Source organism: Microcoleus sp. (genome assembly GCF_041354475.1).
Classification (GTDB): domain Bacteria; phylum Cyanobacteriota; class Cyanobacteriia; order Cyanobacteriales; family Microcoleaceae; genus Microcoleus.
On the sequence record NZ_JBGJZU010000010.1, the window covers coordinates 1 to 57,671 of the forward strand.

48 protein-coding genes are annotated in these 57,671 nt (G+C 42.8%); 23 read left to right on the forward strand and 25 right to left on the reverse strand.

Going from position 1 to position 57,671, the window contains the following annotated elements; genetic code table 11:
• The 3 genes from ACBR23_RS05805 to ACBR23_RS05815 form a co-directional block, all read left to right on the forward strand.
• On the forward strand, window positions 1-186 hold a 186-nt coding region (locus ACBR23_RS05805), incomplete at its 5' end, for a hypothetical protein (protein WP_371125636.1).
• Window positions 187-273: 87 nt separating this feature from the next.
• Window positions 274-495: a DUF2281 domain-containing protein gene (locus ACBR23_RS05810; RefSeq protein ID WP_340551631.1), complete on the forward strand. Its 222-nt coding sequence runs from the start codon at window positions 274-276 to the stop codon at window positions 493-495.
• 1 nt (window position 496) lies between these two features.
• The gene (locus ACBR23_RS05815; protein ID WP_340542194.1) at window positions 497-877 is read left to right on the forward strand and encodes a type II toxin-antitoxin system VapC family toxin; all 381 of its coding nucleotides are present in this window, start codon (window positions 497-499) and stop codon (window positions 875-877) included.
• A 64-nt stretch (window positions 878-941) separates the two neighbouring features.
• Here the strand turns inward: ACBR23_RS05815 and ACBR23_RS05820 are convergent, their stop codons facing one another.
• The 5 genes from ACBR23_RS05820 to ACBR23_RS05840 form a co-directional block, all read right to left on the reverse strand.
• The gene (locus tag ACBR23_RS05820; protein WP_371114811.1) at window positions 942-1,277 is read right to left on the reverse strand and encodes a XisI protein; all 336 of its coding nucleotides are present in this window, start codon (window positions 1,275-1,277) and stop codon (window positions 942-944) included.
• Entirely contained in the window at window positions 1,265-1,681 is a 417-nt protein-coding gene (locus tag ACBR23_RS05825; protein ID WP_341736395.1) for a XisH family protein, read from the reverse strand. The genes ACBR23_RS05820 and ACBR23_RS05825 overlap by 13 nt, the downstream gene beginning before the upstream one ends.
• A gap of 171 nt (window positions 1,682-1,852) precedes the next feature.
• Window positions 1,853-2,146, reverse strand: coding sequence for a TIGR03792 family protein (locus tag ACBR23_RS05830; RefSeq protein ID WP_371114810.1), 294 nt, complete (start codon window positions 2,144-2,146; stop codon window positions 1,853-1,855).
• Window positions 2,147-2,172: 26 nt separating this feature from the next.
• On the reverse strand, window positions 2,173-4,383 hold the full coding sequence (locus ACBR23_RS05835) for a PAS domain S-box protein (protein ID WP_371118771.1): 2,211 nt from the start codon (window positions 4,381-4,383) through the stop codon (window positions 2,173-2,175).
• A 404-nt stretch (window positions 4,384-4,787) separates the two neighbouring features.
• Window positions 4,788-5,981, reverse strand: coding sequence for an AAA family ATPase (locus tag ACBR23_RS05840; RefSeq protein WP_341736400.1), 1,194 nt, complete (start codon window positions 5,979-5,981; stop codon window positions 4,788-4,790).
• 724 nt (window positions 5,982-6,705) lie between these two features.
• Here ACBR23_RS05840 and ACBR23_RS05845 point away from each other — a divergent pair.
• The 3 genes from ACBR23_RS05845 to ACBR23_RS05855 all read left to right on the forward strand — a co-directional run bounded on the left by ACBR23_RS05845 (window position 6,706) and on the right by ACBR23_RS05855 (window position 12,180).
• Window positions 6,706-9,426 carry a diguanylate cyclase gene (locus ACBR23_RS05845; RefSeq protein ID WP_371118772.1) on the forward strand — a complete coding sequence of 907 codons (2,721 nt, stop codon included), beginning with the start codon at window positions 6,706-6,708 and terminating at the stop codon, window positions 9,424-9,426.
• Window positions 9,427-9,934: 508 nt separating this feature from the next.
• On the forward strand, window positions 9,935-11,431 hold the full coding sequence (locus ACBR23_RS05850; RefSeq protein ID WP_371118773.1) for a tetratricopeptide repeat-containing serine protease family protein: 1,497 nt from the start codon (window positions 9,935-9,937) through the stop codon (window positions 11,429-11,431).
• A 29-nt stretch (window positions 11,432-11,460) separates the two neighbouring features.
• The gene (locus ACBR23_RS05855; protein WP_371114805.1) at window positions 11,461-12,180 is read left to right on the forward strand and encodes a hypothetical protein; all 720 of its coding nucleotides are present in this window, start codon (window positions 11,461-11,463) and stop codon (window positions 12,178-12,180) included.
• Window positions 12,181-12,351: 171 nt separating this feature from the next.
• Here the strand turns inward: ACBR23_RS05855 and ACBR23_RS05860 are convergent, their stop codons facing one another.
• Window positions 12,352-13,131 (reverse strand): Tat pathway signal protein, encoded by a 780-nt coding sequence (locus ACBR23_RS05860; RefSeq protein WP_371118774.1) that lies wholly within the window; start codon window positions 13,129-13,131, stop codon window positions 12,352-12,354.
• Window positions 13,132-13,134: 3 nt separating this feature from the next.
• Window positions 13,135-13,653, reverse strand: coding sequence for a hypothetical protein (locus ACBR23_RS05865; protein ID WP_371118775.1), 519 nt, complete (start codon window positions 13,651-13,653; stop codon window positions 13,135-13,137).
• A gap of 155 nt (window positions 13,654-13,808) precedes the next feature.
• Here ACBR23_RS05865 and ACBR23_RS05870 point away from each other — a divergent pair, with 155 nt between their 5' ends.
• The 5 genes from ACBR23_RS05870 to ACBR23_RS05890 all read left to right on the forward strand — a co-directional run bounded on the left by ACBR23_RS05870 (window position 13,809) and on the right by ACBR23_RS05890 (window position 19,758).
• Window positions 13,809-15,419, forward strand: coding sequence for an ATPase (locus ACBR23_RS05870; RefSeq protein ID WP_371118776.1), 1,611 nt, complete (start codon window positions 13,809-13,811; stop codon window positions 15,417-15,419).
• Window positions 15,420-15,516: 97 nt separating this feature from the next.
• Window positions 15,517-16,161, forward strand: coding sequence for an SMI1/KNR4 family protein (locus ACBR23_RS05875; RefSeq protein ID WP_371118777.1), 645 nt, complete (start codon window positions 15,517-15,519; stop codon window positions 16,159-16,161).
• A 68-nt stretch (window positions 16,162-16,229) separates the two neighbouring features.
• Window positions 16,230-17,471, forward strand: a complete 1,242-nt coding sequence (sbcD, locus tag ACBR23_RS05880) for an exonuclease subunit SbcD (RefSeq protein WP_371118778.1) — start codon at window positions 16,230-16,232, stop codon at window positions 17,469-17,471.
• Between the two features lie 104 nt (window positions 17,472-17,575).
• On the forward strand, window positions 17,576-18,901 hold the full coding sequence (locus tag ACBR23_RS05885; protein ID WP_371118779.1) for an AAA family ATPase: 1,326 nt from the start codon (window positions 17,576-17,578) through the stop codon (window positions 18,899-18,901).
• Window positions 18,898-19,758: a DUF4435 domain-containing protein gene (locus tag ACBR23_RS05890; protein WP_371118780.1), complete on the forward strand. Its 861-nt coding sequence runs from the start codon at window positions 18,898-18,900 to the stop codon at window positions 19,756-19,758. Before ACBR23_RS05885 ends, ACBR23_RS05890 begins: the two co-directional genes overlap by 4 nt.
• On the opposite strand, the gene fmt is transcribed toward ACBR23_RS05890, so the two are convergent.
• Together fmt and ACBR23_RS05900 are read right to left on the reverse strand one after the other, a co-directional pair.
• Entirely contained in the window at window positions 19,748-20,761 is a 1,014-nt protein-coding gene (gene fmt, locus ACBR23_RS05895) for a methionyl-tRNA formyltransferase (RefSeq protein ID WP_371118781.1), read from the reverse strand. The genes ACBR23_RS05890 and fmt overlap by 11 nt on opposite strands.
• 275 nt (window positions 20,762-21,036) lie before the next feature.
• Window positions 21,037-21,966, reverse strand: a complete 930-nt coding sequence (locus ACBR23_RS05900; RefSeq protein WP_371118782.1) for an OmpA family protein — start codon at window positions 21,964-21,966, stop codon at window positions 21,037-21,039.
• A 234-nt stretch (window positions 21,967-22,200) separates the two neighbouring features.
• On the opposite strand from ACBR23_RS05900, the gene ACBR23_RS05905 reads away from it, so the two are divergent.
• Window positions 22,201-22,872 carry a hypothetical protein gene (locus tag ACBR23_RS05905; RefSeq protein ID WP_341736414.1) on the forward strand — a complete coding sequence of 224 codons (672 nt, stop codon included), beginning with the start codon at window positions 22,201-22,203 and terminating at the stop codon, window positions 22,870-22,872.
• A gap of 10 nt (window positions 22,873-22,882) precedes the next feature.
• Entirely contained in the window at window positions 22,883-24,892 is a 2,010-nt protein-coding gene (locus ACBR23_RS05910; protein WP_371118783.1) for an abortive infection protein, read from the forward strand.
• A gap of 25 nt (window positions 24,893-24,917) precedes the next feature.
• On the opposite strand, the gene ACBR23_RS05915 is transcribed toward ACBR23_RS05910, so the two are convergent.
• From ACBR23_RS05915 to ACBR23_RS05925, 3 genes are all read right to left on the reverse strand, one after another.
• Window positions 24,918-26,252 (reverse strand): LCP family protein, encoded by a 1,335-nt coding sequence (locus ACBR23_RS05915; RefSeq protein ID WP_371118784.1) that lies wholly within the window; start codon window positions 26,250-26,252, stop codon window positions 24,918-24,920.
• 30 nt (window positions 26,253-26,282) lie between these two features.
• Window positions 26,283-26,510, reverse strand: a complete 228-nt coding sequence (locus tag ACBR23_RS05920; protein WP_371118785.1) for a DUF6717 family protein — start codon at window positions 26,508-26,510, stop codon at window positions 26,283-26,285.
• Window positions 26,511-26,682: 172 nt separating this feature from the next.
• On the reverse strand, window positions 26,683-27,765 hold the full coding sequence (locus ACBR23_RS05925; protein WP_371118786.1) for a PIN/TRAM domain-containing protein: 1,083 nt from the start codon (window positions 27,763-27,765) through the stop codon (window positions 26,683-26,685).
• A 373-nt stretch (window positions 27,766-28,138) separates the two neighbouring features.
• Between ACBR23_RS05925 and hemW the strand changes: the two genes are divergently transcribed.
• The 4 genes from hemW (at window position 28,139) to ACBR23_RS05945 (ending at window position 32,120) form a co-directional block, all read left to right on the forward strand.
• On the forward strand, window positions 28,139-29,512 hold the full coding sequence (hemW, locus tag ACBR23_RS05930; protein ID WP_371118787.1) for a radical SAM family heme chaperone HemW: 1,374 nt from the start codon (window positions 28,139-28,141) through the stop codon (window positions 29,510-29,512).
• Between the two features lie 222 nt (window positions 29,513-29,734).
• On the forward strand, window positions 29,735-29,947 hold the full coding sequence (locus ACBR23_RS05935; protein ID WP_371118788.1) for a hypothetical protein: 213 nt from the start codon (window positions 29,735-29,737) through the stop codon (window positions 29,945-29,947).
• 150 nt (window positions 29,948-30,097) lie between these two features.
• A complete protein-coding gene (locus ACBR23_RS05940) occupies window positions 30,098-30,370 on the forward strand; it encodes a DUF1830 domain-containing protein (protein ID WP_371118789.1) in 273 nt (90 codons plus the stop codon).
• A gap of 184 nt (window positions 30,371-30,554) precedes the next feature.
• The gene (locus ACBR23_RS05945; RefSeq protein WP_371114790.1) at window positions 30,555-32,120 is read left to right on the forward strand and encodes an FAD-dependent oxidoreductase; all 1,566 of its coding nucleotides are present in this window, start codon (window positions 30,555-30,557) and stop codon (window positions 32,118-32,120) included.
• Between the two features lie 492 nt (window positions 32,121-32,612).
• On the opposite strand, the gene ACBR23_RS05950 is transcribed toward ACBR23_RS05945, so the two are convergent.
• A complete protein-coding gene (locus tag ACBR23_RS05950; RefSeq protein ID WP_341736421.1) occupies window positions 32,613-33,479 on the reverse strand; it encodes a lipid kinase in 867 nt (288 codons plus the stop codon).
• A gap of 120 nt (window positions 33,480-33,599) precedes the next feature.
• Between ACBR23_RS05950 and ACBR23_RS05955 the strand changes: the two genes are divergently transcribed.
• Entirely contained in the window at window positions 33,600-34,889 is a 1,290-nt protein-coding gene (locus ACBR23_RS05955; RefSeq protein ID WP_371118790.1) for a HEAT repeat domain-containing protein, read from the forward strand.
• A gap of 186 nt (window positions 34,890-35,075) precedes the next feature.
• Here the strand turns inward: ACBR23_RS05955 and ACBR23_RS05960 are convergent, their stop codons facing one another.
• The 12 genes from ACBR23_RS05960 to ACBR23_RS06015 all read right to left on the reverse strand — a co-directional run bounded on the left by ACBR23_RS05960 (window position 35,076) and on the right by ACBR23_RS06015 (window position 50,219).
• Complete coding sequence (locus tag ACBR23_RS05960; RefSeq protein WP_371115490.1) at window positions 35,076-36,251, reverse strand: DegT/DnrJ/EryC1/StrS family aminotransferase; 1,176 nt, start codon at window positions 36,249-36,251, stop codon at window positions 35,076-35,078.
• Between the two features lie 72 nt (window positions 36,252-36,323).
• The gene (locus ACBR23_RS05965; RefSeq protein WP_371118791.1) at window positions 36,324-37,136 is read right to left on the reverse strand and encodes a glycosyltransferase family 2 protein; all 813 of its coding nucleotides are present in this window, start codon (window positions 37,134-37,136) and stop codon (window positions 36,324-36,326) included.
• A gap of 38 nt (window positions 37,137-37,174) precedes the next feature.
• Window positions 37,175-38,275, reverse strand: a complete 1,101-nt coding sequence (locus tag ACBR23_RS05970; RefSeq protein ID WP_371118792.1) for a DegT/DnrJ/EryC1/StrS aminotransferase family protein — start codon at window positions 38,273-38,275, stop codon at window positions 37,175-37,177.
• Window positions 38,268-38,906, reverse strand: coding sequence for a sugar transferase (locus ACBR23_RS05975; RefSeq protein WP_371118793.1), 639 nt, complete (start codon window positions 38,904-38,906; stop codon window positions 38,268-38,270). The genes ACBR23_RS05970 and ACBR23_RS05975 overlap by 8 nt, the downstream gene beginning before the upstream one ends.
• A 121-nt stretch (window positions 38,907-39,027) precedes the next feature.
• Window positions 39,028-40,095: a GNAT family N-acetyltransferase gene (locus ACBR23_RS05980; RefSeq protein ID WP_371115486.1), complete on the reverse strand. Its 1,068-nt coding sequence runs from the start codon at window positions 40,093-40,095 to the stop codon at window positions 39,028-39,030.
• Window positions 40,096-40,142: 47 nt separating this feature from the next.
• Window positions 40,143-41,270 (reverse strand): glycosyltransferase, encoded by a 1,128-nt coding sequence (locus tag ACBR23_RS05985; protein WP_371118794.1) that lies wholly within the window; start codon window positions 41,268-41,270, stop codon window positions 40,143-40,145.
• Window positions 41,271-41,376: 106 nt separating this feature from the next.
• Window positions 41,377-42,258: a glycosyltransferase family 2 protein gene (locus ACBR23_RS05990; protein WP_371118795.1), complete on the reverse strand. Its 882-nt coding sequence runs from the start codon at window positions 42,256-42,258 to the stop codon at window positions 41,377-41,379.
• A 75-nt stretch (window positions 42,259-42,333) separates the two neighbouring features.
• Window positions 42,334-43,518: a hypothetical protein gene (locus ACBR23_RS05995; RefSeq protein WP_371118796.1), complete on the reverse strand. Its 1,185-nt coding sequence runs from the start codon at window positions 43,516-43,518 to the stop codon at window positions 42,334-42,336.
• Between the two features lie 80 nt (window positions 43,519-43,598).
• On the reverse strand, window positions 43,599-44,831 hold the full coding sequence (locus ACBR23_RS06000) for a hypothetical protein (RefSeq protein WP_371118797.1): 1,233 nt from the start codon (window positions 44,829-44,831) through the stop codon (window positions 43,599-43,601).
• Window positions 44,832-44,868: 37 nt separating this feature from the next.
• Complete coding sequence (locus tag ACBR23_RS06005) at window positions 44,869-46,053, reverse strand: glycosyltransferase family 1 protein (RefSeq protein WP_371118798.1); 1,185 nt, start codon at window positions 46,051-46,053, stop codon at window positions 44,869-44,871.
• Window positions 46,019-47,359: a lipopolysaccharide biosynthesis protein gene (locus tag ACBR23_RS06010; RefSeq protein ID WP_371118799.1), complete on the reverse strand. Its 1,341-nt coding sequence runs from the start codon at window positions 47,357-47,359 to the stop codon at window positions 46,019-46,021. The genes ACBR23_RS06005 and ACBR23_RS06010 overlap by 35 nt, the downstream gene beginning before the upstream one ends.
• Before the next feature lie 79 nt (window positions 47,360-47,438).
• A complete protein-coding gene (locus tag ACBR23_RS06015) occupies window positions 47,439-50,219 on the reverse strand; it encodes a polysaccharide biosynthesis protein (RefSeq protein WP_371115479.1) in 2,781 nt (926 codons plus the stop codon).
• Between the two features lie 432 nt (window positions 50,220-50,651).
• Between ACBR23_RS06015 and ACBR23_RS06020 the strand changes: the two genes are divergently transcribed.
• The 5 genes from ACBR23_RS06020 (at window position 50,652) to ACBR23_RS06040 (ending at window position 57,385) form a co-directional block, all read left to right on the forward strand.
• The gene (locus ACBR23_RS06020; protein ID WP_371115478.1) at window positions 50,652-52,886 is read left to right on the forward strand and encodes a GumC family protein; all 2,235 of its coding nucleotides are present in this window, start codon (window positions 50,652-50,654) and stop codon (window positions 52,884-52,886) included.
• Between the two features lie 205 nt (window positions 52,887-53,091).
• Window positions 53,092-54,069 carry a LysR family transcriptional regulator gene (locus tag ACBR23_RS06025; RefSeq protein WP_371115477.1) on the forward strand — a complete coding sequence of 326 codons (978 nt, stop codon included), beginning with the start codon at window positions 53,092-53,094 and terminating at the stop codon, window positions 54,067-54,069.
• A 35-nt stretch (window positions 54,070-54,104) separates the two neighbouring features.
• Complete coding sequence (locus ACBR23_RS06030) at window positions 54,105-55,163, forward strand: anthranilate phosphoribosyltransferase family protein (protein WP_371118800.1); 1,059 nt, start codon at window positions 54,105-54,107, stop codon at window positions 55,161-55,163.
• A gap of 259 nt (window positions 55,164-55,422) precedes the next feature.
• A complete protein-coding gene (locus tag ACBR23_RS06035; protein WP_341736438.1) occupies window positions 55,423-56,031 on the forward strand; it encodes a molybdenum cofactor guanylyltransferase in 609 nt (202 codons plus the stop codon).
• A gap of 157 nt (window positions 56,032-56,188) precedes the next feature.
• Window positions 56,189-57,385 (forward strand): aminotransferase class V-fold PLP-dependent enzyme, encoded by a 1,197-nt coding sequence (locus ACBR23_RS06040; RefSeq protein ID WP_371118801.1) that lies wholly within the window; start codon window positions 56,189-56,191, stop codon window positions 57,383-57,385.
• Window positions 57,386-57,671: the final 286 nt, after the last annotated feature.

The window sequence follows — 57,671 nt, forward strand, 5'->3', positions numbered from 1 at the left end:
ACAATTGAAGATTTGAGTCGCCAAAATATTAAGTTGCAAGATGGTCAATTACTAGCATTTTATGACGAAGAGTTAGAAGTCGATGGCGTGGTGCAATATTCAGAAGAGGAAAATCTTTGGGTTGCAGCAATTGATTGGAAGCAAATTAAGCAGTTAGAAGATATGCTTGTTCAAGCAACAGTCTAGTGCGATCGCCCGTCACAGCAAATACCTTCTGACTGCAATTACAGTATAATGAGGGAACATGATCAGCGTAAAAATTGCACAAAAATCATGACTATCGATCTAGAGATTTTTCAAACAGTCGTCAAGATGCCAGAATCTCTCAAACAAGAGATATTGCATTATGCAAAATATTTACTTGAGAAACACGCAAAAACTGAATCATCTCCAGAACAACTTGAACAACCTCATGGTTATGGTAGTTGGGCCGGTCAAATCGTTATGTCTGATGATTTCGATGAACCGCTGGAAGATTTAAAGGAATATACATAACATGGAGTTTCTTTTAGATACTCATGCCTTTCTGTGGTACTTGCTTGGCGATTCCAATCTCGGTAGTAAAGCAAAAGAAGCGATCGATACTAAAACAGGTTTGTATTTTAGTATTGCCAGCCTGTGGGAAATCTCCATTAAAATTAATGTTGGTAAGCTGCAACTGAATCGGTCATTTGAATATCTGCCGAAAGAATTGGAATACATTAACGTTCAAATTCTACCAATTACATTTGAAGACACTGAGATTTATACAAGTCTTCCACTGCATCACCGAGATCCTTTCGATCGCATTTTGGTAGCACAGACGATGAATCATTCGCTGGTTTTGATTAGTCGTGATGAGGCTTTTGATGCTTATCCAATTCAGCGGGTGTGGTGATGAAGAAGGCAAAAATGTGAGATTAGCGATCGTAAGAATCATCAAAAAAGCATCAACATTAGTTTTAACTCACTGCAAATTCTGTGAACTGACGCATATAAGGTGGATGAAACCCAACCACAATATCCGACTTCGGCACACCTATATCAACCAACTCTTGCCCTAAATCGATTTCTGTTTCATTCTGCTGAATCCAGATTTTGCCATCCTTAATGTCGAGATGTATAGGACAACCGTAAACTCGCTGTTTGTTATCCCAACCGACTCGAACAACTTGATAATGATTGTGTTCTGTGTCAAAAACAACTTGCATCTCCACTTCTCCATAAGAAGGCTTGTATGCAGCATATTTCGTCAGAACTTGTTTGATATAATCCCGATATTTTTCTACTTTTTCCATAAAGATATCACCTCTTGTTCTACATCATAGACCAATAACTTAAACTGGTAATCATCCACAACAGCGATTGCAAATTCACGCTTGAAAAAATCATTATACGCCGTCAAAGGAATTGCCAAAAATAGCTGGCGTTGGGGGTCTTTGAACTTGAGTGCTGTACGGTAATTGATAAATTGTCCAACCGCTAAATGAAAATCTGTTATGGCTGAAGTATTCAAAAAGCTCTTGATTTCTACAGCTATTTTCTCGCCCTGGCGTTCGGCTGCGAGCAGACGTTCCGCCCCCAGATCGATTAACATATCAACTCCACCCACACTGATGGAAAGTGGGTCATCTGTAATCAGCCAACCATCCTTTTCCAAGGCAATCTTCACAACATCATGAAATTTATCCTTTGCTGACATAAAGCCCTGATAACAAACAATTATAATTATAAACGAATCGACTACCTCGAAGCCATCATCGGCATCCGCAAAGGACTTGAAAGCTTCTGAAGACACTGAAATTTATACAAGTCTTCTCTAGTTTATCTCAGAACAGTTCACGTTTACCAGTATCTCGTGACGAATTACTAACTAATGCAAGAACTTACGGACTTGATATTCGCGACTTTCGGCGATCGGCATTTGCAGATCCCCCATTTTCGCATCCAACTCATCGATTAGACTTGGCGGCACCGAGTTCCACAACTCTTTACTTTCCCAGCGAATCAACATCACCACCTCATTCTCCACCGGATCTACCCAAGTTTCCTTACCCAAAAAACCGGGGAAACTTCTTAATGCAGCAGTCCAAACTTCTTCATCTCGCTGCATAAATGCTTCCCACTTTTCGTGAGGCACTTTAAATCTCAGCCACTCGATAACCATAAAAGTTGCCCTTTGTAAATAGCTAATCAACCATTGCCGATCGCAATTTTAACAATTACCTCAGTTCCCCGTCCAGGCTCAGAAACATATTCCAATTTACCACCATGTTTTTCTACTACTAAATGTCGGGATATTGACAAACCCAAACCGGTGCTAGTACCTGGGGGTTTAGTGGTAAATAAAGGGTCAAAGATACAACCGAGGACTTCTTGTGTCATGCCTGGCCCGTTGTCGCTAATCACGATCGCCACTTCGCTTTCCCCTACCATTTCCGTGCGAATCCGAATTTCGGGATTTGGCATTTTACCTGGGGACTCGTGAGCGGATAAATCAGCATGGTTTTTGATTGTACCAGATTTTTCGGCATTTTTTACTCCCGTTTCCACGGCATCGATCGCATTGGTTAACAAGTGCATGAACACTTGGTTTAGATGTCCTGGATAGCAATGGACGCGCGGTAAATTACCGTATTCTTTAATGAGAGAAATCCCGGTTCGTCCGCCTTTAGCTTGGAGGCGATTTTGCAAAATCAGCAGAGTGCTATCCAAGCCCTCATGGATATCTGCCGACTTCATTTCGGCTTCGTCGGTACGGGAAAATAGGCGGAGCGATCGCACGACATCGCGAATTCTTTCCGAACCTACCTGCATAGAATTTAGCAGTTTCACCAAATCTTTTTTGAGAAAATCTAAGTCTAATTCTTCGATGTAATTTTGAATTTCTGGCACTACACTGGGATAATATTTTTGGTAAAGTTCCACCAATTGCAACAGTTCTTCAATGTAGCCTCTAGCGTGGCTGACATTGCCGGAAATAAAACTAACTGGATTGTTAATTTCGTGGGCGACTCCAGCCACCAATTGTCCCAGAGATGACATTTTTTCCGTTTGAATCAATTGAGTTTGAGTGCGCTGCAACACCAACAGCATTTGTTCCAATTTGGATGCTTGTTGTCGCAGGCGTTCCTCAGATTCCTGCAAAGCTGAGAGAGCTTGTTTCCGGTCTGTAATGTCCAATCCTACAAACACAGCCATGCTATTTTTTTGGTATTTTTGAGCAACTATTAAATAGGTTTTGTTTTCTCCTTTAACGCTGGCTGTTACTTCTTCAGATGTGGTTTTATCATCGCTGGCAAAAAACTTGTATACTAAATCGTTAAACTTGGAACTTGTTTCTAAAAAACCTACTTTTTGACCGACAAATATTTCAGCAGGCATTTGGTAAGCAGCAGCTAAATGGCGGTTAACTCCCAAGTACCGCAAATCGGAACTTACCCAAGAAACTAATCCGGGTACGGCATCCAAGACGGCTTGCAGTTGCTCTTTAGCTTCTAAAAGTGCTAATTGTGCTACTTTGCGATCGCAGATGTCGCGGGCGATCGCGCAGTAGTATTCTTCACCGTCGGATTCAAAATAATTGACTTTTACTTCTACGGGCAAACTTTTGCCTTCTTTGGTTTGACACAGGGCTTCAAAAGTCAGACTATTTTGTGCCTTAATTTGACTACAGTGAGTCTGCCAATTTACTAAGGATAACTCGGGATTTATATCGCTAACTTTGAGTTGTTGCATTTCTGACTGAGAGTAGCCGAGATTGCGACAAAGAGCTTCGTTGGCGTAGCATATTTGACCTTCTGAGGTAGCGAACAGGACTAGATCGGGGCAGGTATCGATCGCCAGTTTAGTGATGTGTGCTGGTGTTTCTGGGCGATCGGTTTGGAGATCCGATGGCAAAGGGCGATCGCCATGATCTGAGGAGATGCGATCGGCTAGGGATGAAGTAGATAGAATCAAACCTCCGATCGCCCCGTCGCTATTTTTCCAAGGTTTAAACGCCCATTTGATAGCTTCGGCAGCGGCGCCCGGCCCGGTTTTTTTGGCGATCGATAATGTCGATGGCGCTTCGACAAACTCGGTATATTCTAAAACACCAGCCAACATAGCGCGGATAGTTTGCTGCCAATATTCCGCCAGATGAGGAAACAGTTCCCAATGAGACTTGCCGATGATATGTGGGGCACTTAAGTTACAAGCTGTTTCCCAGGGACGAGAAACAGACAGGTAGCGCATTTCACAGTCTACCATTGCTACGGCGTCAGGGGAATGCTCCACAAACCGCCGAAATTGCTCTTTACTCTCAGACACGGCTGCCTCTGTCAGTTTGTGGGTAACGAAGGTTGGACGATCGGCATACCTTTCCAGTACCTGACTTTTTTGCTTAACTGGCCTAGTTTGCACGGTTGGGGAAGTCCTCCTGATCTGTCTTGTTGGCAAAAAATCAACGCAGAAACCTGGTTTTTCGAGCAAAATACGGCGTTAAGACCTTTAATTCTGTCAAAAAACCCCGGTTTATTTGCTCAGGAGTGGGTAAATCCTGAAAAATTCTTTTTAATACAAAAAATGCTTTGTCCCTGATGAACTCGATCGGGTAATACCCTAGAGGGGTCTCACCCATCAGTGATATCATTTTTGATCTAGATATGTCTATAGGCTAGCGGAAAATTTCGCTTTAAATTATCAAATTCAAGTATTAACAGCCTGTTTGGGAAATGTTTAAGGGTCAGCATTCTAAGTATTATTGCGTATTGCCAGAGGGGCAATTCATGGGTTCGCGCAGATTTATAGAGACTCTGAAATTTAAGTCAGACAAATTTGTACGTAAATTCACAGGTAAAGTCCACTCTTCCTTTCCGTAATATTGCGGGGTCTAGTCTTTCTGTCGTATTGCACGTCATCAAAACTACGAGTTTTTGCTGAAATTGAATACCATGTTCATCTATGACACTTTGATACAAAGTTCCATCCAGCAAACTCAGAATATGTTCCGTTTTATTACTGCGTTGGGCTGAAACAGTCGATCGATCCTGTGCCAAATTATCAGCTTCGTTGATAATAATACAAATCCGCTCTAAATAACTAGGTGGCACAAAATTTTCCACAGCATCGTGGTCTAAGATAAAAATCACATAACCAAGGGGGACTAAAATTTCCTTAGCCACGGCTTGGGTCCAGGCAGTTTTGCCAGTCCCTGGTGCGCCGCTGACCAGAACAGCCAACTGATTTTGGTCAAGAATTGCCTGCTGAACACTATCTGTAAAACTTTGAACATCGGCTGGAAAAGTCCGAATTTGATACTGACTATTCACCTGTCCAACGCGGCTTTTGTATCCACTCAGAATCACTGCTAAATTGTAAGTTGCTTTCCTGACCAGTGGTGCAATGTTTTGGCAAATTAGAGTGTAGCGCCGCTTTCCCCTATCGTAGCTGTCTATTTGTAACCAGCAGGATGCGTCTGTCCAATAAGCATAAACACTACCCAAAACTTCCAAGCGTTCCCAGCTCGTAAATCGTTCCGGGGGATAGGAAAAATTTCTGTCCATAAATACCTGGGTAATGGCATCGGGATTCCCCAGCAAATCCAGAATTTTGAAAATAGTAATTTCTTGAAGTTTGTTGAGAACATATTCGATGGGAATGCTGGCGCGACTGACTAATTGTACCACTGGTGTTTCGGTGGTTAGTACATCTTGGAAGCGATAATTTGGGTAAACTTGCTGGGGAGTAATGTAATCCCAAAATTCGTCAATTTCGTAACGAGTATTTTCGGAAAATACATTTAAGATATTTGCCCACCAACTATATTGATGTCGTCCCATTGCATCGGCAATATCGCTGGCTATATCTAAGGTTTTTTGAGTTAATTCCTTGGGGTCTGTCGCCACTAAGTGTAGGAAGTGTTCCCACTCAAATTGTCGATATAGAGGTTGCCACCCCGCTCCTAGTAAGCCTCGGTTTTGAGGAGTTTTTTGAGTGTAATTGTTGTCGGAATCGTTCATATATATTTGATGGGTGATTATTACTGATGGTTTTTTGGAGCTGTTAATATTTTGAATATCATTGTATATTTTTCTTAACTTATCGTGATTGACTTTTTTATTTAGGCTTCGTTTGTGTATCTAAATTCACAGATATTTTTTCTCAATATGTTAATGTTCTAGTTCCTCAATACTCTGTTATCTAAACCTCAAAAATTGTATTATATGTATAATACAACAAAGATACACCTCTGTCAAGGTGTAGAAAAAAAATGATGAAAATTGCTACCGATAGGAAGATGCGCCATGGATTACTCCAGCAGCATAAATTATTTATCAAGAATCAATACCTCTGTATTGAGTGCGGCAATTACACAAAAAACACCAAAAATCTAAGCAGGCGCTGAGATTGCACAGGGAATAATAACAGTAGGCAACGATGGAGGGGATAGTTATATAATTGATGTGACTCCAGACTAGGGGCGACTAGGGCGTGTTTTCAAACCCGGAGATCCCCCCCAACCCCCCTTAAAAAGGGGGGAGAAAGAAGCTCAAAGTCCCCCTTCTTAAGGGGGATTTAGGGGGATCAGGATCTGATGGATCAGGCAAGAAAACACGCCCTAGGGAGTCCCGTTGAAAATCAAAATCTAGCAAGTATTTCACTCCCAGGCGCGGTAAAAAAAACAGGGGTAATGTCTGTGGGTGTGAGTGAATAAGGTGTTAGCTATCAGGGAAAAAAACAGCAATGAATATCAAAAAGCAGATTCAGGCTCAAACAGAATTCACAAAACAGGATAGAGTCGATCGCGATGGCATTAATATTGCCAAAGGCATAGACTCATCTATTCAAGAATGTTTAGATTTGAAAGTAGCGATCGACCGCTCGGCATTGGCGGTAAGAACAGATGGGAACGGAATTATCAATTACGTGAGCGATCGAGTTTGCTCGATTTCTCAATATCTGCGAAGCGAACTAATCGGTTGTCATTTTGGTATCCTCCATTCGGAAGATCAATCTTCGGCATTAATGAGAAATTTGCGGTCAACGGTGACAAAAAGTGAAGTTTGGCAAGGGGAAATTAAAAATCAAACCAAAGATGGCACTGATTATTGGGTACATGGAGTAATAGTTCCGTTCCTGGATTTTCAAGGAAAACCCTATCAGTATTTAGCGATCGGATTCGACATCACAAACCACAAAACCGAGGAAGCAGAACTAACCCAACTCAACCGCGCCAAAGATGAATTTTTGGGAATCGCTTCCCACGAACTACGATCGCCCCTGAGCGCCATTTTGGGATGGGTGCAACTAGCGCGATCGCGGAAATTAAACGAAGCGACTACCAGTAGGGCTTTGGAAATCATCGAGCGCAACGCTCAGATACAAAACCAGCAAATAGACAATCTCCTAGATCTGTCGCGGCTGCTGCGAGGTCAAGTACGGCTCAATATCGTTCGAGTCCACCTCCCATCAGCGATCGAATCGGCGATCGACATTCTCCGTCCCGCAGCAGATGCCAAAAACATCCAAATAGAAAAATCTTTCGATCCCGCCATCCACTATATTTTGGGAGATGCAGAACGCTTGCAGCAAATAATCTGGAACCTGCTTTCCAACGCGATCAAATTTACCCCGAAATCGGCGGCGGGGGTAGTTCAAATCATGATGGAGTCTGTCCCGTCGGGGGTGCTGATTCAAGTCAGGGATAGGGGTTGCGGGATCGATGCCAAATTGTTGCCCCACATTTTTGACTACTTCCGCCCCGGAGATAACTGGAATAGCAAGGAACAAAACCGTCTGGGTTTGGGGCTGTCGATTGTACGCCAGTTGGTGGAACTCCACGGAGGAACTGTGTGGGCTTCGAGTCCTGGTATTGGTGAGGGGGCGACCTTTGGGGTGCAGCTACCGATTGTCAATCACCAGAATGTACCAGACGATCGCCTTGGTGCGATCGGTAACAGGAAAAATAAAGACTCATTAGTTCCCCAAGCCTTAGCCGGAAAGCAAGTGCTGCTGGTGAAGGATAGCGCCGAGAGCGGGGAATATTTGATTTCTGCCTTAGAAGCCTTGGGAGCAAAGGTAACAGCAGTCCGTAGCGTCCCCGAAGTAATGGCAGAGTTAGCAAAATCATGGTCTGACGTGTTGGTAAGCGATTTGGCGATACCGGAAGCAGAGGGCTGGGATTTGATTCGTCGCGTCAGAGCCCTGGAAATTTCTGAGCGCAGGGAATTGCTACCGGCGGTGGCGCTGACTGCTGGTGTGGCGGAAGATGATGCAACATGGGCTCAGGAAGCGGGTTTTCAGAAACATTTGTCCAAGCCGGTGGAACTCAATCAGTTGGTGGGTGCGATCGTTCAACTGGCGGGACTCAAGGGATTTGGGAACTCCCCCTGGGTGAGGGAAAATGTGACAGCGATCGCGCCGGAATACCTTCTAGCTGGAACTAATAGTTTGCAGTCGCCCAAAAACGCAGCCGAATGTGTCGATGACTGCCGAGAGTTACCGCTGTTACTGGTAGTAGAAGACAACTATTTTCTGCTGGCATACTTGCAAACTTTACTCAATCCTCATTACCGAGTGGCTGTGGCGCGGGACGGAGTAGAAGGTTTAGAAACTGCCAAAATATTGCGACCAAATTTAATTATCAGCGATCAAATAATGCCCCGACAAGACGGGTTGCATTTACTGAAAGAAATTCGGAATACTGCTGAATTGAGTTCTACTCCGGTCATTTTTTTGACAGCTCGCACGGGGATGGAAGCTCGGATTGAAAGTTTGGATGCTGGTGCGGATGATTATATTTCTAAGCCTTTTGATGAAAGAGAATTACTGGCGAGGGTGAGAAATTTGTTGCGATCGCACGCGGCGGAACAGCAGTTGGTAGCGCTCAACCGTCAGTTGCAGGAGCAAAAACAGCAGTTAGAAACGGTGAATGAAGCCTTGCATTATTTAGCAACCTATGACAGTTTAACTCAGGTAAAAAATCGTCGGTGTTTTAATGAATATCTCGATACTGAATGGCGGCGTTTGGCGAGGGAAGAAGCTACGCTGTCTTTGATTATGTGCGATATCGATTATTTCAAGCTTTACAACGATACCTACGGCCACCAAGCGGGGGATGAATGTTTGCGACGAGTGGCTACTGTGCTTCAGCGTTCGGTAAAACGTTCGGCTGATTTAGTGGCGCGTTACGGTGGAGAAGAATTTGTAGTAGTTTTGCCGAATACGGATATTCAAGGTGCTGCTTGCGTGGCGGAATTTATCCGCGAAGAAGTGCGGAATTTGCAGATAGTTCACGCTAAGTCTGCTGTTAGCGAATATGTGACGCTGAGTTTGGGTGTCGCTTGCTGTATTCCCGCACCGATGTCGCAGTCTGGGACGCTGATTGCGATCGCAGATGAGGCACTTTATCGAGCTAAAAAAGCAGGGCGCGATCGGGTATCAGTTGCCTCTTTTCCAGAATAGTCTCTGGTTTTTTGTTGGTTGGGAAACCTGGGCGTAAAAAAGGTGTTTTTACCTATTGATTTTTGGTGTTTTTTGGGTTATATTTTAGATAATGGGAGTGGTGACAAAAATAATTATTTTTGTCACCACTCCCATTATTAGATGATACCTAATTAACTAGGAATTGTCAACCTTTTAAGCTGAAAAAAAAGGGCGATTTTTTTTAATTATTATCAAAAAAAATATCTTGAAGTGAGTTAAGTAGAAATAGAAACAAAAGAAGAGGCGATGGATAGTCAAAGCTAGAGTTGTGGGGAAGCAGAGCCAACTTGAGTGAAGGCGCAAATTAGCTTGTAACCACATAACAAATTATCACGAATTTGTCCTCTAATGTACGAAATGTAAGGAATGTACGGAATGTCAGAAAAAGGGCGATCGCTGGAAAATTCGAGTAGATTGATTTTTCCGACAAGGGATTTTCATATATACTATTCGGAGTATAAAAAATCTTAGTCTTCAGCAATCATCTATGAATAGGGATTATTCGCGGTTTGATTCCCTCACCAGCATCCTAGCAGGAACAGTAACGGTAGCAGGAATAGTTGTTTTTGCAGCAGCACCAGTTTTCGCAAAAACTCCCCAAGAAATTGCCAAATTAGCTGAATCAGTCACCGTTCAAATTAATGGAAAAACAAGTGGAGGGACTGGATTTATTATTGCCAAACAAGGCACGACTTACACTGTACTGACAGCTAACCACGTTGTGGCTGATCGGGATGCCTATACGATTCGCACTTCTACAGGAAAAGACTATCAAGTAACCCGTAGTGTACTATTGCAGAAAGGCCAGAATGCTCCAGATTTAGCAGTCGTAACATTTGACAGTACAGAATCTTATCCTGTTGTAACTTTAGGCGATTCCGCACAAGCTACAGTTGGAACAGAAATTTTTGTGTTTGGCTATCCAGGTGTTCCCGCTAGCAGAAAAGACCAACCCGATCGCAATTTTGAGTTTTCACCAGGCTATGTTACCAGTCGTCTCCCGACTCATTCAGATGGCTATACTTTGCGCTACAATGCTGTTACGAAAGGGGGCATGAGCGGAGGGCCTGTATTTGATACAGAAGGGCGTGTAGTTGGGATTCACGGAGAAGGCGATCGCGATTACGATAGTGTCGCAGATACCCAAAGAAAAGCGATCACAGGTTTAGCCATTACTAAAACAGGATTTAATGCAGCGATTCCTATCAATACTTTTATCGCTAAATTGTCGGATGCAGGATTAAATCGTTCTGCTATTTTGGTGAATACTTCCACCGCGCCTAATGCACCTCTGAAACTGAACAATCCCAATGATGCTAAGACTTATTATGTTCGAGGTTTAACTCGGTTTGACAAGGGAGATTTGTCAGGGGCTGTGGCTGATTTCAACCAAGCGATTCAAACTCAATCGGATTATTCAGAAGCTTATTTTTATCGGGCACTGGCTTATTTTGATTTGAGACAAATGCCCAAAAGTATCGCTGATTATAGCAAGGCGATCGCCCTTAATGCCAGTTATGTTGACGCTTACTACAATCGGGGGCTGGTGTTGTCGGCGATGGGAGATAAACCAGGGGCGATCGCCGATTATACTCAAGTCATCCGCTTGGATAGAAACTTTGCCGCAGCTTACAACAACCGAGGATTGGCGCTTTCGGACTTGGGCGATCAAAAAGGAGCGATCGACGATTTCAATCAAGCGCTGCAAATTAATCCCGGTCGTGCTAACACTTATTTTAACAGAGGATTGGCGCTGTTTCGCATCAATAACGATCGCTCTGCCTTAGCCGATTACACCCAAGCAATTCAACTCAATCCCAGTTATGCCAAGGCTTTTGCTAACCGAGGAATTACGTTAGTGAGAATGGGAGATAGACAAGGGGCGATCGCCGATTTGCAGCAAGCGGCTCGTTTATTTAGGGCTCAAGGAATGAATGCAGATGCTCAAAAAGCATTAGATTTGATTGGTCAATTGCAAAAGTAGTAAACTTGATGATATAATCGACTAATACTATGGCAATTAATGCTGTAGGCGCGGGTTCACCAACAATATTTGAAACAAACATGACAGGCATTGTAGCAATTGGTGAAATCATTAAAAATGGAGTAGTATTCGATATGAAAAATTGGGGAACAGACCTCTCTAACTCCGATAATCTACCAGAAATAATTGACCGATTGTTTACTACATTAGCAGAACGCAACATAGATTATCTGTTAGTAGGTGGCGTAGCATTATTAAGTTACATAGAAGGTCGCAACACCCAAGATATTGATTTGATTCTCTCCTTAGAAGACTTAGCAACATTGCCTGAAATTGCAGTTACGGAGGAAAACCGCGACTTTGCTAGGGGAGTTTATGAGACAGTGCAGATCGATTTATTATTGACTCGCAATTCCTTATTTGAATTAGTAAGAAATAGCTGTGTGGCAAATCGAGAATTCGGAGGTCGTACAGTTCGCTGTGTTACAGTCGAGGGATTAGTATTGCTCAAGTTATTTGCCCTCCCCTCTCTTTACCGACAAGGTAATTTTTCACGGGTGAGTATTTATGAAAATGATATTACCCTTCTCCTGCTCAACTACTCGGTTGAGTTAGACCCAATTTTGCAAGAGCTCACCAGACATTTAATTCCCACAGATATGCAGGAAATTCGAGGGATGGTTTCCGATATTCAAAGTCGCATTCAACGGTTTTCGTCACAGCGAAATAAGTTACAGGATGAGCAGTAAAAATCAGAAGTTGACAGATATAAAAACAGGACACAGCACTGCTGTGTCCCTACTGAATATCCGTATGACGGTCGGCATTTCAGTCCTTTTCAAAGGACTTTCGCTATGAGACGGGGGTTTAAACCCCCGTCGGACCCGACAACAAACGCGAGAATTAATATTACTCTTCCCCTAAAACCTCACCGTCACCAAAATCACCCGCCGAGGCTGATCTTCCGCTTCAATAGTATACTCAACACGCCCAAAACCCTTCGGCCCCGGTTCAACTAAATCGTAGCGAGATGTCACCGTACCCGCGGCTGTATCGTATTGAGCAAAAACAGCACCTGGATTCCTCCCAGCAGACGCATCCGCATCCCCTCCCCAAGAGCTCGTATCATCTATTCGCGATCGAGTTGGCAATACAGAAGCCGCGATTTCTGGAGGTGTTAATCTTTGATCGGCCAAGACTCTTTGAGCATTATGAATAGCGCACATTGTCGGCCCGGAAATTTTGGCATCGCTGTATTGATCTTCCCACTTTTGGACAAACCCAAAACCAACATTCGGACCGACTTGCTCCTGTCTTTGCCGCCCCCACAGCCGACTGGTATCTGATGCAAAATTAGAACCGCTGCCAGTTACCGCTAATTCGGTTCTTTTGCTGGTAAAATTGCGGTTAACAAATTCTTTGTCTGCGGTGCGAATGGCATTAGCGGCTGCTGATTCTATTTTATTGCTAACATTAGTATTGCCTTGTAATATTGGTGTTAGAACACCGGGAAGGGGCTGTGCTCCACAATATTTTTGAATACCGTTAAAAACGCGATCGGCTGATAAAGCACTAATCGGAAATTCTAGGGAATAAGCTTCGGCGGGTTTGGGGAAAAAGATGCCGGATGTGGCGGAAGCAGCAAAAGAAGCGCCACCCCAGATGACGATACGATTAAATTGACGGCGGCTAATACTCATAATTTATCGACTCCCTGGAGAGCTTCCGCCTGGTATAATGTGGAATGAGAAAAAGTAGTAGGGTGTAATACTTTCACTACAATTTGTTGCTCTGGAACAAGTGATATCAATAGCTAGACTTTTACCATTACTAACATCTACCAGCATCGTATTGACCCTTCCCTCCTTTCCTACTTGGGAAGCTACTTGATTTCCATCTACGTAAACGTCTATTTTGGGGGGTGGAATGTTATCGTTATCACTAACTCCATACTCCAATCGGAGAGAGAGGCGACCGCCTGGAAGTTTACAAGTGAAACCGGTAGGTGTCGTCTCTAAAATACTGGTATATAGTTCTCTACCTATGGAAATATCTTTACTCCTGATGCGACTAACCTGATAATTAGGCCATCTGCCAACACAGCTTAGGTCGAATATATGAATTCGACGCTGGGCCTGTGCCACTTGTGCGCCAACTGTCGCTAGAGTAAAAGACAACACCCCAGCCGACAACAAACCGCTGAGCCACCGATCGCGCTTCATATAAAATATCCTCTCAACACCTTAATCAATTAATATAAAGGATGAGCTGTGTAGGAAAAATCCTGACTTTAGATAAATGACAAAATAAAAAATGTCACACTTGTACGAAATGTCAGGTATAATGAATGGCGTAAACTCCAGCTTCTCCCTAATCTATGGATATTGCCGAAGTTTTGACACTGGCAGATGAGCTAATTTTTGCTAAGACGGGAAAGCATTTAGATTACGTGCAAGAAGCTATTCTGCGGGGAACATTAGAAGACGCAACTTATACGCAAATTGCTCAAGAAGTTTACTCAAGTCCAAGTCATGTCAGAAATGTCGGATCGGACCTTTGGAAAACACTTTCTAAGGCATTGAAAAAAAATATTACTAAAAACAATTTTAGGGCCGTATTAGAAAAGGGTATAGTTTATAATTATCAATCAGCAATTGTTGAAAATATAACAGGCGAGAGTATAACAGTTAATAATAAGCTTAATGTTTGTCATGAAAAAGTGCGATCGCCCAAAACGCCCCAAAACCCCGAACCAACTACAAAACAGCCCCGCATCGACTTAGGCGACGCACCAGAAATCTCCACATTTTTCGATCGCACATCCGAACTCACCACCCTCGAAAACTGGATTTTAAGCCACACCCGCCTCATCACCATCCTCGGCTTATCCGGTATTGGCAAAACCGCCCTCACACTCCAACTAATCCCACAAATTCAACACGAATTCGACTGCATCATCTGGCGAAGCCTCCACAACGCGCCACCCCTCGCATCACTCCAAACCGACTTAATTAAATTCCTATCGCAGCAGCAAGAAACTAACCCCCCCAACCCCCCCTTATCAAGGGGGGGCGAAGAGATTCAGCCTGCTTCTCCCAGGGGTGGCGAAGAGATTCAACCTCTTTCTCTTTCTCCCCCCCTTAGCAAGGGGGGGCTGGGGGGGGTAATAGACTATAGCGGCCAAGAGACTCAACCTCTTTCTCCCCCCCTTAGCAAGGGGGGGCTGGGGGGGGTAATAGACTATAGCGGCCAAGAGACTCAACCTCTTTCTCCCCCCCTTAGCAAGGGGGGGCTGGGGGGGGTAATCCACCATTTACGATCGCACCGCTGTCTCATCATCCTCGATGACGTCCAAACAATCTTCAGCAGCCAACAACTAGCAGGAAACTACAAACCGGGCTATGAAAACTACGGCCCATTCTTCAAACAAATAGCAGAATCATCCCACAACAGTTGCATAATCTTGCTCATTTGGGAAAAACCCAGAGAAATTGCAGCCTTAGAAAGCCATCCGAAAAATTGTCAAACATTGCAACTCAATGGTTTAGGCGAAGCAGCGCGAGAAATCTTCACAAAAAAAGGCTTAGCCGAATCAGAAAAATGGTCAGAATTGATTGAGCTTTACCAAGGCAATCCGTTGTGGTTAAATATAGTAGCTGCTGGAATTCAAGACTTATTTAGCGGCAATGTTACTGAATTTTTATCCTATAATAGCCTAGTTTTAGGAGACTTAGAATACTTATTAGACCAACATTTTCAGCGGTTGTCAGAGACGGAAAAACAAGTATTGTCCTGGTTGGCAAATCAAAACAAACCAGTCGAAATCTCCAAAAAGCCAGCCCTGCTCGAATTATCGCCGTCAGAATTTCTAAAAGCCGTGGAATCCTTGAGGCGGAGGTTGTTAATCGAAAAAGTCCAAAAAGGCGATCGCACCCTCTTCCAACTGCAACCAGCCATCGCAGAATACATAAAAGAGCGCATCAAATAACCGCCCTTAGTTGAGAATTTGGGAGTTTTCACAGCAACCTGGTTTTGGGGATTTTGCTATAATTTGTATCATGTAACTTAAATGCCGATGAGCTTATATGGACAACCACTTGCGGCCCCAAACTCCTCTCGTCAGCACCTTTGTACAAACCTTAGAAAATTACTATCCCGATGCGCTAAGTTTACTCAATCCCGGTGTAGCAGAAACAGAAATCGAATTATTCAAAAATCGTTACAAACGGGAACTTCCTCAAACATTCTACGATTTTTACCGCTGTTGTAATGGTTCAGCCTATGAAAGTTTAGAGGATAATTGGCTGTTTCCTTTCGAGCATGGTAGGAGTCTTTTACCTTTAGAATGTATTGCGAAGGAGAAAGATTTTTGGGATGGGGAAAGCAAAGTTAATTTCTCGGAATGGAAACCAGGGGAATATTGGAATGAAGCATGGATTCCGTTTATGAAAGTAGATAGTTGGTGGCTGCGGGTTGTGGATACTGAAGGCTGTTTCGGCGGTATTCCCGGACAAATCATCAGTTTTGACTACAAGAGTTATCCGTTTAGAAGTATTGAATATGATTCCTTTGACAAGTGGCTGGAAACTGTGATTGCGAAAATTGAGTCTGGGTTTTTGTTTAAAGAGTTTCATGAAATCGGGTTGGAGGAGGATAAGGCAATATTTGCGATGGAAAAACGGATCAATCCCCAGCGCCGCAGTATTGAATTAGAACCCAACAAAGTGTAAAATTAAGATTGAGTTCATAGTTGCACTTTGAATCACGACTAAGCTAACAACCAATCACCAATAACAAAATGATTAAAATTTTACATCTTTCAGATATCCACATGGGAAGTGGCTTTTCTCACGGGCGCGTCAATCCCGAAACAGGTTTAAATACACGCTTGGAAGACTTCGCCAATAGCCTGAGTAAATGTATGGATAGAGCGATTTCTGAACCGGTAGATTTAGTCATATTCGGCGGGGATGCTTTCCCCGATTCCACGCCACCACCGTTTGTCAAAGAGGCTTTTGCGCGTCAATTTAGCCGCTTGGTGGATGCGCAAATTCCGACGGTTTTGCTAGTGGGAAATCACGATCAACATTCCCAGGGACAAGGTGGCGCGAGTTTGGGAATTTATCGGACTTTGGGTATACCTAAGTTTATTGTAGGCGATCGCCTGGATACTCACCGCATCGAAACCCGCAACGGCCCGGTACAGGTGGTAACATTACCTTGGTTGACGCGATCGACTTTAATGACAAAATCAGAAACCGAAAACCTTTCCGTGGGAGATGTTAACCAATTATTAACCGAAAAACTGACGATCGCCCTAGAAGGAGAAATTCGCCGTCTCGATCCAAACATCCCCACTGTACTTTTAGCACACTTAATGGCAGATAAAGCCAGTTTGGGTGCAGAGCGTTTTTTAGCAGTGGGAAAAGGCTTTAATATTCCCGTCTCCATGTTAACTCGTCCGTGTTTCGATTATGTGGCTCTCGGCCACGTTCACAAACACCAAAATCTGAATGCTTCTAACAATCCGCCCGTGGTTTATCCGGGAAGTATCGAACGAGTTGATTTTAGTGAAGAGAAAGAAGACAAGGGTTTTGTGCTAGTTAATTTGCAACGGGGCCAAGCTGAGTGGGAATTTTGCGCTTTACCTGTGCGAAAATTTCAGACTATTAAGGTGAATGTGGCTGAAGCGGAAAACCCGCAAACTGAGTTGGTGAAAGCGATTGGGAAGAAAGAGATATCAGACGCGGTGGTGAGATTGATCTACCAATTGCGATCGGAACAATTAGACTTAATTGATAATGCAGAATTGCACGCACTTTTGGGCGCAGCGCACAGCTATACAATTCAACCGGAATTAATCAGTCAGTTAGCAAGGCCGCGGTTGCCCGAATTGAATGCTAACAATAGTATAGACCCATTGGATGCTTTGAAAACTTATTTGGCAAGTCGTGAAGATTTGAAAGATGTGGCGGAGAATATGTTGGAGGCGGCCCAGGGTTTGTTGGGTGGGAAAGAGGAAGTTGTGGCAGAATTTTAGGTATGGGAATTATTTAACCGCAGAGAACGCAGAGAACACAGAGGAAGAGAAGAGAGATAGGAATAATTTCAATACTAACTGATTTGATATAACTAGAGGGAAAAATGAGAATCAATAAGATTTCTGTCACCAAACTTTTTGGAGTTTTCAACCATCCGGTTTCCTTGAACAGGGAAGATAGAATCACGATTATTCACAGTCCGAATGGATTTGGCAAAACAGCATTACTCAGGCTCATTAATGGATTTTTTAATTCACGTTACTCAGAACTTCGGACTATTCCATTTGCAGAATTTAGAATAGACTTTGATGATGGCAGTCAAGTGCAAGTAACTAAATCTATCGATCAAACCAATGAAAATAAAAAAGACGAAGAATTAACGTTTCATTTTAATCGCCCTGGTGCAGAAGTAGAGATATTCTCACCAGATTTGTTAACGCATCCAGGAGTAAAACTGGATTTCCATTTAAGTGCTACAGAGGACGAAGTAAATTCAGTAATTCAATTAGGGGATAAAAATACAATTACGCAATTATTCCCAAGACAAAATATTGCCATGTCCTTTATTGAAGATTTTACAAATTTAGCAAGGAGGCTTAAGCAAGAACCAAAGTGGCTGTCAGAATTAAAAAGCTCGATAGACATTCATTTTATCGAAACTCAGCGTTTGTTAACTCCCTCAAGTGTTCCTGAAGCAGCGGTAGACACGAAACACCCCTCAATGATTCCATCGGTTAGTATATATTCCCAGGAACTTGCAGAAGAGATTGAAGCAAAGCTGGCTGAATATGGTGCATTGTCTCAATCCCTTGAAAGAACCTTTCCCGCAAGAATTTTCAACAAAAAAGCACCCTCTAACCTAACAGAAGAAACACTTCGCGACAAATTAAATAAAATTGAGGAAAAGCGTTATCGTCTCATAGAAATTGGTCTTTTGGATAAAGACGAAAATCCTGATTTTCAAATCGAACAACATATTGATAATACCACCAAAAACATTTTGTCGGTGTATGTTGAAGATGTAGAACAAAAACTCATGGTTTTTAAGGAACTCGCTACTAAAATAGAACTTTTTACAAGAATTATTAAACAGCGATTTCTCTATAAAAATATGAGCATCAGTAAAGAGAAAGGTTTTACCTTTACAACGGCGGGTGGTAAGCCTTTGTCGCCGACAGACTTATCTTTCGGAGAACAGCATGAACTGGTAATGGTTTACGAGTTATTATTCAAAGTTAAACCTAACTCGCTGGTTCTCATTGACGAACCAGAAATTTCGCTGCATATAGCATGGGAAATCGAGTTTCTCAAAGATTTGCAAGCAATTATTAAGCTGGCAAACTTTGATGTTTTATTAGCAACTCATTCTCCAAGCATTATAGACGATCGCTGGGATTTGACAGTGGAATTAGCAAGACCAGTTGAATGAAAGAACATATTAACCCTAGCTACATTGCCAACCAAATTCGCCTGCTGAGAAATCAACCTAAATTCACTGAACATTCTTTTCTAATTGCTGAGGGAGATACAGATGCGCGGGTATGGAAAAACTTGGTAGACTCAACAAAGTGTCGTGTGGAAATTGCCCATAACAAGGATAATGCTGTGAAAGTGCTCAATATCCTTGAAAGAGATAACTTTGCTGGTGTCTTGGGTGTGGTTGATGCTGATTTTGATATATTAGAAGGAACTGTTCCACTCAGTCCGAACTTGCTATTCACAGATACTCACGATTTGGAAACTATGCTGCTGAAGTCGCCAGCACTTGAAAAGGTGCTTTTGGAACACGGATCGGAAGCAAAAATCAAGAGTTTTGGTAAAGATGTTCGCCAGACTTTATTGGAAAGTGCCAGGATTATCGGTTATTTGCGATGGGCTTCGCTGAAGTTTGATTATTGTTTAAGATTTGAAGATTTAGCTTTTAATAAGTTTATAAATAAGGAAACATTGGCATTAAATGAATCCGACTTGATGAAAGCCGTGAAAAATAACTCTCAACAACCGGGACTTAATGAGACAGAAGTTAAAACAAAGATGGATAGCTTAAAAACAAATGCTCACGATATGTGGTATATTTGTTGTGGTCACGATATGATTGCTATTTTGTCGATCGCACTTTGTAAAGCATTAGGTTCCTGTAACTCAAAGCAGGTTGAACCTAATGTACTAGAAATAAATTTAAGGCTAGCCTATGAGTCTGGTCATTTCCGGCTGACAAAACTTTATATAGCGATTCAGACATGGGAACAAACGAATCAACCGTTTCAGGTTCTATCTAACCCGTAACTTCCACACCACCAAAAATCTCCCCCACAACCAATCGAGTTCCATTGGCAAAATCTACCCCAGACTGCACTTTTTTACCCGCTAACTGCACCTCCCGCAATAATAATAAACCATTGCCAGTTTGGACGATCGCCCCTAAGCCCTTCACAACCTTCACAACCGCCCCATTCTCCCCCGACAACTCCGACAAAACAGCCCATTCCCGTTCCAAAACCCTCAACTCTGGCGGTAATTGCAGCCAATATTCCGGCCCGACTGGGGCTGTAGCCATCACCTTCAGGGAATTACCGCGAAAAGTCGTCGTACAATCGGGGTAAAAACCCCTAACTTGATTGTGAAGCGCGATCGCACTTTTCGACCAATCCAACACAAAATCAGCACCCTTAATCATGGGGGCATAAGTCGCTTCTGCCTCATTTTGAGGAATAGCTTCTATTTTCCCATCCCTGAATTTAACCAAAGTTTCCACCAACAAATCCGCCCCAATTTCTGACAGCCTATCTCCTAAAGAATCAGCATTATCCAACAGCGTAATTCCCGCAAAATCCTTCAACAACATCGCCCCAGTATCCATCCCCGCATCCATCAACATCGTAGTAATTCCAGTTTCCTTTTCTCCCTCATAAAGACAGCGCTGAATCGGTGCCGCCCCGCGATACTTCGGTAAAATTGAACCATGAACGTTGACACAAGCTATATTAGGAATATCCAGTATTTCTTGAGACAGAATCTGACCATAAGCTACCACTACAAACACATCAGCTTCCGCTGCCCGCAGTTGGGCAATTGTTTCGGCATCTTTCTTGATTCGCGAGGGCTGCAAAACCGGGAGACTGTGATTTAAAGCCGCCATTTTGACTGGTGAAGGCATCAATTGATTGCCTCTTCCCCGACGCTTGTCCGGCTGAGTGACAACAGCTACCACCTCGAATTCGGGATGACTTAGCAGGCTGGATAAAGTAGGAACCGCAAATTCTGGAGTGCCAAAAAAGATAATTTTCATATAAATTTGTAATTTGTAATTTGTAATTTGTAATTTGTAAATGACTACTGACTAATGACTACTGACTAATGACTAATGACTAATGACTACTGACTACTGACTACTGACTACTGACTACTGACTAATGACTAATGACTACTGACTAATGACTACTGACTACTGACTAATGACTACTGACTACTGACTACTGACTACTGACTACTGACTACTGACTAATGACTACTGACTACTGACTAATGACTACTGACTAATGACTACTGACTAATGACTACTGACTACTGACTAATTGCTACTTCAATGCGGCGATTGCGCTGCCGATTGGCATCGGAACCATTATCCACCGAAGGGCGACTGTCTCCATAGCCGATCGCCACCCAATGATACTTCTCCCCAAGCACATTAGACAAATAGTTCGCCACCGCCTGAGCTCGCGCAAAAGACAAATTGCGATTATCCACCGCTTCCCCCACATTATCAGTGTGTCCAGAAACCTGCACCGTCGCCCCCTGGTAATTGCGCAAATCCGCCACCAAATTATCTAAAATCGCATTGGTTCCCACGCGCAAGGAAATACTGCCAGTATCAAACAAAACATCGCTAGGCAATGTCACCATCAGCGCTTCCCCTGCAAACACGGGATGATTATCGCTTGGTTGCGCCTCCGTCACAGGCTGTGGAGTTGCAGTCGCGCCAATGGCGGGTAAAGCCGGAGTAGGCGTTGAGGCTGTTTCCGGTGATGCTAATTCCCGTGACATCAACTGCAATCGCTTTTCCAAGGTTTCTGTTGGGCGACTGGTACCCAACTGGCTTTCCAAAGCAGCCGTGCGCCCGATGAGGGCGTTCAACTCTCCCTGTAACTGTCTCAAATCTGACTGCAACTTCTGTTTGGCGGCGGGATTGAGTTGCGACTGCGGGCTCGGCGTAGTGGTTGGTGTTGGTAGCACCGGAATTTGCTTGGCTCGTGGGCGTTTCGCACCGGGGGTCAAATTTTGAGTTAGACGCAGGAATCTCTCGGCTAGGGGCATTTCCGTGGCGCTAGATGGGTAAATTTGGGCGATCGACATTCCCAAAACCCAGGCAAAACCGCTGCCTACCCCCAGCAGTAACAGTCGAAAAATCAGCGATAGTACGAAAACACCTTTCCCCCGCGACTTGGGGACGCGAGTTGGGGGAATTGAAGGTTTTTGATTAAAAGATGCCGTCATGGCTCCTCCCTCTCGGTACACTTACCATATCAATTTCGATACTATCATTCGATTTTAGGTTTGAGATTGGAGATTGGAGATGAAACATAAACAATCATTCCTGTGGAGTAGACATCCTGGATACCCTTGACAGCCTTTTTGCCCGATGTCTATTTTAGATGTGAGATTTTAAATCTGACGATTTTAGAGCCGAAATCTGTTAGATAATGCAATATAACTTTTGGAAAAAACTCCATGAACGACCCTTTAAATAGCCCTTATCCCGTTCCTTGGGAATGGATCACCACTACTCATGCTAAAGTTAGCTCGACTATGGGTTCTGGCGTCCGCTACTATCGCAGTCCTTCCCTAGTTTCGGTTAATGGTGAATACGCGGCTTACAGTCGCATTGAGTTACAAGTGCAGCCGGAATTATTCCAGTGTCGAGTTAGTAGTGTCATGTTTGTGGAAAATCTGAAAACGGGGGAACTGCAAACCGTGGCTGCTGCTTCGCCACTGGCTGAAAGCGGGTTTTACGCTACTGACGAAACTGATATGTCTGGGACGATCGCCATTTTAGTACCAGTTGGTTGGAATCAAACAGGTTCCCGCCTCCTCGCCCGCGAATTTGAAGCCATTTTCTGTTCTTCGGATATGTCTGACTACGCTGTCATCTGGGACAAAAATGATAATTATACCTATACTGTTGCTCCCGCTCGCAGTCTTTACACTCATGCTGTATTGTTGGGTTGGAGTCAAGTTTGTCCAGGACAAGTTTTGTTCCGCGCTGGCAATTTGGGGGAGGGAACTTGGCCTCTTTGTGCCGTTGATACGACCGGCCAAACCGTAGCTGTCAACGACGATAGAGCCCTAGTTTTCGGCACTCAAACCAGCACCGACTGGATCGAACCAAAAACTCGTTTTTAGATATTATTTTATGACAGTATCTGTTTTTGCCTTGTCTAAAACTCTTCTCCTGTCAGGTCAATTTGTCAACAGGTTATTTTTCGGAATTGGGTTGATAATTTTGACGGTAATTTTTTCGTTAACCGCTTTTATTTTTATGATGATTTTCATCAAGTGGTTGCAGGCGATTTTCCAAAAATACCGACAATATTTAAGGCCACAATTCGGAAAAAATATCAGCCAGGGAGAGGTGACTATATTTGAAGAAAACAGCAATGTGCCGCCATTGCAACCTGGGGAAAATCTCTACAAAAATTCCCCAGCCATCGCCCATTTATATCAGCCGATCGCTCTTTGGTATGGACGTTTAATTTTGCCATCAAAGGAACAACGGCAACCCTACGGTTCAGTATTTTTTGAAGTTTTCCATGCACCGAAAAAGTATCAAAATTTTATCGGTAAAATAGTTAATTTAAAATGGAGTACCAATCGCGAAGTTCAATTTTTTGTCCACGCTGTCACCCAAGATATTAACTTCACCAAACAGGTAGAAAATAGTAAAAAAGCGGGCAACATCCATCCAGATAGATTGAACGGATTAGCCAATGTCGGCCCTTTAGAAACTCTGGCAGGTAGTAGACTAGAAGACAACGTGACAGTGATGCTGCGACGTCCAGCGATCGCTACTCATTATAGCAGCAGCGATCGCTATGAACTCACCATCGAGCGCGAACCAGTACAAATTATCGGACGTTGGTGCGCCCTCATCTCAATTCTCCAACGAAACAAACCCAACGGCGACAAATTTATTGTCCGCCATTTTAACAAAAAATCTCAACAGTTTGATGGCCCGGCCGAAATCATTCGGATTCCCCAAGTCAAGCCAGACAAAAATGGCGTAGCGAGGTCTACAAATCACCTGATCGAAAAATCCCCATTAAATCCGGAAGGCTGGTACATTTACGGCGAAAAAGGTCCCGACAATATTTTTGTTGTCCAAGCAATCGAACCCCGAAAAATCACCAAACTAATCCCAGATGAAACACATTTTGGACTGCCCAAATCCCTGGATTATTTAAACAGCAAAAATTGGCAAAATACACGCCAGCAAAAAGGGCAAGCTAAGATAGTATTATTATCGTCGTCAAACGAAGCAGAAAACGCTCGTACTTCCCCTTGGCAAGAAGGAGATATGGGTATCGTGATTCACTGTTTCGGCGGTATCGGTGGCAAAAAAGCCGAATTCGCCCCCCTGGGAATTGTCACAGGACATTTTGCTTTTGGCATAGCCAAAGTTGTGCGCGATCGATTTACCAATGAATTACGTTTTGACATAGAATACAAACAAGTGTACGCCCACAATCCCGACGGAATTATCGCCGGTGCGAGCAAATGGCAAAGTTATATGGGAGACTTGGCAAGAGGTTGGTTGGGCGATCGCCCAGTTTGCGATATCATTTGTAAATTAGATTGCGTGTGTCTTGACTACCACTTCGACAGCATCCAATTGTCACCTTTAGACGAATTAAACCAGCAATTAGATATCATGATGGCGCGTTATCGCAGCGGAGACGGTACCGGGGCGAGTTTAGTCACCCCTGCAACTTCCTGCGTGCAAGATTCCAGTCAAGCAATTTACGCTACCATCAAAAAAATCACTGCCGAAGTAGAATCAAATCCTCAGATTCAAGACTGGCTAAAAACCCATCCCACCGACGTACAAACTCAAAGATTTCAAGAATTAGTAGCCTTAGGCAAAAGTTTAGAAAAAATCTTAATTCCCCTGGGCATTGTCCGTCCTGATTGGCGCAAAAATGCTAGATTAGTGGGAATTCATGCTCACCATAAAAAAAGTCACTTCAGGAGTATAACTAATCCACTAAAAGCTGCGATTAGTTACCGAACCATGTTACCCAGACGCACCCAAGATGAACTTGCCAAAATATTATTAAAACAAGCATCATTCCTGTGGATAATTAGGACAAATCAAGTCGGTGGCTTTGATGCTAATATTGAGCCTGTCCCACCGACAAGGATTTAAATATTTGAGATTAGAACAAGTCTATTTAAAAATTTTTTACCCAATCTTCGCCGATGCGAACTGTCAAGTCCGAATCGATTTCACCAGTAGAAGCTGCCTCAATTTTACCATCGCCTAATGCTTTTTGAAGCATATTTGCTCCCTCTAAATCACCTTGCTGGACAATAATTTGGCTTTGAAGTTGCTTGTCTGCCCAATCCGGGGCTACCGATACATTAGAAAAGCCTTTTTTTCGGAGAAATGCTGCCACATTTTTAGCTGTTTTAGGTTTACTATTGGCATTTTGGAGGGCAATTTTGAGGTTTTTGAGTGAAGCAGAATCGCCCGGATTGCGAAATCGCCCTTGGGTGAAATCCGATGCGCCTTGCTTGAAATATTGTGTCATAATGCGATCGCGCCCCGTCTTATCTAAAATCCAATAACTCCTAGAATCTCCTTCGGCTGAACTAGAACGCCCTGGCAACATCACCATTTTAAAATTATCTGGTTCTAATTGCCAACTAAAATTTGCAAGGGTCAATATTTCCTGAAAGTTTAAATTAGTATGGACATATTTTTGCATCACTCGAATAATTTGTGGTATTTGGGGTAATACCGCTGGACTTCCGAGGCGATTTCGCATCGCTTGAATCAAAGATTGCTGACGTCCAATGCGGCCGATATCTCCCAAACCGTCATGGCGAAATCGAGCAAATTGCTCTGCTTGTTCTCCGTTGAGAGTTTGCCAGCCCTGTGCTAATTTGATGGTTAACTTTTGACTATTATCTTGATAGGACATGGTGTGAGGTACAAATACTTCAACTGGTCCCAATAAATCGACTAATTCCCGCAAGGCACCGGTGTTAACTCGGAGGTATCTATCGATAGTAATATTGTTCAGCATAGTGCTAATTAATCGTAAGGCTAAGGCTGAACCTCCTTTAGCATTGGCTTCGTTAATTTTGCTGAAGCTAATTCCGGGGACTTCGATTTTTGTATCTCGCGGAATCGAAAGTAAATTAATAGATTTATCTCTAGGATCGATGCGGACTAGGAGTATTGTATCGCTGCGCCCGTCAAAGTTTTTCGGGGAGTTTAGCGAAGTTTTGGGTACGCCGTCAACACCCATGATTAAGATATTAATTGGGCGTGAGAGTCGATCGCCTGAAGCAGAGGATGAGATATCGTTGAACCCTGTAGCGTCTAGGAATTTACTCATTATTTGCGGTTCCACGGGGGCTAAGAGTGCGCTAATTGCCGCGATCGCTGCGGAGACTGCTGCTAGGATCGACAGCGCAAATACCCCAAACAGATACAGGGTGTTTTTGGGCTTGTTTCGAGATAGGCGATCGACTGGTTTAAATAAGTTTCTTGTAAACATTGACAAGTTTTTCATTGACTTGTTTTTAAATTATGGTATTTTTTCAGCTTTGCAGTATAATTTCGCCGGTGCTTTGGTAAAATATTTGAACAAAGCTGGACAAAGCCAGCCTTCCATATTTTTCGATTCCCACCGATACCAGTTGCCGCCGTATTCTTCTCTTAACAACAACATTTCTGCTTGATATCCGGGAAAAGGTGTTACTGAAAATAACAGTCTAAAACCTGTTTCGGCATTGGGAATGTCTGCTACGAGCACGTTAATTATTTCGGGTACACCCTGAACAAATTACTTAGGGATTCCCAACACTTAAGACATACAAAAAACCACAGCCCCGATTCATCATACCGCACACGGTAGAGAATCGGGGCTGCTAGGAAACAACGATCGCAATTTTTCATCCTAATTGCTCTAGCCATGTTACTTTATGTTAAGCAATGACTGACTCTTGAGGGCGGGCAAAAATCATTCTCCCTGCGGTTGTTTGCAGGGCACTGGTAACAACAACTCTGGCTTCAGCACCAACGTAGCTGCTACCAGCTTCCACGACAACCATTGTGCCGTCATCCAAGTAGCCAATTCCTTGAGAAGGTTCTTTGCCTTCTTTGCGGATTTTGAGATCGATGGTGTCTCCTGGTAAATAAGTCGGACGGACTGCATGAGTCAAATCATTAATATTCAAAACAGGCAGTTTTTGAACGGTAGCTACTTTCGATAAATTGTAATCGTTTGTGAGCAAAATGCCGTCGATATCTAAAGCAAAACGGACTAATTTGGCATCGACTGTGGCAATATCTTCGTAGTCAGCCGAGTGAATTTGAATCCGTTCTGGATAAGTTTCTTTGATGCGGTTGAGAATATCTAAGCCGCGTCTACCTCGTACTCGTTTTTGGTCGTTGGCGGAATCAGCTATTACTTGCAATTCTTGGAGAACGAATTGGGGGATGATTATTTGACCTTCGAGAAAGCCTGTTTCTAGTAGATTTTCAATTCGCCCGTCAATAATGCAGCTTGTATCGACAACTTTGGCACTGGCAGGTTTAAAAGTACCCTCAGCCATTAACACTGTGGTGTCTAAGCTTTTGGGGTTGATCAGTCGCAGAAAAGCGCGGCCGTGGGTGTCGGTTAAGCTGACTCCTGTAAAACCGAACATGACGCTACCTAAGACTGCAACTAGAGGTTTGATGAAGCCAAACTCGCGGGGAATTGGTAGCAGGAACAGGGGGGCTAGCATTAAGTTGGCTACTAGGAGTCCGATGATTAAGCCGATCGCCCGTGTCAGCAGCATTTCCACCGGCATATCGCGAAATTGCTTTTCTACCCGTCGGTAGGTAGTTTGAGCCACTAATCCTAGCACGAATCCGATTAATGCCCCAAAGGCTCCCAGTACAGAACTTAAACCTTGTATATTTGTAACTTGTTCCAGCAAGTTAGTGGGTAGGAGTTCGACTCCGTAAAAGCCGATACCTCCCCCTGCGATTATGAATGAGATAATTATGATTGCGTCTAGCATTGTTCGAGGTTAATGAATTTGTTTACATTATATCTTTCCCGTGCCGATAGTTTTTTCTGGCTTTCGGACGGATATCGCTCTATTTACTGATTAATTTTCATAAACTTATTTTTCGTGGTTGTCACTTTTGGGGGATGTGCGATCGCCCTGTAGGCCATGAGTCGCCGGCGATCGCATCTACCAAATTCCTCGATGGGGGCAGATGTGGCGGTAGCTTCGGGAATTACTGCTACTCAAAACAGTTTGTGCTTAAACTGAAATAGGCGATCGCCCCATTCTCATTGAGTTAACAAACTGTCATAAAATACATAATTATTATTGACAATTTAATTAAAATTCAAGATGAGAAATAGTAATTTTTAGGTGAGATTGAATGAAATTTACCACAGATTATTTAACATTTGAACGGGACAAAGGGGCGCAAAGGGCAAATTATGGGATTCCCAGTTCGGCTTACCTGCACATACCTTTTTGTCGTCGCCGCTGTTATTACTGCGATTTTCCGGTGTTTGTAGTGGGCGATCGCAAAAATGGCGATAATTCCGGCACAATCGTGCAATACGTAGAGGTACTATGTCAAGAAATTCAGAAAACGCCCAATAAAGGGGCATCCCTGAACACAGTTTTTTTTGGTGGCGGTACACCTTCGCTGCTGTCAGTGAGACAATTAACTACTATTTTAGAAACTCTCGACAGCCAATTTGGGATTGCTGCTGAGGCGGAAATTTCTATAGAAATAGACCCAGGTACCTTTACTTTAGAACAGTTGCGGGGATATGTAGCAGCGGGAGTTAATCGAGTTAGTTTGGGTTCCCAAGCTTTTCAGGATGAATTGTTGCAAGCTTGCGGGCGATCGCACTCTGTCGCTGATATTTTTGCATCAGTAGAAATAATTCCAGCCGCGGGTATAGTCAATTTCAGTTTAGACCTGATATCGGGACTGCCGCACCAAACTGCTTCTGAGTGGGAAGCTTCCCTGAGAGCCGCCGTAGCAATTTCCCCCACTCACCTGTCGAGTTACGACTTAATTATTGAGCCCGTCACAGCTTTCGGCCGCTATTTTCAAGCAGGGGAACAACCCTTGCCTGCGGATGAAACCGCTGCTCAAATGTACCGTTTAGCGCGAGAAATTCTCACCGGTTCTGGATACGAACATTACGAGATTTCTAATTATGCTCGGCCCGGTTATCAGTGTCGTCACAACCGGGTTTATTGGGAAAATCGCCCTTATTACGGTTTGGGAATGGGGGCGGCGAGTTATGTGGATGGAGTGCGGTGGACGAGACCTCGCAAAACTCAAGAATATTATGAATGGGTGCGATCGATTTCTCCCATCGATTCCCAGGATGATGCTGACTCGACAATTAAGCAAAATTTCCCCCTGTCAGAAAATGAAGTTTTGTTAGAAACCTTAATGCTGGGTTTGCGTTTAGCAGAAGGGCTGAGTTTGTCAGATTTAGCTAATAAGTTCGGTCAAAAAACGGTTGAGAAAATTTGGCAGTCTTTGCAACCGTACTCGCGGCAAGGGTGGGTGGAAATTGTGGCTTCTGATGGGGCGATTCCCGACGGGATAGCTTCGCTTCACACAACTTTAAATCAGGGCGAACTGCTACCACTCTCCGGGAATTTGAGGTTAAGCGATCCCGAAGGTTTTTTATTTTCCAATACTATTTTGGCTACTTTATTTAACAAGTTAGAGGAAAATATAACCCTTCTCCGATCGGGCGCTCAGGGACAGAGCGCCTAAGTCCTAGAACCTAGGGAATTGTACGGGAGCTAGCCGAAGTATAGGGCATTAGTCATTGCTGTCGATCCGCCGATTAAATCGATCCCTATGCTTTTAATCTAAAAAAGGAAGTTGTTTAGATAGCTCCCTGACCCAGAATAAATACTAAGTAAGCCTTAAGATAGACGCAGGGTATTAAATTGTGCTGTCATACTTGAAAGTAATGATTTAAAAAGTAATTTGATGAGCACTCTACTTCTAGACCGCAAGAAAATAGCCCAAAAACCCACCCTTGTAATGGCGGATCGCGATTGCCATTCTATTTCTAAATGTACTTTTTGCCATCACTATCAAATGCAAACAGGTTCCTTTGGTCAGTGCCAATTGTTGAGCGCACCTGTTATGGGTGCATGGGAATCTTGTTCTTTAGGTACGCCTGTCTTTGCACAAGCTTGAGAGTAAGTTAAGAATTTTAAAGAGAAATTAAACCGTTGAAATACCTAGGGAAATAACATAATTATTGCCATTTAAAAAAAATTGTGTTAGTTTGGTAAGAGTCAACTTTTTGATTAAATCACCTCCTGACAAAAACAGCAACTTAAGAACATGAATTTAACAATTAACTCCGTAAATTCCGATCCCTCTGTAAAGATTTTGTGTTGGTATATCAATACTACTAACAAGATTCAAATTGCTCGGATTACCAATATTCCTGATTGGTATTTTGAGCGCACGGTATTTCCGGGAGAACGTTTGTTGTTTGAAGCACCACAGCACGCTGAGTTGGAAGTTTCCCGGAGTACGGAGAGTGGTGCAATTGTGTGCGATCGCATTGCGTGCGATCGACTACAGGTTGAAGAAGTAAGTACACTTGATTAAAAATCATTGCCAAAAGCCAGTGACACAGGCCCAAAAGCCTGTGAAATCAGTCTGGCCCAGGCAAGATGGCTGTGAATTACTCCATTCAAGAACAGGCAATATGCCTGTTCCAGTTTTAATTAAAAAAAATTAAAAATACCAATAGCTAAACTATAAAACTAACCCTATTTAATATTAAAACCCGATGTCCCTCACCGAAAAAATCCTCTCCCAAGTGCCGGGAGACGCCCTTGGAGGCCTGCGAAAGGTCGATCGACTCTGGGAAAACCTCAAACAAAACACCGCACCCACACCCCAAGCCGTCGAGTACAGCCCACAACCCCTCGAAACCATAAACTTCGACATAGTTATCAGCGGCGCAACCCTAGGAATACTAATCGGTACAGCCCTAGCCCTGCAAGGCTGGCGAGTTGCCTTACTCGAACGTGGCATCCTGCGAGGCCGCGATCAAGAATGGAACATTTCCCGCAAAGAATTAGACGTATTCTTAAAACTAAATTTACTATCCCTTGAAGAAATAGAAAAAGCCATTGCTACCGAATATAATCCAGCCCGCATCAGCTTTCCCGATACCCCAGACATTTGGGTGCGGGACGTACTCAACATTGGAATCGACCCAGTTTACCTCCTCGAAACCCTCAAACAGCGCTTTCTCCAAGCCGGAGGTAAACTATTTGAAAATACACCATTTAAAAAAGCAACCATTCACCCAAATGGAGTTGTCATAGAATCTACCAGTACAGATGCGCAAGCAGCCCCAAATTTATTTAAAACCAGATTATTAATAGACGCAATGGGGCATTTTTCACCCATTGTGCGACAAGCCAGACAAGGCAAAAAACCCGATGCCGTCTGCTTAGTAGTCGGTAGTTGCGCCCAAGGATTCCCCAAAAATGACACCGGCGACTTATTTGCATCCTTCACCCCAATGCAAAATCAGTGCCAATATTTTTGGGAAGCATTTCCCGCGCGAGACGGGCGCACCACTTACCTATTTACTTACCTAGATGCCGACACAGAAAGATTCAGTTTAGAAACATTATTTGAAGAATATCTGCGCTTGCTTCCCCAATATCAAAAGGTCGAACTTCACCAGCTTAAATTTCAAAGAGCACTCTATGGATTTTTCCCTTGCTATCGCCAAAGTCCTCTCAAAACCCCTTGGAATCGAATTCTCCCCGTCGGAGATAGCAGCGGCAGTCAATCTCCCCTCAGCTTTGGTGGTTTCGGCGCAATGGTGCGTCATCTTCAGCGCTTAACTCTGGGAATTCACGAAGCTTTAACAAGCGACAGTCTCAGTCAAAATTCCCTGGCACTTTTGCAGCCCTATCAGCCAAATCTATCTGTCACCTGGTTGTTTCAGCGTTCCATGAGTGCGACGATGAATCAGAAAATCGCCCCCAATCAAATTAATCAACTTTTGTCTAGTGTGTTTCAGGTAATGGAAGAGTTGGGGGAACCTGTACTCAAACCATTTCTTCAGGATATCGTGCTGTTTCCGGCTTTGTCACAAACGCTGTTTAAAACTGCAATTAGTCATCCTGGATTAGTGATGAAAATCATCCCGCAGGTGGGAATACCTAATTTGTTGGATTGGATGGTTCATTATGTAAATTTAGGGATTTATACGGGATTGCAGCCTTTGGCTAAAGCTGTAGAACCGCAGGTGAAGCAGTTGTCACCGCAGCAGCAATATTATTTTCACCGATTAATTGAAGCCTGGGAATACGGTGCTGGGGGCGATTATTAACTGATAAAAAAACAGGCAAGATGCCTGTTCTACAAGACACATATATAGCCTTTCTCAGTTAGGTGGGTAATGGGTAATGGGTAATGGCATAGGTGTCAACTTAAGCCTGAAAGCCTTGAGAAATCTGGTTTTTACCTGAGTCTAGATCCCCCTAAATCCCCACCCCCCCCTAGCCCCCCCCAAGGGGGGAAGGGGGACTTTGATCGGACTCCTGTCCCCCCCTTCTTAAGGGGGGTTAGGGGGGATCTGGCCTTAATCGTCAAACAGTAGTCTGTGACAGGGTTTGGCCTTAAGTTGACACCAATGGGGTAATGGGTAATGGGGCACTTGGGCTCCAGCGTTGTCGAAGTATGGGGCATGGGGCATGGGGAACCCCCCCCTGCCCCCCCCCTAGGGGGGATGGGTATAGGGCATTACCAATTACCAATTACCAATTACCAATTACCAATTACCTCATCTTTCTAAGAAAGGCTATATATAAGTTGTGAGTTATTACGGTGCTATAACTATTAAAGCTTTAGGAATAACTCGAAATTTCGCAGGAGTATGAGTTGTGATTTCACCATCGGTATTAATCGCAAGACGTTTGGTAGTATACACCTCAATTTCTTCAGATTCCAAGGTGCGAACATTAGACCAAATAGCATGATTGCCTTGCCTCATGGCAGGAAGTAAAGCGATTATTTCCCACAAATTATTTGTTTCCAAACTGTACAAATCTAGTCGCCGATCGTCTATGGTTGCATCTTCCGCAATCGTCATGCCACCGCCATAGTAGCGACCGTTACCAATCGCAATTTGAATAGTTCTTACATAAAAAATTTGGTTATTTGTATGAATTTCCGCTCTAAAAATTCGGGATTTCCAAATTACTTGCAACGCAGTAAAAGCATAGGCTAAAATACCCCAACGCTGCTTGACTTCTTTCGTCAGTCGTTCGGTAATTTGCACGCTCAATCCCAAACTCGCTACATTAAAAAAATGCTGGCCGTTCACCCAACCTAAGTCTATGCGCCGGACTTTACCGCTGGCAATTACTTGACAAGCTGCTGATAAAGAGGTAGGAATTCCGAGAGTGCGAGCTAAGTCATTGGCAGTTCCCATGGGCAAAATACCCAAGGGCAACTGAGTGTCAATTAAACCTTCGATGGCTGCATTGAGAGTGCCGTCTCCACCGCCGACTATGACTAATTCCACCAAATTTTGGTAGGATTTTATGATTGCTGAAAGTTCGTGAGGATCGGTGCTAGACTCTACAATTAACTCAAAACCTAGTGCTTGCAATTGGGCAGTTGCTTGAGAGAATAGATTTTTCCCTTTTCGGGAGTGCTGGTTTATTAACAGTAGAGCTTTTTTCATTTTTTTCATTGTTATTGGTTATTGGTTATTGGTTATTTGTTATAACAATAAAGGTCAACTATCAATTGCCCACTGCAAACGTTCATCTACCTCCCTCCTTAAAAAAGCTCAACTAAAATTATGTCTAATATTTTAGAACAAGCGCAAGCCGCTGCCGATCGCCAAAACTGGTCTGAACTTGTCCAATGCTTGCAACAACTGCCACTAAAGGGACAGCAGGCGCTGGAAACACAAAATTTAGACAAGGCCGTAAGTTTGGCCATAGAAGCCTTAGAATGGGGCGATTTTCAAGATCGATGGGATATTGCGAAAATATTGCCCAATCTGGGAACTAGGGCGATCGCACCCTTAATCGATATACTCGAAAACGAAGACGCAGATACCGAACAGCAGTGGTTCGCCACCCGCATCCTCGGAAAGTTCGATCGCCCGGAAGTGATTGAAACTTTAGCAAAATTAGTCAAAAATTCCGACGAAGAATTGAGTCAAATCGCAGCGGAAACCCTGGGGAATTTAGGGCCAACAGCAGTCGCATCCCTAGCAGCTCTGTTATCCCAAGCAGACTCCCGACAGTTTGCAACAGAAGCACTGGCTCAAATTCGCCACACTGAAACCATCGTACCGCTGTTGAGTGTAGTCGGAGATTCCCAAGTTGCAGTGCGCTTGGCGGCGATCGAGGCGCTGAGCACTTTTCACGACTCGCGGATTGGGCCGGTATTGATAGCAGCACTCAAAGATCCCGCCACAGCAGTCAGAAAAGAAGCCGTGCGAGCCCTAGGAGTTCGTTCGTACCTAGACGCAGAATTCGATTTAGTTAATTTGCTGAAACCTTTGTTGTGGGATATCCGTTTGGAAGTTTGTCAGCAAGCTGCGATGGCTCTGGGACGGCTGAAAACGGATGCAGCGGCGACGGCTTTATTTGAATTATTGCGATCGGTAACAACTCCGGTGGAATTGCAAATTGAAACTGTTCGGGCTTTAAGCTGGATGGAAACAAGCGCGGCTTGGGAATATTTGCAACAAGCGCTAACAGGAGAATTTCATAACATTAATTATGCTGTTTGTCAAGAAATTATTACGGTGTTGGGGCGTCTGTCAAAGCCGGAATTAAAAGGCAAAGCTGCTGAGATTCTGATCGATTTTCTCGAAAGTAGTCATCCGGCAGCCCAGCAGGTGGAAGTCAAACAATCTTTAGCTTTAGCTTTAGGTCAATTAGGAGATTTCAGGGCGCTAGATTGTTTGATTCAACTGTTGGCTAACCCAGATACCAGAGTCAGGCTGCACAGTTTATCAGCGCTCAAACAGCTAGGTGGCGATCGGGTGAGGCAGAAATTAGAAAATTTACTGAAAGAAGATAATTTGGAACTGGGGTTGAGAAAGGGAATTGCGATCGCATTACAAGAATGGTAGCAGCATCAATCAAAAAACAGAATACCGATATCCCCGACTTATTGAAGAAGTCGGGGATATACTTTGGTATCGTCCTGTATTCATCTCTCTTCTCTTCTGGAGACTTTGCGGCAAGAGCGGTTTAATCTTTTCCAAACAACCGTAAACAATATTACCGAATCCGTTGCCGAACTTTCTTCGGCTAGATCATCCATGTTCTTTGTGAATTTGCGAGATCGCACTTGTTACCCGCTCTAAATCTTCATCGGTTAAATTAGAACCAGAAGGTAAACAAAGCCCATACTCAAATAACTCTTGAGCTACCGCACCGCCGATACATTCACAATCAGCAAAAACAGGCTGTAAATGTAAAGGTTTCCAAACCGGACGCGCTTCTATTTTCTCTTGGGCGAGGGCGAGACGAACCTGTTCTCTATCTGTACCAAAAGCGGCTGGATCGATTGTCAAACAAGTCAGCCAGCGAGTAGCTTTGCCAAAAGCTGCTTCCGGCATAAATTCGATTCCCGGCAAGTTTCCTAAAGCTTGTTTGTAAAATTCAAAATTGTGCCTTCTCGCCTGTACTCTTTCCTCTAAAACCTGCAATTGTCCCCGACCAATTCCAGCTAAAATATTGCTAAGACGGTAATTGTAGCCAATTTCTGAGTGTTGGTAATGAGGAGCGGGATCGCGGGCTTGGGTTGCCAAGAAACGAGCTTTTTCTATTAATTTTTGGTCATCTGAAACTAACATTCCGCCGCCGGAAGTGGTGATAATTTTGTTACCATTGAATGAGAAAATGCCGATTTTACCAAAGCTTCCAGGCGATCGACCTTTGTAGCTAGCCCCTAGAGATTCGGCTGCATCTTCTATTAGCGGAATTTCATAAGCATTGCAAGCTGCTAGAATTGGGTCGATGTCGCAACTTTGACCGTAGAGGTGTACGATGACAACAGCTTTGGGTAATTTACCAATTTTTGCTCGTTTGTCAAGAGCTTCTCGGAACAAGTTGGGGTCTAGATTCCAAGAAGTGCGATCGCTATCAATAAAAACAGGTTTTGCACCAAGATAAGTAATCGGGCTAGCAGTCGCAATAAAAGTCAAAGTCGAGCAAAAAACCTCATCTCCCGCACCGACACCAATTAATTTGAGGGCTAAATGCAAAGCTGCGGTACCCGAAGTAACAGCCGCCGCGTGTTTAGCGCCAACTACTTCGCAGAATTCTTGCTCGAAAGCGTCTACATGGGGACCGACGGGGGCGATCCAGTTGGTGTCAAAGGCTTCTTTGACGAACTCCTGTTCGAGGGAACCCATGTGAGGTGTTGATAGCAGAATTTGTTTTTTCACTATGTAAAATAAACTGTAAGTAATGTTTCCAATTACCACTTTGGGCTATTTCAACCCGGAAGCAATAATTTTTCGCAGACTAAGTATACAGCACTTTTAATCTGCTGGTTGCTAATGGCTTCCACCACAGGGATACAAGCCAAATTCATCAGTTATTGACTTACTCAAAAATACCAATCTATACTTAAAAATCTTTTTAATGAGAGAGCCAATATCTTTCATCAAATTTGTGTTGATAATCTGTGACGTTATTTGTTTGTTGGCTAAAATATTTTCACCATTTTCAATGGTGTAAACAGCTCCTACAAAGGGTAAAGGTTGGATATTGGCACCTGGTAACACATTAAAGCTATGAGCATACAAGTCAGGATTTTCAAAAAGCAGCTTATGCAAACCATACTTAATAATCACCGAGGTGCCTGTGGTCTGATTAAAAGTTTTAGTGTTCATGTAAAGAATTTTACTGTTTTCTCGATAGATGTATCCTTTTCTGAAGACCCAACCATCACCATCCTCGTGTCTATGGACATACTCAGCTAGTTTTTTACTAACACAATCATCACAATCTACCACCATAATATGTGAAGGCTGAAATTGTTGACTAAATTCTATTCCCGTTAAAATTTTTCTGGCTTTGTCTGCATTTTTCATGACTATTTCTTTGCTATGCAAAGCATAGTCATAACCCTTCAGTCGTTCCGGTTCGGTATCTTTGTAAATAGGTACGGGAAAATCTACTTCAACATAGTAAATATGAGGATGTTGAAACTGAATATTCGGTTTCTCGTTACAAACCACAACTACTCGGAAATTAAGTGATGTTTGGTTACAAGCAGACTTAACGCATCGTTCCACTAATTTCGAGAGGATTTCCCAGGAATTTGTAATTTCCTTACTCTTGACCGGCATAATAAAGACAAGCATGAACATTTCTCCTAGTATTTCATTCTCGTAAAATATAACTAATGAGTGGGTAAAAATACACCCATTTTGGCAGCGACTCGCTCAATATCGTTGTAGGAATAACGATGATCTGTGGGAATTATCAAGAGTCGATTGGATAAATCGAATGCCAGGGCATCCTTACCCGATACTAGATCTGGCGGTTGTGGCCAATGAACTGGGGCGAAAATGTTTTCGCCTATCAAAAATCGGCGCAGTTCTTGTCGAATTTGATGATTTTTACACAGGATAATGCTGTTAAAAGGTACTGCACCTGGTTTCCAATCAGTACAAATGGGTTGCCAACAGTCATTTTTATTTTTCAATACCAAATCTAAAAATTTTCTGATGTTGGCTTCTCGCCGTTGCCTCATTTCGTCAATTTTTAAACTTAACAGGATACTTTTGGTCAGGGTAGAAATGGCGCGATCGCCATCATTAATCAGATCTTCCTCGCCTTGCATTTGCAGTATTCGATAGCTATCTTTGGAAATATCCGCACCCATCAAATATGCTCGTTTTAGTAGCATAGCTGTGAGTTTTTGGGAAGCCGCGGGTGATTCTGATTGAGAAGGTCGAGGGAGTTCCATTTTTTGCCCAGACCACACCATTCCTCCGTCGGGAATAGGGAGTGTTTTTCGCAGGGATGCCATCGCGTAGTGAGCGCTAGTCTGCTGTGCCCAAAGCGAGAAGGGATCGTGGCTGTGGTCTTCAATTAAGATAATATTTTCCTGTTGAGTTAGCCAATCTTGCCAAGCTTTCCCTTCTTTCACGCCAAACAAATTAACTGCCAACACCAAATCACCCGGTAACGGGCGAAGCGTGTTAAAGTCTGGTGTTGGTTCTGTAGGCAAATCTCGATACCAACAGAGCTCGAAAACTTTACTCATTTTCTGTGCCACTTCCATGCAGAAGTAGGTTGGCAAATGCAGCCTCAATCGAGTTCCATCGCCTTTTAACAAACGTTGTATAGACAATAAAACGCCTGTCCCCGTGGCAAATAGTTCATATTTTTCTGGAAATAAAGTTGCCGATGATGATGGTGCTAAAGCATCATCGGACCAATGGAATTCTGAGCCGAATTCCCATCTTTCTGTCAGTGATTCTAATTCCTTATTCATTACCTTTAAACTCTTCGCTTGTAGCATGATTTGCTTGGCTGATTTCTTTTTGTCCCAATACTTGACCTACTGTTAGCCAAAGTATTTTCAAATCCAGCCACAGACTCCAATGATCGACATACCAAACGTCGAGCCTAAATTTCTCTGACCAATTTGCATCTAGTAGTCGGCGACCGTTCACTTGCGCCCACCCAGTGATACCGGGCATAACTTCATGGCGGCGTGCTTGTTCAGGGCTGTAGCGTTCTAGATATCTTACTAACAAGGGGCGAGGGCCAACCAAACTCATATCCCCTTTGAGAACATTCCAGAGTTGAGGAAGTTCGTCTAAGCTGGTGCGACGCAAAAATTCACCGATCGCGGTTAATCTTTGTTCATCGGGGAGTAAGTTTCCTTCCCCATCACAATCGCTGGTCATGGTGCGAAATTTGTAGAAGCTAAAAATGCGACCGTCTTTGCCGGGGCGGGGTTGGGTAAAAACAATCGGTTGCCCCATACGCATATAAATGGCGATCGCCACAATTAGTATCGCGGGAGAGAAAGCCAACAGGGCGATCGCAGCAACTAATCTATCTAATACCCACTTAACTAATTTGGCAAATTTGGTGATAAGCGATTGGTGATTATTCATGTTCCCTGATTGATTACTTATTTTCACAGAAACCGTCCGTAAACTATTCCTTTGTTCTTGAACTGTCCAACTATCAAATTCTACTTAGCTGTACATTTTGTTGTCCATCATACAATTATCCTCATCCGTTCGAGCGATAGGCCGGAAAAAAATTGGTATTCAGTAGCTTCTCCACCTCAATATTCAGATATTTTGCACGTAATTTAACTAAATGAAGATATTTTTCTTCATCTGTAATTAAGCGGAGGGTAAAAAAAGTTTGTCTTTCCTTAGAAAAGCCAGCCTTAAAATCGTAAAGACTATCTTTTGTACCGCCCACACCACCACCTAGATGCAAAACTCGATCGCCCCGTTCCTTAGCCCAGAATCGAACATAATCTAACATTAGAGTGGTGGGTGCTTGTTTCAAAAAGCTTGACTTTGTACCACTTAGGTGAAATTGAACGATGCCACAACATTCAGTAAACAAACCACCACAGGTAATTTCCCCATGCAATTCTACCATACATAAATGCAATTTATCTCCTAATGCCTCGCTCATTTTTGCAAAATATTCGACTCCAAAATAATATAATTTTGACGCGCCAACCCGATCCATTGTCTCTTCATAGACCGCATTAAACTCATTAATATATTCCTCGATAGGAACCATTTTTGCCGAAAAGCCTTCGCGTTTTCGTTTATTTATTTTATTCCGATGATCTCCTCTAGTTTGATGCCATATTTCACTTTTGTCAAGTTCTAAGTTGATATAAACAGTTTCTCCATTTAGGGTAAATAAATCATCATCTTTTACTTGATTAATGTTAGAGTTCAGAATAGGATGGAGTCGTAAAAAAGCAGAGCATACATTTTTATTTCGCCATTCATTGGTTAATTGATTTATTGCTAAATTTAAAAAATTAGGCGTATTAGCTGCGGATTTATTTAACAAAAATCCGGGATAACCATAGGGCGATATTACATCAAAAATTTCTACTGTGTCTGCGAATAAATCATGGCACTCTCGCCACAAATAAGGCAAGAAAAATATTTGTTCGCCATCGGCAATCAAAATAGCTTCTGCCTTAGCGTGGGTTCTTGTTGCTTCTAAATCTACGTACCCAGGCAAATGATAAAAATCGTGGGGGATTTTTTCTAGAGTTTGTATCCACAAAGGATCGCTTGAATTAATATTTTTTGTTTGCATATATTTGGGATGCTTTTTAGTGAGTTATAGAGATGAATTGTCCTAATTCAAAGGGAGTAATAGAGAGATTCATAGAGTTCATTAATCGGTTTCTCGGCATAAGCCATCATCTGTTTTCTTGCTCCTTTACCCATTGTCTTAGCTTCCTCTGGATGCTCTAAAATCCAGGTTATTGCCTGGGTCAATGCCTGAATGTCTCCCACTTTTACTAAGATACCGTTGCCATTTTGCAACAGATCGCGAGTCCCTCGAATCTCAGTCCCAATCACAGGAACTTCTGCACATAAAGATTCCATCACACAATTAGGAAGACCTTCTTGGGACGATGCCAAGATTGTCGCCACAGATGCCCGCAGCAAAATCGGAATGTCGGAACGTAAGCCCAAAAAATGCACCTGATTTTGGAGTCCTAAGTTTGATGCTAATTGTTGCATTTCCTCAAACAGAATTCCATTACCGGCGAAGGCTAAATGCACTTCGGTACGTCCTAACTGGGCAAAAGCCCTAATAATATCTTCTGGTCTTTTGCGGTGTATGAATTCTCCCACAGACAAAAATAAAGGATTTTCCGGTGTCAGTCCCAACTCTTGACGCACCCGTATTACCTCTGTTTCAGGAATATTACTGGGATTAAAGCGTTCCACATTTAAACCAGTTCCGGGGATATAATGAACGCGATCGGGGGCGATGAGTCCATAGCGTTTCGCAGCTTCCTCATCTTCGCGATTAACAACAACTAACTCATCAGTCCACATACCTGCTAATTTTTCTAGAGTCAAGAAAATCGCATTGCGGTGAGGAGAACCTCCTCGATAAAAGTGAAAACCTTGGGCTGTATAAATGATTTTGACTTTACCTTGCTTGCGTAAATTATTGAGGCTATAGCGAGCGACAAAAGCGGCTACAGGTGTAGAAACATTGACCAAATCATAAGATTCTTCAGCCCACACTTTTTGGATTTGTTGGGGCGCGATCGTTAAGTTGCGGGGATCTAAGGGATTTCTTGACCATTCAACATCCCAAACGCGATCGAATGCTTTTAGATGTTTGGGACTCTGGGACACCCGATCGGCCATCCCATCCACTTGCCACCCCTGAGCACGCAATTTAGCAGCAATGGGTAAAAAGAAATTCAGGGTTTCTGGGATAGTTGTCACTACTAACAGTTTTTTCATTATTTTTGTCTCAACCACGCTTCAGTCATCTCTCGTACATAGCGGTAAAATTCATTCCGCTGTTTCTGGATAATTTCGTCTCGATACTGTTTGGATGTCTCTAGCCCTAATACTTGATATCTTCAGTATCACTATTAGACTTCTCCCAAATTTCTTTCCACCGCCTTAATTCTTTTGGAGAAACTGGGTGATTACCAGTCCGATGCCGCAGGATCTTGAAATTTAGACCTGTACTCATTGCCACAGCATCTACTGAAGCTTTTGCTACTTGCTCTACTACTCCCCATGTCCACCCATATTTTTTTTCAATCCAGGCTTTTTCTAGTAAAACCATAGACAGAGTATAGCGACTGAGTAAACTCTTTTTTAGTGACAAATTTGCTACACGATATCCTAGTAAAATATCGGGAACACAGGCAAAATGACTGGTTTGATAACTCCGAAGTAGAATCTCATAATCTTCAGCCCGAGTCGCCCATGTTCGGTATTGATAAGTCCGAAACCATTCAATTTTTCCCATCCAAGTGGGATGTAATATTTTGAAGCCTGCTCTCGGACGATGACAAATTTCATTGTGTTCAAGGTTTCCTTGAGTTATTCCCATAGGATTTCCTTCTCTATCAAAGACTAGAGCATTTGTTCCTAAAAGGTCAATTTCAGGATGTTCTTCAAGGTATGCTACTTGAGATTTTAGACGCTCTGGATAAGCAATATCGTCTCCATCCATTCTGGCAAAATACTTACCATGACTCAGAGCGATCGCTTGGTTTAGACGACGCTGAAGCTTTTGGTTAAGTCCATCGGCTATGACTCGAATTCTCGAATCTTTGAAACTCTGGGCAATATTTAATGTTTGATCTTCAGAGCCATCATCAATTAGCAGAAGTTCCCAATGAGAATAGGTTTGATTTAACAGAGAACGAACCGCCAATTTTAAAGTTTTTTCACTGTTGAAAATTGGCATTCCAATGCTTACAAGTGGTTCCATTTTATCCTCCTATAATTGCTGAAAAAATAGGTTTAATTCTGTTGCTCTAGTTTTTTATATAAAATAATAAAAAACTTACTGAGATAATTGATAGACATGAACATCCCCTGGTTGAATTAAACCACTAAATGTACCATTTTGAAAAATCATCCCAGATGGAAGCTCGGGAAATAGAGGTTGGGATATTTTGTTTGTCTGGAAAGGAAACAATAGAGAAACCTGTCTTGTTTCCGTCTGAGATGTATTGATGATAACGACATATATTATGTTACGATAAGTCCACAAATTTGCTAGCACATCATTCCATTTCGTATTCAGTTTTCTGACAGTACCTAGCAACAAAACCGGACTCATCTTGTTGATTTCAGCCCTAATTAACTTCAGACGATTCCAGACATCAGGATGTTCTTTAATCCTGTTCTCTCGATCCTCATAAGTATAGAATAAAATGCCGTTAACACCAGAAAGTAAAGCCTGATAGGTCATGTTTTGAACCTCATCAGGCGTTGGAAAATGTGATTCTTTCCAAGAAAAGGTTTGCAAATTAGCAATAACTGGATGCTGATATCGATCCGCTGCGGTGCGAGCTTTATTGAATACATAATTGACTTCTATTAAATGATTGGGTAATTTTTTGGGTCGATTGTTAAAAGGATAGCCAATAGGATAAGACTGACCACCAATTAGATCGGCAACATGAGCATAATCATCCCACTTCTTAGACCAACTACTGATACTAATATAAGTAAAATGTTTAGGGTCAATAGCTTTGATTTTTTTATGAATTTCCAAGATTTGATAACTGTTTTCATGGTCTCCCACATCATCAGCTATACTCCAACCTAAAACAGCAGGTTTATTTTTGAATTTAGCAACCACATCTAGAGGTTCAGTCCCTTTAAATTCAGTAATTACATAAACACCTAATCGCTCGGCTTCATCAAGAAAAGTATTATATTCATTAAGATCGTTACATGAAGCATGAATAGTATTGAAACCGGCAGCAGCCATATCTCGCAGGGCTTCCATTTTTTTTTGAATTTCTAACTGAAAAGAAATATGATAAAACCCCAATGGGAAAAAAGGTTTTTCATTAATTTTAATTGAATTAACCTGAATAGCATTATTCCACGATATATTAGACATTGGTTGATTATGGGATATTAAGGAAAATAAAAAAAATCCTAATAGCCCAGATAAAAACAGCAGTGCCGCAGACAAAAAATGATAAAAATTTATTGTTTTAATTCTGTTCATCATGGATTTTTTTTTTTGAAGAGTAGGTATAAATTAAAAAACTTGTCCACATCTTTGAGGCTAATTTATTTAGTAGAACAATTTTAAGGAAACTGCTCCGGGTGTAAATTTTTGTTTGATTGCCGATTCGTTGATGGATCAACTTTTATTATAGTCACTCCCAGCGATAGCATATAAGCCATAGTCATTGCATTTCCCAAGGATCCAAACATTCCCTCACCCATAGCCAAAAACCAAAATCCAGTTGTAATTACCAAAGGTCCACAAGCATAAAGTTCCTGTTTCTCATACCTTCTGAAATACCTATAAGTATAATAGAAACTCGCCATCATAAAACCGATCATTAAATAGGCTGCAATCAATCCATTAGAACCCAAAGCTATAATAATACTATTATGACCTCCCAAGCCAAAATTTAAATCAAAGTAATTAGTTCCATGCCCTAATAAGCTCATATCGCTTATAGTCTTACTCCATATTTCTTCTCTGCCACTCAAAGCTTCTTTTTTTTGAATATTGGTAATTTGTTGTAAGATTCCCTGAGTCTGATCCCCACTTAATCCTATAATGATCGAACTAGCAAGCGTAGTTATACCTAGAATAATTGCGATTAGAAACTGCGGTTTTTGCAGTAATCTTAAGAGCAGAATTACAGACATAGCTGCGAATGCTATTAGAGATGTTCGCGCATTGGTTACCAAAATCATCATTAAACTGAAAAGCCATAAAAACGAGAATGGCACATACCATATATTTGGGGTTTGGGATAAACTTCCTATTAACAATATTATAATACCTGATGCCATTGAAGCACAGGTAAATCCCAATTGGTTAGAGTTGGGAAATACCCCACTATAAATGTTACTGTTCGATTCACTCAATGGATGTAACAATAAAGACATAAAGATATATGGTAACAAACCCAGAAATAGAGATAAACTAATAATAAAATTAGCGTTTTTATCCATTAATTTTGGAAAGGCTTTAAAAAAAATAACAGGAACTGCTAGCATTAACCATAGACCATCTCTGACTGAAGCTAAGTCATTATTAACCAGACCAGAAATGACTGATACCAAGGTGAATAAACTCCAGAATAAAAGTAAAGGAACTGGTTTAGTAGGAATATGCCATATATCAAATCCAGACATTGTTATAAGGAAGATCAAGTTGATTCCCACGATAAAATAGCGAATTTTCAAGATGACTGGATCTAGAGGAAATTCTGAATTTCCCAAGTTAATTAGTGATGACGAACCAAAAATAAGGCTCAGACTGATCGCCATTAAAACTTGTCGCATTCCAAATTTATTCATGGATTTTTGTAGAAACTAAAGATGGACATTGAGGAATTTAAGGGGCTAGAGATTGCTCCAAGCATATCAAATAATAATTTTGTAACTCTTGAGAGCTTGTCTTAATATTAAATACACTGCTTTCTAGAAGAGCCAGGGCTTCTGTCTGAGATATAGATACTAGATTTTCTTGATTGGTAATGACCGCCTGTGCCCAAACCGATTGGGGTTGTGCTAAAGAGATGCGATAGATCAAAGATGGAATAATATCAGCTTCTTCTGGAACAACATCTGAAAAAATACAAGGTTTTCCGGCTGCTTGTGCTTCGATCAATACTAAACCTAGTCCTTCATAAAGAGAGGGAAAAAGAAACAGATTTATAACCGCTAACAAACGGGGAACATCGGGACGATTTCCAGGAAAAATCACTTGCTCGGCTAATCCCATTTGTTTTGCTTTTTCCTCAATCATGGATCGTAAAATGCCATCTCCTATCAATAATAGACGCATTCCAGGGTCTTTCTGAGCAACAATAGCAGCAATTTCTAAAATGAATAAATGATTTTTTTGTTCTTCAAAACGACCAACATGACCGATTATAAAAGCATCCTCTGGAATTCCTAATTCCCGACGCAGGACAAGTCCATCCACAGGTGTTTTAAACGGTGTTAAATCAATGCCACAATACAGCACTTGCCAACGGGGGTTATTTTCCCAATCATCCCCAAAAAGAGCCACCGCAGCGACACGACTTGCAGCTAAACCTGTTGTAGCAGAACCCTGAATAAAACCTTTCATTAAGGTCGTATAGAGGCGTCGCAAAAAACTCGCGTGGGCATCTACTTCAGAAGTATCATTATGACTATGGGCGATGCGGATCGGTACTCCCGCCTGTTTTGCTAACCAGAGAATATAGCCGCTAAAGTGATGGACGTGGCTGTGAACTATGTCATAGGGGCCATACTCACGCAAAATACGTTTTAGGTTACGACTGTACAACCAGGGTTTTGATCGATCGAGACAGGGAATTATCTTGCAGCCCAAGGCGCGAATCTCTTCATCGTAAGCAGAGGGCTGGTCTGTATGAACCAGAAAATCCATCTGGAAACGATCGCGATCGATATTTCGCAAAACGTGCATCAGCCAAGTTTCAGTGCCGGCACGATTCATGCCACCAACAGCATGGAGGATTCGGATAGAAGGCTTGTCAACTAACATATGGTGGTGATTTTGTTTTCTCATGTTTTTGGATCTTGTATATTGCATAAGCAATGACTGCAAAACTAAAAACTGCTTGAACGATCGCCCCAATAATCAGCGCGATCGCCGCCCCTTGCACTCCCTGTGTCGGAATTAACCAGAAACAGGCGATCGCACAACTCCCCGTTACCAAAACAAACAAAGGCATTTGCACCCGAAAGTACCTAGCCGCCGTCATCCCGTAACCCAAAAAGGAAGAAACGTAACCAATACCCGCACCCACCATCAGCCACGCGAACAAATCAGCTCGATCGGCATACTCCGGTTTATAAAGTAAAGTTAGGATTGGTTTGCCGGCAACAACAGAAACAACAACACCTCCGACACCTAACATCAAGCCAACCCCCACCAGCTTGAGCATTAGCGTGCCAAAAGCAGTGCTATTTCCCTCTGCATAATATTTTGCCAGCCGCGGACTTGCAGACTCCGCCAGCGCACTGACAACCATACTTCCAACCACCATCAGGTAAGAGATAGCAGCGAAAATACCCAGTTCCCGTTCGCCCAAATACCGCTCGATAAAATAGCGAGGAATATTAGTATTTAGCGAAATCAACATCATCACAAAACCGAGAGGTAAAGCTAGCAAAACTAACTTGCTCAAAGTTTTTTGGTGCCAGCGCGGGTACAAGGAATTTTGGCTGTTTCCAGGTTCAGCATCAGCAACTAATAAATCTGATTCTTCTCTTCCATTTGAAGAATTATTTAAAATTAATCTACCATTGCGAAGGTCCCAGAAACAGAGAATTAAACCCCAGGCAATTGCTAATCCGATCGCTCCCCCCACCACACTCCCAGTTACGGAAACTCCGAGGCCTAAAAGTAACAGCGATAAAGGGCCTTTAATCATCAGGGCGATCGCAATTTTATCCATCCGTTCGTGCTGCTGAATCAGTCCGTAAAATATATCGCTGATAGACTCGAAAGCCTTAGCTAATCCTATGGCAAAAATCACTAACGATGTCTCCCACCGATACCCAGCTTTCATCGTAATTCCCGCAATTATCAACAGGGCTAAACCAGTGCCAATTAACCTCAGACCTAAATAGTCGGCAAAAACATACTCGCCTTTGGCATCAGTCACTTGGATACTTCGCAGTTGCAGATTAGTAAACATCATCACAGGTGCTGTCACCGCTAAACCCAAGGTAAATTGACCCACCATTTCAGGACTGCCCAATTTAGCAAGCACCACCAACATCCCCCACTGGGAAGCTGCATAAACTAGATTCCCAGTGAAAGTCCAGGAAAAATTTCGGCGTAATGTTAGTGGTTTCAACTGTTGCATTAGTAGCTAATTTCCGGCTGGCTAATTGGTTAATCCCAAATCCTGTATTTGGCTGGCAATTTTATTCACCGATGCCCAATTAATTTTTATTGACTTTAGCCCCCATCAGTTTACCTGCCGCAGCGCATTCTACAGGCTTCGAGAAAAAGTATCCCTGTCCGTAGACGCACTTCAGCTCTTTTAGCTGAGCGATTTGCCATCTCGTTTCTACTCCTGTGGCAATCATCCCCATACCTAACTCCTGAGTTATGGCAATAATTTTGTGAAGAATTTCTAAGTTTGGGTGGCTAGCATCCAGACCGCTCACTAAAGAGCAATCTAGCTTCAAACTGTCGAATTTTCCATACTTAAGCCGCGTCAATTGGTAGAGCTGAGTTAACGATACATCACTCAGACCACAGTGATCGATTTGTACTTGCACGCCTAAAGTTTTAATTTGAACTAAAACAGACCCAGCCAACTCAGAATTTTGGGTGACAACATCTTCGGGAATTTCTAATCTCAAACTAGAAGCATCAAGATTGGTTTCCTTCAATATTTTGCAGATAGTCTGGATTAAGTCAGGGTGAAAAAACTGTTTGCTAGTCAGATTGACACTGACTGTTAAAGGAGTTTCAAGACCAAATTGCGACTGCCAAATCCGCATCTGGGTGCAAGCTTGCCGCAGTACCCACTCGCCAATCGGAACAATCAAGCCAGTTTCTTCTGTGGCTGTGAGGAATTCGTCTGGCCACAGCAAACCTCGATGCGGGTGCTGCCAGCGCAACAGCGCTTCAAAACTACTAATTTTATTGGTTTCTAGGCAGACGATCGGCTGATAATGAATCCGAAACTCTTCATTAGCAAGAGCCACGCACAAGTCATTCTCTAACTGCACAGATGCTACACTGCTAATCTTGACTGGTTCAGTTTTTTCTGTCGCTGTAGTTTCGTGTAAATTTGCTGTGGAATATCCTGGTATGTATTCAGGGACTAACTGCTGTAGGAGCGAGACAATTAAATTGGCATCATTGCGATCGCCTGCTTGACAAAGAGCTTCTATTTCCCGATCGATATTATCTTTCACTAGGCGGCTGGCATTACCCAAACTGAGAATTTTTGCGTGTTGAGTTTTGTTATATTGCTCACCAGGAATAAATAGCTCTTCAAACAATTTTTCTCCAGGCCGCAGCCCGGTGAACGCGATTTCAATGTCTTTGCCGACTTCATATCCTGAGAGCCGAATCAAATCATTTGCCAAATCCACAATTCTGACTGCTTCCCCCATCTCCAGCATGAAAACTTCCCCGCCACCCCCGATGACTGCGCCCTGCAAAACCAGTTGAACTGCTTCGGGAATTGTCATGAAGTAGCGACAGATATCTGGATGGGTAATGGTAATCGGCCCACCCTCAGCAATTTGTCGCTTGAAAGTGGGGACGACGCTACCGCGGCTGCCAAGAACATTACCAAAACGAACAACTACAAAGGGGTTTTCGCTTTTTTTTGCTGCTTGCAACACCAGCATTTCGGCAACTCTTTTGCTAGCTCCCATAATGCTAGTTGGATTCACCGCTTTGTCGGTGGAAATCATCACAAAGTTTTGCACATTGTATTTCAATGCCATATCCAGCAGATTTTTTGTCCCTCGCACATTGTTGGTGATGGCTTCCGGCGGGTTTAATTCCATCATGGGTACGTGCTTGTGAGCAGCCGCATGAAAAATCATGTCTGGTCTAACTGTTTCAAAAACGTACTCTAAGCGATCGACCAAACGAATGTCGGCGATGCAAGCTGTAATGCGAGTAAGATCTGTTGGGGTTTTGCTAGTCTTTTTGAGTTCTGACAGAACTTTGGTTAGTTCTTGTTGAATGTTGAATACAGAATTTTCTCCGTGTCCCACGATGATGATTTCCGCGGGAGCGCACTTTAATATTTGCCGACACAGTTCGCTACCGATGGAGCCACCGGCACCAGTGATTAGAACTTTTTTGCCTCCAATCAATCCCAAGACTTTGTGGGTATCGGTTTGGATGGGAGCGCGGCGGAGTAAGTCCTCAATTTGGACTTCTCTGAGGTTCCCTATACTGACTCGACCGTTGATGATCTCATTCAGGCCGGGGAGGGTGCTGGTTGGAACTCCAATTGACTGGCAAATTTCTACGATTTCCCTAATCTCTTGTCCCGGAGCTGAGGGGATGGCAATCATGACTTTGCTGATATTTAGCGATCGAACTACGTCGGGAATGTTATAACGATTGCCGAGTACAGTCAGTTTGCGAATCTTCTTGGTGATTTTTTTAGGGTCATCGTCAACGAAAGCGATTGGATCTAGCCCTAACTCTGGACTCCTTTGCATCGTTTGCACCAGAGATGTGCCTGCACTACCGGCACCGACTATCAGGATGCGATCGCGTTGTTGAACTTTCCACGGTTTTTGGTTCCATCTTTCCAGGGTGGGAATGCTGAAACGAACTGCCGCCACTAACAAAAAGCCGATCATGGTGTCTACCAGCGGCAGCGATCGTGGCAGAATGGCGATCGCCGAATTATTTACCTGGTAGAGTTGGTGGAACAATATAACTTCCACTGCTAGGGATATACCTATCAGCATCGCTATTTGTGTCATTTCTTCGAGACCAGCATACTGCCAGTAACGATTGTATAAGCCACCAACATAAAAAACTGCTAGTTTGACTGCTACAAATAATACTGTAACTACCGCTAAACTGTTTAGATAGGGAGCCAGACTCGTATCATCTAAACGAATTGCCAGGGCTAATAACGGTGCGATGCCAAAACAAATGGCATCGACAAGTAAAAAATGACGGGTTCTTAATCCCACCAACACTTTGCTGATTTTTTTGACTAGGCTATTCATAAGACGCTATGAGAAAACAAGTTTGCTCAAACTAGATATCTTCATCGAATTTTTTGTTTGTTTTTATACTTGCCTTACAGATGAAAATTTTCCGCAATTAAATCAGAATCCACTTCTGTGCTAGCATTAAGGGGAGCTGGCAAAGCATTTGTTACATCTCCTAATTGCCTTGTTAGGGATTTATTTTTTTAAAATTCGACTTGATATTGGCTCTATATTCTCCCACTACGGGTTCTCTAGTCCAGAATTTAATAATTCTTTACTTTTTTCTTAACAAAAGTATATACTTAAGTAGGGTTTTGAGTGGAAGTAACATATTTATTAAAACAATGAGATTGTGGAAATTAAGTGATAAAATGGAAATCTTAAATCATCAGTTTAAAAGCCCTATATTGTGACTATTTACCAAAAATATATCTTTGGGAGAGATTTATGGAATCAAGTGAAAATGGTCTGGGATTTCAGGAATACTGGCAGATTTTGAAGCGTCGATGGCTGCCAGCCCTAGCTGTATTTGCCTCAGTGGTTGCACTCGCCACCTACACCACCCTTAAGGAAAAACCAGTTTATGAAGCAGAAGGAAAGTTGTTATTTAAGAAAACAACTCCGGGATCGGCGTTGACAGAATTGGGAAAAGAAATCGGACAGTTGACTCCTGCTGCTGAGCAAAGTAATCCTCTGACAACCGAAATTGAACTGATTCGTTCTGTCGAAATTGTCGAAAAAACTATCAACAAGCTTCACTTGCAAAATGAAAAAAATCATCGTCTTAAAGTCAAAGATTTTTTGAAAGATTTGACAGTAGCTACTATTAGGGGAGCGGACATACTAACAGTGTCATACAAAGATAAAAATCCCCAAGTAGCAGCAAATGTCGTAAAGACGATGATGAATTTTTATATAGACAACAATCAAAAAGTAAATCGCCTCGAAGCTGTATCAGTGCGACAGTTTATTGAAAAAAAACTCCCTAATTCAGACAAAGCTATGCGAAAAGCCGCGGCAGAATTGAGCAAATTCAAAGAAGATAATAAAGTTGTAAATCTGGAAGAAGAAGCTAAGTCAGCAGTAGCCGTCATGGCGGGACTAGAAAGTCAAATAGACCAAGCTAAATCGGATTTTATCAAAGCAAGTGCTAAGTCAAAAGCATTTGAAAACCAATTACAAATGACTCCCCAACAAGCATTGGCTACCAGTACCCTCAGCCAATCTAGCACTGTGCAGGAAGCTCTGAAAGAATACAAACAAATAGAGCGTCAGTTAGCGGTTGAGCAAAATCGCTACCTGGATACTTCGCCTGTAATAACTAGGTTGGTAACTAAAAAAGCTACGATGAAAGCTTTACTAGATGAACAAATTAAACAAGTTTTAGGCGGTCAACAGCCCTTGGAAAATCAAAGCTTACAGATAGGAGAAGTAAAACCAAAGTTGATTCAAGAATTTATCAGTGTCGATGTAGAACGCCAGGGTTTGGCCGATCGCGTTACTATTCTCTCAAATGCTTTAGCAGCCTACAAGCAGCGGGTAAAGGTTTTGCCGGCGCTAGAGAAACAAAAGCGGGAACTAGAAAGAAAACTCCAAGAAGCCGAGGCTGATTATGAAGAATTGCAGAAAAAGCTCCAGCAAATTCGGATTACGGAAAATCAGCAAGTCGGGAATGCTCGCATTATCCAAAAGCCGAGTGTTCCTGAAGAACCAGTGCGCTCTCGCAAGTCTTTATTGTTGGTGTCGGGTACTTTGTTGGGAACTCTGCTGGCGATCGCTGCGGCGCTGCTTTTAGAATCTCAAGATAAGTCTGTCAAAACTATTGAAGAGGCGAGGGAGTTGTTTGGGTTTACTTTGTTGGGAGTGATTCCTTTCCATAAAAAGCCTGAAAAAAATACGAGGCGCAATTCCAAGCGGCTTAAATCTACTTCCCAGGATTTAGAGCCATCTCCTCAACAGATTGTGGTGAGAGATAGTGCTCATACTTCCAGCAGTGCTGCTTACCGAATGCTTCAGGCAAATCTCAGGTTTCTGAGTTCTGATAAAGAGCTGAAAGTGATTGTCGTCAGTAGTTCGCTACCGCAAGAGGGTAAGTCTACTGTATCAGCTAATTTGGCTGTGGCTATAGCTCAATTGGGACGGAAGGTTTTGCTGGTAGATGCGGATATGCACTTTCCTGTTCAGCATCGGATTTGGGAACTTCCTAATCAAGTAGGCTTGAGCAATGCGATCGTGGGACAAGCTGAATTGAAAAGTGCGATCGCACAAGTGATGGATAATTTAGATGTGCTCCCTTGCGGGGTGATTCCGCCTAATCCCATGGCTCTCTTGGACTCCCAGCGGATAACTTCGTTAATTAAGCAATTTGCGGCTAGTTATGATGCAGTGATTATTGATGCTCCTGCTTTGAATGTTGCTGCTGATGCTCTGATTTTGGGGAATAAAGCTGATGGGATTTTATTGGTAGTCAGGCCTGGAATTCTTCATTCTGGTACTGTGGCTTTTGCCAAAGAGCTTTTGAAGAAATCCAGTCAACAGGTTCTGGGCTTAGTGGTGAATGGAGTAATTCCTAAAAATGAACCTCACAGCCATTACTATTTTACCAATGAATCTTACGCTCAAGAGCAGAATGCTAATTTCAATCACAAGATTTTGCGATCGCCCAGGGAGATGGGGAGATGAGGAGATCGGGAGATATTTAACTGATAACTAAGGGCGATTTGGAATTGTGGATGTTGTCGAGTTCGATCGCCCATAAATCAAAACGAATCTGTAGCTGTATCAAAGTCTACTAAACTTGGCCAGCAAATCGGTTAATGTCACTGTTATTCTTCAGTCACTAATACTGATGAGGATCGCGCCAAATGTTAACTCGACTTAAACATCCATGCGTTTAGAGCAGATTCAAGCATTTCTTTCCGTTGCCGAAACCGGAAGCTTTCAGCAAGCAGCAGGGAAATGTGGCGTGACTCAATCGACTATTAGCCGCCAAGTGCAGGGACTAGAAGCTGAACTTGGTTTATCTCTGTTTCATCGCATGGCCCATGCCAAGCTAACTTTAGCTGGGGAACGCCTGTTACCTCATGCTCGCAAAATCTGTCAGACTTGGCAAAATGCCAGTCAGGAATTGGGAGACTTGCTCGCGGGTAAGCAGCCGGAACTTTGCGTAGCTGCTATTCACTCAGTCTGTGGTGCTTATTTGCCGCCTGTACTCCAAAAATTTTGCCGGGATTATCCAGAGGTACAGTTGCGGGTAACAGCCCTGGGGAGCGATCGAGCTCTGAAAGTGCTCAAAGACGGTTTGGTGGATGTAGCGGTGGTGATGAACAATCGCTATTTTACTCAAGGTGCGGAAATGTTGGTTGAGGTGCTTTACAATGAGCCGATCGAGGTATTGATGGCCGCGAGTCATCCCCTAGCTAAATACGATCGAGTCCCAATTGCTGAATTGATTTGTTACCCGCAAGTCGTGTTTAAGGATGGCTACGGAATGCAGCGGATGGTACAAGACGAATTTGGACGCATGGGTGCTAAACTTCAAGCTGTTTTGGAGTTGAATACTCTCGATGCTTTTCGAGGTGTGGTGCGACAGGGAGAATTGATTGCCATGCTGCCACATTCGGCTTTGGTGGAAGCCCGTGCCGATCGCACTTTAGCAATTCGCCCGATCGAAAACCAGAGACCAAATTCTAAGGTTTCTGCCATTGGCACTGCGGCGGCAGATCCGATTTGGACTCGCGAAGTCGTTTTAGTGACAACTCACGATCGAATGCAAATTCCACCCATCGCCCATTTCTGCCAATTAGTACGCGAATTTGTGCCACCGCAATTGGATGTCTTAAAAGTCGGAACAACTAACAAATAACCAACCACAAATAACCAATCACAAATAACCAAATTATGAGTAACGCTTTTAGAGAATTGCTGCGAAAAATTGGCAGTGGCGTACACACAGGAGAAAACTTGACTCGCACCGAATCAGCCGCAGCAACGCGGATGATGCTGTTAGGAGAAGCAACACCGGCTCAAATGGGAGCTTTTATGATTTCCCACCGCATTAAGCGACCAACGGGGGAAGAATTAGCCGGAATGCTTGATGCTTATGAAGAATTAGGACCGAAACTCGCCCACCCTAACAGAGAAAAAGGCTTTTCAGTATCTAGCGTGGCGGTGTTTGGAGTTGCTTACGACGGGCGATCGCGCACAGCCCCAGTGAGCCCTTTAACTGCTTTAATTTTAGCAACCGCCGGCGTTCCCACTCTCATGCACGGCGGCGATATCATGCCGACAAAAGAAGGTATTCCCCTGATAGAAATTTGGCGCGGTTTGAGTGTTGACTGGGCTAAATTGAGTTTAGAAAAAGTCCAGCAAGTTTTTGATAATACAGGTTTGGGTTTTGTCTACCTTCCCACCCATTTTCCCCAAGCTGATAGTTTAGTTCCCTACCGGCGCGAAATCGGCAAACGATCGCCTTTTTCGACAATGGAGTTGATGTGGTGTCCCTGTGACGGCGATGTTAACGTCATCTCCGGCTACGTCCACCCGCCGACGGAAGGTATGTTTATCAAGGCTTTTGAATTGCGAGGAGTCAAGAATTACACCACAGTCAAAGGACTAGAAGGAAGTTGTGACTTGCCGCGCGATCGGACTGCAATCATCGGTATTGCTAAGCCAGATGTTGAGTTTGAGCGAGTGCTGTTAGCTCACGGCGATTACGGTTTCAGTAGCACAAATCCCGCCTTTGAATCGACATTGGAGTTATTAAAACAAATGCAGGAAGTTTTACAGGGAAAACCATCGGAATTAATGCAGTCTACTATTTGGAATAGCGGATTTTATCTCTGGCGCTCTGGATTTTGTTTAGATATAAATTCGGGTTTTATTAAAGCCAAAGTTTTGTTAAGTAGCGGTCAAGTATATCAAAAACTTGAGGAACTTAGCAATTTAGTCAATAGCTAAGGGTTGACATTATAAAGTTCACTTTTGACTATCAAAAGACAAACAAGAAGCAACAAATAACAAGCAACAAACAACAAACAACAAACAACAAACAACAAACAACAAACAACAAACAACCAATAACAAATAACAAATGACAAATGACAAATGACAAATGACAAATGACAAATGACAAATGACAAATGACAAATGACAAATGACAAATAACAAATAACAAATAACAAATAATAAATAACAAATAACAAATAACAAATAACAAATGACTAATAATAAAATTGCTGTAATATTGCTGGCTGGCGGTCAAAGTTCCCGGATGGGCAGAGATAAAGCTCTTTTAGAAATAGATGGTAAATGCCTATTAGAGCGAGCCTGGGAAGTGGCTGCTAACTTAACCTCAGAAGTTTACGTCCTAGCTGCTTGGCCCGATCGCTATCGATCTACCTTAAATAAAAAATGTCAATTTCTGGTAGAATACAATCCAGGTTCCGGGCCCTTGAGAGCCTTGAGTCAGGGATTAACTCAAATTACTACCGAGTGGATTTTACTCCTAGCTTGTGATTTGCCTTTGTTGGATGCCGAGATAATTCAGCATTGGGCCAGTCAGTTAACAGCAGTAGGGCCATCTACTTTAGCAGTTGTGCCTTATCAAAACTCGCGCTGGGAACCTTTGTGCGGATTCTACCGCCAGCAATCCCTCTCAAGTTTGCAAATTTTTATTGAGAAAGGCGGGCGATCGTTTCAAGTATGGTTGAATCAAATTGCAGCAATACCTCTGCCTATAGGAGAACGAGAAGCACGAATGTTATTAAATTGCAATACACTAGAAGAGTTTGAGAAATTAAAAAGTCAAATGGGGAATAGGGAATAGGGAATGGGGAATAGGGACTGGGGAATGGGGAATGGGGAATGGGGAATGGGGAATGGGGAATGGGGAATAGGACATTGGAATTAACAAATAACCAACAACAAATAACCAACAACAAATAACAAATAAAAAATAACCAATAACCAATAACAAATAACACATGAACTTAGAACACTGGCTACTCGATCGCGATATAACATTTCTCAATCACGGCTCTTTTGGAGCTTGTCCGATTCCCGTACTAGAAGCACAAACAAGTTTTCGAGAACAGTTAGAAAGAGAACCGTTGCGCTTTTTGATGCGGGAATTTGAGCCACTGTTAGATAATGCTAGGAATGAATTAGCCACTTTTATCGGTACCAGTAGTGATGAGTTGGCATTTGTGCCGAATGCGACGACGGGAGTAAATGCAGTTTTGCGATCGCTCTTTTTTGCTCCGGGCGACGAATTATTAACTACCAATCAAGAATACAACGCTTGCCGCAATACACTAGATTTTGTAGCCCGTCGCACAGGCGCTACAGTCATAGTAGCCGAAGTACCATTTCCCATTGAGTCGCCAGAACAAGTTATCGAAGCAGTAATTAAGTGCGTTTCACCCCAAACAAAATTAGTATTATTAGACCATATTGTCAGTCAAACAGGCTTAATATTTCCCATCAAACAGCTAGTTAGTGAATTAGCCCAAAGAGGTGTCGATGTCTTGGTAGACGGAGCCCACGCACCCGGAATGATTCCACTAAATCTAGATGAAATTGGCGCGGCTTACTACACAGGAAATTGTCACAAGTGGCTGTGTGCGCCAAAAGGTGCTGGCTTTTTGTACGTGCGGCGCGACAAACAAGATGCTATTCGGCCAACAACTATCAGTCACGGTGCAAATTCCCCGCGCACTGATAAATCGCGCTTTCAATTAGAATTTGACTGGATGGGGACTGTCGATCCAAGTGCTTATTTATGTGTGCCGGTGGCGATCGACTTCATGGGTTCTTTGTTGGAGGGCGGATGGCCGGAATTGATGGCAAAAAATCATGCTTTGGCCTTAGCAGGAAGACAGATATTGCTGGATAAATTAGATTTACCCCAGCCTTGTCCAGATGAAATGGTAGGCTCGATGGCTGTTGTACAACTCAGAGATGCAAAATTTGATGCCGTTGGCAAGTCAGGAATTGCCCCTTTACAAGAGGCTTTGTGGGAGATTTTCAAAATAGAAGTGCCGGTGATTCCTTGGCAGGATGCAAATCAGCAGTTGCTGAGGATTTCTGCTCAATTTTATAATACTTTACCGCAATATGAATATTTGGCTAAGGCGTTAGTTGAGTTAATAGGAACAAAATTTATAGAAAAACCGGATTAAGGCAGGCTTTTTCCCCAAGCTAGCAACAGTTTGAAAAAAAATAATTCTGAGATATCGCATTTAGATAAAATTGCAAGATCTCAATTACATAGTCTAGGACGCAGGCGGGACTAAAAACCCGGTTTCTGGGGAGCATCCCGATTTGGAAAGGGCGAAGCATGACCGCTGTAAATCTATGGTTATGACTAATAAATTGTCTGCGGTCATGCTTCGCCCCTACCAATAATAGTAAGTAAATCCACTTAATTAAACGTAAAATACGGATGACCGAAAAGCTGACTGCATA

Coding starts and splice junctions, on each gene's coding strand:
- ACBR23_RS05810 (WP_340551631.1), top strand. CDS start 274: ATGACTATCGATCTAGAGATTTTTCAAACAGTCGTCAAGATGCCAGAA.
- ACBR23_RS05815 (WP_340542194.1), top strand. CDS start 497: ATGGAGTTTCTTTTAGATACTCATGCCTTTCTGTGGTACTTGCTTGGC.
- ACBR23_RS05820 (WP_371114811.1), bottom strand. CDS start 1,277: ATGGAAAAAGTAGAAAAATATCGGGATTATATCAAACAAGTTCTGACG.
- ACBR23_RS05825 (WP_341736395.1), bottom strand. CDS start 1,681: ATGTCAGCAAAGGATAAATTTCATGATGTTGTGAAGATTGCCTTGGAA.
- ACBR23_RS05830 (WP_371114810.1), bottom strand. CDS start 2,146: ATGGTTATCGAGTGGCTGAGATTTAAAGTGCCTCACGAAAAGTGGGAA.
- ACBR23_RS05840 (WP_341736400.1), bottom strand. CDS start 5,981: ATGAACGATTCCGACAACAATTACACTCAAAAAACTCCTCAAAACCGA.
- ACBR23_RS05845 (WP_371118772.1), top strand. CDS start 6,706: ATGAATATCAAAAAGCAGATTCAGGCTCAAACAGAATTCACAAAACAG.
- ACBR23_RS05850 (WP_371118773.1), top strand. CDS start 9,935: ATGAATAGGGATTATTCGCGGTTTGATTCCCTCACCAGCATCCTAGCA.
- ACBR23_RS05855 (WP_371114805.1), top strand. CDS start 11,461: ATGGCAATTAATGCTGTAGGCGCGGGTTCACCAACAATATTTGAAACA.
- ACBR23_RS05860 (WP_371118774.1), bottom strand. CDS start 13,131: ATGAGTATTAGCCGCCGTCAATTTAATCGTATCGTCATCTGGGGTGGC.
- ACBR23_RS05865 (WP_371118775.1), bottom strand. CDS start 13,653: ATGAAGCGCGATCGGTGGCTCAGCGGTTTGTTGTCGGCTGGGGTGTTG.
- ACBR23_RS05870 (WP_371118776.1), top strand. CDS start 13,809: ATGGATATTGCCGAAGTTTTGACACTGGCAGATGAGCTAATTTTTGCT.
- ACBR23_RS05875 (WP_371118777.1), top strand. CDS start 15,517: ATGGACAACCACTTGCGGCCCCAAACTCCTCTCGTCAGCACCTTTGTA.
- sbcD (WP_371118778.1), top strand. CDS start 16,230: ATGATTAAAATTTTACATCTTTCAGATATCCACATGGGAAGTGGCTTT.
- ACBR23_RS05885 (WP_371118779.1), top strand. CDS start 17,576: ATGAGAATCAATAAGATTTCTGTCACCAAACTTTTTGGAGTTTTCAAC.
- ACBR23_RS05890 (WP_371118780.1), top strand. CDS start 18,898: ATGAAAGAACATATTAACCCTAGCTACATTGCCAACCAAATTCGCCTG.
- fmt (WP_371118781.1), bottom strand. CDS start 20,761: ATGAAAATTATCTTTTTTGGCACTCCAGAATTTGCGGTTCCTACTTTA.
- ACBR23_RS05900 (WP_371118782.1), bottom strand. CDS start 21,966: ATGACGGCATCTTTTAATCAAAAACCTTCAATTCCCCCAACTCGCGTC.
- ACBR23_RS05905 (WP_341736414.1), top strand. CDS start 22,201: ATGAACGACCCTTTAAATAGCCCTTATCCCGTTCCTTGGGAATGGATC.
- ACBR23_RS05910 (WP_371118783.1), top strand. CDS start 22,883: ATGACAGTATCTGTTTTTGCCTTGTCTAAAACTCTTCTCCTGTCAGGT.
- ACBR23_RS05915 (WP_371118784.1), bottom strand. CDS start 26,252: ATGTTTACAAGAAACTTATTTAAACCAGTCGATCGCCTATCTCGAAAC.
- ACBR23_RS05925 (WP_371118786.1), bottom strand. CDS start 27,765: ATGCTAGACGCAATCATAATTATCTCATTCATAATCGCAGGGGGAGGT.
- hemW (WP_371118787.1), top strand. CDS start 28,139: ATGAAATTTACCACAGATTATTTAACATTTGAACGGGACAAAGGGGCG.
- ACBR23_RS05935 (WP_371118788.1), top strand. CDS start 29,735: ATGAGCACTCTACTTCTAGACCGCAAGAAAATAGCCCAAAAACCCACC.
- ACBR23_RS05940 (WP_371118789.1), top strand. CDS start 30,098: ATGAATTTAACAATTAACTCCGTAAATTCCGATCCCTCTGTAAAGATT.
- ACBR23_RS05945 (WP_371114790.1), top strand. CDS start 30,555: ATGTCCCTCACCGAAAAAATCCTCTCCCAAGTGCCGGGAGACGCCCTT.
- ACBR23_RS05950 (WP_341736421.1), bottom strand. CDS start 33,479: ATGAAAAAAGCTCTACTGTTAATAAACCAGCACTCCCGAAAAGGGAAA.
- ACBR23_RS05955 (WP_371118790.1), top strand. CDS start 33,600: ATGTCTAATATTTTAGAACAAGCGCAAGCCGCTGCCGATCGCCAAAAC.
- ACBR23_RS05965 (WP_371118791.1), bottom strand. CDS start 37,136: ATGCTTGTCTTTATTATGCCGGTCAAGAGTAAGGAAATTACAAATTCC.
- ACBR23_RS05970 (WP_371118792.1), bottom strand. CDS start 38,275: ATGAATAAGGAATTAGAATCACTGACAGAAAGATGGGAATTCGGCTCA.
- ACBR23_RS05975 (WP_371118793.1), bottom strand. CDS start 38,906: ATGAATAATCACCAATCGCTTATCACCAAATTTGCCAAATTAGTTAAG.
- ACBR23_RS05980 (WP_371115486.1), bottom strand. CDS start 40,095: ATGCAAACAAAAAATATTAATTCAAGCGATCCTTTGTGGATACAAACT.
- ACBR23_RS05985 (WP_371118794.1), bottom strand. CDS start 41,270: ATGAAAAAACTGTTAGTAGTGACAACTATCCCAGAAACCCTGAATTTC.
- ACBR23_RS05990 (WP_371118795.1), bottom strand. CDS start 42,258: ATGGAACCACTTGTAAGCATTGGAATGCCAATTTTCAACAGTGAAAAA.
- ACBR23_RS05995 (WP_371118796.1), bottom strand. CDS start 43,518: ATGATGAACAGAATTAAAACAATAAATTTTTATCATTTTTTGTCTGCG.
- ACBR23_RS06000 (WP_371118797.1), bottom strand. CDS start 44,831: ATGAATAAATTTGGAATGCGACAAGTTTTAATGGCGATCAGTCTGAGC.
- ACBR23_RS06005 (WP_371118798.1), bottom strand. CDS start 46,053: ATGAGAAAACAAAATCACCACCATATGTTAGTTGACAAGCCTTCTATC.
- ACBR23_RS06010 (WP_371118799.1), bottom strand. CDS start 47,359: ATGCAACAGTTGAAACCACTAACATTACGCCGAAATTTTTCCTGGACT.
- ACBR23_RS06015 (WP_371115479.1), bottom strand. CDS start 50,219: ATGAATAGCCTAGTCAAAAAAATCAGCAAAGTGTTGGTGGGATTAAGA.
- ACBR23_RS06020 (WP_371115478.1), top strand. CDS start 50,652: ATGGAATCAAGTGAAAATGGTCTGGGATTTCAGGAATACTGGCAGATT.
- ACBR23_RS06025 (WP_371115477.1), top strand. CDS start 53,092: ATGCGTTTAGAGCAGATTCAAGCATTTCTTTCCGTTGCCGAAACCGGA.
- ACBR23_RS06030 (WP_371118800.1), top strand. CDS start 54,105: ATGAGTAACGCTTTTAGAGAATTGCTGCGAAAAATTGGCAGTGGCGTA.
- ACBR23_RS06035 (WP_341736438.1), top strand. CDS start 55,423: ATGACTAATAATAAAATTGCTGTAATATTGCTGGCTGGCGGTCAAAGT.
- ACBR23_RS06040 (WP_371118801.1), top strand. CDS start 56,189: ATGAACTTAGAACACTGGCTACTCGATCGCGATATAACATTTCTCAAT.